The organism is Pseudomonas fluorescens, from assembly GCF_000802965.1.
GTDB lineage: Bacteria > Pseudomonadota > Gammaproteobacteria > Pseudomonadales > Pseudomonadaceae > Aquipseudomonas > Aquipseudomonas fluorescens_A.
Window position 1 is genome coordinate 1 of record NZ_JSAK01000029.1, and the last position, 57671, is coordinate 57671.

The 57671-nt window shown below is 59.2% G+C and carries 54 protein-coding genes (1 of these 54 running past the window's edge); 48 read left to right on the forward strand and 6 right to left on the reverse strand.

Going from position 1 to position 57671, the window contains the following annotated elements:
- Positions 1–311 precede the first annotated feature (311 nt).
- A complete protein-coding gene (locus tag NL64_RS22135) occupies positions 312–2885 on the reverse strand; it encodes a sensor domain-containing protein (protein ID WP_034150188.1) in 2574 nt (857 codons plus the stop codon).
- A 389-nt stretch (positions 2886–3274) separates the two neighbouring features.
- Here NL64_RS22135 and NL64_RS22140 point away from each other — a divergent pair, with 389 nt between their 5' ends.
- The 25 genes from NL64_RS22140 to NL64_RS22255 all read left to right on the forward strand — a co-directional run bounded on the left by NL64_RS22140 (position 3275) and on the right by NL64_RS22255 (position 28261).
- Positions 3275–4102, forward strand: coding sequence for a response regulator transcription factor (locus NL64_RS22140; protein ID WP_034150189.1), 828 nt, complete (start codon positions 3275–3277; stop codon positions 4100–4102).
- A 294-nt stretch (positions 4103–4396) separates the two neighbouring features.
- A complete protein-coding gene (locus tag NL64_RS22145) occupies positions 4397–5512 on the forward strand; it encodes an ABC transporter ATP-binding protein (RefSeq protein WP_034150190.1) in 1116 nt (371 codons plus the stop codon).
- Positions 5513–5551: 39 nt separating this feature from the next.
- Positions 5552–6694: an ABC transporter substrate-binding protein gene (locus NL64_RS22150; RefSeq protein ID WP_034150191.1), complete on the forward strand. Its 1143-nt coding sequence runs from the start codon at positions 5552–5554 to the stop codon at positions 6692–6694.
- A gap of 30 nt (positions 6695–6724) precedes the next feature.
- On the forward strand, positions 6725–7642 hold the full coding sequence (locus tag NL64_RS22155; RefSeq protein WP_034150192.1) for an ABC transporter permease: 918 nt from the start codon (positions 6725–6727) through the stop codon (positions 7640–7642).
- A gap of 1 nt (position 7643) precedes the next feature.
- Positions 7644–8471, forward strand: a complete 828-nt coding sequence (locus NL64_RS22160; RefSeq protein WP_034150364.1) for an ABC transporter permease — start codon at positions 7644–7646, stop codon at positions 8469–8471.
- A complete protein-coding gene (locus NL64_RS22165; RefSeq protein WP_034150193.1) occupies positions 8464–9936 on the forward strand; it encodes an aldehyde dehydrogenase family protein in 1473 nt (490 codons plus the stop codon). The genes NL64_RS22160 and NL64_RS22165 overlap by 8 nt, the downstream gene beginning before the upstream one ends.
- Positions 9937–10375: 439 nt before the next feature.
- Positions 10376–10522, forward strand: coding sequence for a hypothetical protein (locus NL64_RS30400; RefSeq protein WP_172668697.1), 147 nt, complete (start codon positions 10376–10378; stop codon positions 10520–10522).
- Between the two features lie 6 nt (positions 10523–10528).
- Positions 10529–10948 carry a type II toxin-antitoxin system YafO family toxin gene (locus tag NL64_RS22170; RefSeq protein ID WP_034150194.1) on the forward strand — a complete coding sequence of 140 codons (420 nt, stop codon included), beginning with the start codon at positions 10529–10531 and terminating at the stop codon, positions 10946–10948.
- 28 nt (positions 10949–10976) lie between these two features.
- Positions 10977–11738 (forward strand): metallophosphoesterase, encoded by a 762-nt coding sequence (locus NL64_RS22175; RefSeq protein ID WP_034150195.1) that lies wholly within the window; start codon positions 10977–10979, stop codon positions 11736–11738.
- A 92-nt stretch (positions 11739–11830) separates the two neighbouring features.
- The gene (locus NL64_RS22180) at positions 11831–12502 is read left to right on the forward strand and encodes a GntR family transcriptional regulator (protein WP_034150196.1); all 672 of its coding nucleotides are present in this window, start codon (positions 11831–11833) and stop codon (positions 12500–12502) included.
- A gap of 23 nt (positions 12503–12525) precedes the next feature.
- Positions 12526–12933, forward strand: a complete 408-nt coding sequence (locus tag NL64_RS30175; protein ID WP_155292774.1) for a hypothetical protein — start codon at positions 12526–12528, stop codon at positions 12931–12933.
- Positions 12934–13003: 70 nt separating this feature from the next.
- The gene (locus tag NL64_RS22185) at positions 13004–13936 is read left to right on the forward strand and encodes a 4-hydroxyproline epimerase (protein WP_034150197.1); all 933 of its coding nucleotides are present in this window, start codon (positions 13004–13006) and stop codon (positions 13934–13936) included.
- On the forward strand, positions 13933–15048 hold the full coding sequence (locus NL64_RS22190) for an NAD(P)/FAD-dependent oxidoreductase (RefSeq protein ID WP_034150198.1): 1116 nt from the start codon (positions 13933–13935) through the stop codon (positions 15046–15048). The genes NL64_RS22185 and NL64_RS22190 overlap by 4 nt, the downstream gene beginning before the upstream one ends.
- Complete coding sequence (locus NL64_RS22195) at positions 15041–15277, forward strand: (2Fe-2S)-binding protein (protein ID WP_034150199.1); 237 nt, start codon at positions 15041–15043, stop codon at positions 15275–15277. The genes NL64_RS22190 and NL64_RS22195 overlap by 8 nt, the downstream gene beginning before the upstream one ends.
- The gene (locus tag NL64_RS22200; protein ID WP_034150200.1) at positions 15274–16527 is read left to right on the forward strand and encodes an NAD(P)/FAD-dependent oxidoreductase; all 1254 of its coding nucleotides are present in this window, start codon (positions 15274–15276) and stop codon (positions 16525–16527) included. Before NL64_RS22195 ends, NL64_RS22200 begins: the two co-directional genes overlap by 4 nt.
- Before the next feature lie 74 nt (positions 16528–16601).
- Positions 16602–17351, forward strand: coding sequence for an AraC family transcriptional regulator (locus tag NL64_RS22205; RefSeq protein ID WP_034150365.1), 750 nt, complete (start codon positions 16602–16604; stop codon positions 17349–17351).
- A gap of 753 nt (positions 17352–18104) precedes the next feature.
- The gene (locus tag NL64_RS22215; protein ID WP_034150202.1) at positions 18105–18923 is read left to right on the forward strand and encodes an ABC transporter substrate-binding protein; all 819 of its coding nucleotides are present in this window, start codon (positions 18105–18107) and stop codon (positions 18921–18923) included.
- A gap of 10 nt (positions 18924–18933) precedes the next feature.
- The gene (gene lhpI / locus NL64_RS22220) at positions 18934–20712 is read left to right on the forward strand and encodes a cis-3-hydroxy-L-proline dehydratase (protein WP_034150203.1); all 1779 of its coding nucleotides are present in this window, start codon (positions 18934–18936) and stop codon (positions 20710–20712) included.
- Entirely contained in the window at positions 20705–21370 is a 666-nt protein-coding gene (locus NL64_RS22225; RefSeq protein ID WP_034150204.1) for an amino acid ABC transporter permease, read from the forward strand. The genes lhpI and NL64_RS22225 overlap by 8 nt, the downstream gene beginning before the upstream one ends.
- A 9-nt stretch (positions 21371–21379) precedes the next feature.
- On the forward strand, positions 21380–22030 hold the full coding sequence (locus NL64_RS22230; RefSeq protein ID WP_034150205.1) for an amino acid ABC transporter permease: 651 nt from the start codon (positions 21380–21382) through the stop codon (positions 22028–22030).
- Positions 22023–22745, forward strand: coding sequence for an amino acid ABC transporter ATP-binding protein (locus tag NL64_RS22235; protein WP_034150206.1), 723 nt, complete (start codon positions 22023–22025; stop codon positions 22743–22745). The genes NL64_RS22230 and NL64_RS22235 overlap by 8 nt, the downstream gene beginning before the upstream one ends.
- Positions 22746–22878: 133 nt before the next feature.
- On the forward strand, positions 22879–23907 hold the full coding sequence (locus NL64_RS22240) for a trans-3-hydroxy-L-proline dehydratase (protein ID WP_034150207.1): 1029 nt from the start codon (positions 22879–22881) through the stop codon (positions 23905–23907).
- A 253-nt stretch (positions 23908–24160) separates the two neighbouring features.
- Entirely contained in the window at positions 24161–25078 is a 918-nt protein-coding gene (locus tag NL64_RS22245) for a dihydrodipicolinate synthase family protein (protein WP_034150208.1), read from the forward strand.
- 71 nt (positions 25079–25149) lie between these two features.
- Positions 25150–26547, forward strand: coding sequence for a fosfomycin efflux MFS transporter AbaF (abaF, locus tag NL64_RS22250; protein WP_034150209.1), 1398 nt, complete (start codon positions 25150–25152; stop codon positions 26545–26547).
- Positions 26548–26680: 133 nt separating this feature from the next.
- Positions 26681–28261, forward strand: a complete 1581-nt coding sequence (locus NL64_RS22255; protein WP_034150210.1) for an aldehyde dehydrogenase (NADP(+)) — start codon at positions 26681–26683, stop codon at positions 28259–28261.
- A 116-nt stretch (positions 28262–28377) separates the two neighbouring features.
- Here the strand turns inward: NL64_RS22255 and NL64_RS22260 are convergent, their stop codons facing one another.
- Positions 28378–29385 carry an Ldh family oxidoreductase gene (locus tag NL64_RS22260; RefSeq protein WP_034150211.1) on the reverse strand — a complete coding sequence of 336 codons (1008 nt, stop codon included), beginning with the start codon at positions 29383–29385 and terminating at the stop codon, positions 28378–28380.
- A gap of 211 nt (positions 29386–29596) precedes the next feature.
- Between NL64_RS22260 and NL64_RS22265 the strand changes: the two genes are divergently transcribed.
- On the forward strand, positions 29597–30574 hold the full coding sequence (locus NL64_RS22265) for an alpha/beta fold hydrolase (RefSeq protein WP_034150212.1): 978 nt from the start codon (positions 29597–29599) through the stop codon (positions 30572–30574).
- 244 nt (positions 30575–30818) lie between these two features.
- The gene (locus NL64_RS22270) at positions 30819–31358 is read left to right on the forward strand and encodes a hydrolase (protein WP_052321282.1); all 540 of its coding nucleotides are present in this window, start codon (positions 30819–30821) and stop codon (positions 31356–31358) included.
- A gap of 1 nt (position 31359) precedes the next feature.
- On the opposite strand, the gene NL64_RS22275 is transcribed toward NL64_RS22270, so the two are convergent.
- A complete protein-coding gene (locus NL64_RS22275) occupies positions 31360–32340 on the reverse strand; it encodes a GlxA family transcriptional regulator (protein ID WP_052321283.1) in 981 nt (326 codons plus the stop codon).
- Positions 32341–33008: 668 nt separating this feature from the next.
- Between NL64_RS22275 and NL64_RS22280 the strand changes: the two genes are divergently transcribed.
- The gene (locus tag NL64_RS22280; RefSeq protein WP_034150213.1) at positions 33009–33374 is read left to right on the forward strand and encodes a DUF6124 family protein; all 366 of its coding nucleotides are present in this window, start codon (positions 33009–33011) and stop codon (positions 33372–33374) included.
- 78 nt (positions 33375–33452) lie between these two features.
- On the opposite strand, the gene NL64_RS22285 is transcribed toward NL64_RS22280, so the two are convergent.
- Positions 33453–33779 (reverse strand): carboxymuconolactone decarboxylase family protein, encoded by a 327-nt coding sequence (locus tag NL64_RS22285; RefSeq protein WP_034150214.1) that lies wholly within the window; start codon positions 33777–33779, stop codon positions 33453–33455.
- A gap of 233 nt (positions 33780–34012) precedes the next feature.
- On the opposite strand from NL64_RS22285, the gene NL64_RS22290 reads away from it, so the two are divergent.
- The 4 genes from NL64_RS22290 to NL64_RS22305 all read left to right on the forward strand — a co-directional run bounded on the left by NL64_RS22290 (position 34013) and on the right by NL64_RS22305 (position 39637).
- Positions 34013–35386 carry a glutamine synthetase family protein gene (locus NL64_RS22290; protein WP_034150215.1) on the forward strand — a complete coding sequence of 458 codons (1374 nt, stop codon included), beginning with the start codon at positions 34013–34015 and terminating at the stop codon, positions 35384–35386.
- Between the two features lie 7 nt (positions 35387–35393).
- Positions 35394–36785, forward strand: coding sequence for an aldehyde dehydrogenase family protein (locus tag NL64_RS22295; protein WP_034150216.1), 1392 nt, complete (start codon positions 35394–35396; stop codon positions 36783–36785).
- A gap of 3 nt (positions 36786–36788) precedes the next feature.
- Entirely contained in the window at positions 36789–37949 is a 1161-nt protein-coding gene (locus tag NL64_RS22300) for an iron-containing alcohol dehydrogenase (RefSeq protein ID WP_034150217.1), read from the forward strand.
- Positions 37950–38080: 131 nt separating this feature from the next.
- Positions 38081–39637: an amino acid permease gene (locus tag NL64_RS22305; RefSeq protein ID WP_034150218.1), complete on the forward strand. Its 1557-nt coding sequence runs from the start codon at positions 38081–38083 to the stop codon at positions 39635–39637.
- Positions 39638–39703: 66 nt separating this feature from the next.
- Here the strand turns inward: NL64_RS22305 and NL64_RS22310 are convergent, their stop codons facing one another.
- Positions 39704–40651: a Ppx/GppA phosphatase family protein gene (locus NL64_RS22310; RefSeq protein ID WP_034150219.1), complete on the reverse strand. Its 948-nt coding sequence runs from the start codon at positions 40649–40651 to the stop codon at positions 39704–39706.
- 360 nt (positions 40652–41011) lie between these two features.
- Here NL64_RS22310 and NL64_RS22315 point away from each other — a divergent pair, with 360 nt between their 5' ends.
- The 8 genes from NL64_RS22315 to NL64_RS22350 all read left to right on the forward strand — a co-directional run bounded on the left by NL64_RS22315 (position 41012) and on the right by NL64_RS22350 (position 50412).
- Positions 41012–41863, forward strand: a complete 852-nt coding sequence (locus NL64_RS22315; RefSeq protein ID WP_034150220.1) for a putative selenate ABC transporter substrate-binding protein — start codon at positions 41012–41014, stop codon at positions 41861–41863.
- Positions 41860–42657 (forward strand): phosphonate ABC transporter ATP-binding protein, encoded by a 798-nt coding sequence (locus tag NL64_RS22320; RefSeq protein ID WP_034150221.1) that lies wholly within the window; start codon positions 41860–41862, stop codon positions 42655–42657. Before NL64_RS22315 ends, NL64_RS22320 begins: the two co-directional genes overlap by 4 nt.
- Entirely contained in the window at positions 42651–43478 is an 828-nt protein-coding gene (locus NL64_RS22325) for a PhnE/PtxC family ABC transporter permease (RefSeq protein ID WP_034150222.1), read from the forward strand. Before NL64_RS22320 ends, NL64_RS22325 begins: the two co-directional genes overlap by 7 nt.
- Positions 43475–44242 carry a phosphonate ABC transporter, permease protein PhnE gene (gene phnE / locus NL64_RS22330; protein WP_034150223.1) on the forward strand — a complete coding sequence of 256 codons (768 nt, stop codon included), beginning with the start codon at positions 43475–43477 and terminating at the stop codon, positions 44240–44242. The genes NL64_RS22325 and phnE overlap by 4 nt, the downstream gene beginning before the upstream one ends.
- 269 nt (positions 44243–44511) lie before the next feature.
- A complete protein-coding gene (locus NL64_RS22335; RefSeq protein ID WP_034150224.1) occupies positions 44512–47325 on the forward strand; it encodes an amino acid adenylation domain-containing protein in 2814 nt (937 codons plus the stop codon).
- Positions 47326–47394: 69 nt separating this feature from the next.
- Positions 47395–48507, forward strand: a complete 1113-nt coding sequence (locus NL64_RS22340; protein WP_034150225.1) for an acyltransferase family protein — start codon at positions 47395–47397, stop codon at positions 48505–48507.
- 118 nt (positions 48508–48625) lie between these two features.
- A complete protein-coding gene (locus NL64_RS22345; protein ID WP_034150226.1) occupies positions 48626–49120 on the forward strand; it encodes a PaaI family thioesterase in 495 nt (164 codons plus the stop codon).
- A gap of 113 nt (positions 49121–49233) precedes the next feature.
- Positions 49234–50412: a GGDEF domain-containing protein gene (locus NL64_RS22350; RefSeq protein WP_080758075.1), complete on the forward strand. Its 1179-nt coding sequence runs from the start codon at positions 49234–49236 to the stop codon at positions 50410–50412.
- 16 nt (positions 50413–50428) lie between these two features.
- On the opposite strand, the gene NL64_RS22355 is transcribed toward NL64_RS22350, so the two are convergent.
- Entirely contained in the window at positions 50429–51556 is a 1128-nt protein-coding gene (locus NL64_RS22355) for a GGDEF domain-containing protein (protein ID WP_034150227.1), read from the reverse strand.
- Between the two features lie 168 nt (positions 51557–51724).
- Here NL64_RS22355 and NL64_RS22360 point away from each other — a divergent pair, with 168 nt between their 5' ends.
- The 8 genes from NL64_RS22360 to katG form a co-directional block, all read left to right on the forward strand.
- Positions 51725–52399: a DUF3313 domain-containing protein gene (locus tag NL64_RS22360; RefSeq protein ID WP_034150228.1), complete on the forward strand. Its 675-nt coding sequence runs from the start codon at positions 51725–51727 to the stop codon at positions 52397–52399.
- Between the two features lie 210 nt (positions 52400–52609).
- Positions 52610–53437 carry a winged helix-turn-helix domain-containing protein gene (locus NL64_RS22365; RefSeq protein WP_034150229.1) on the forward strand — a complete coding sequence of 276 codons (828 nt, stop codon included), beginning with the start codon at positions 52610–52612 and terminating at the stop codon, positions 53435–53437.
- Positions 53434–53916, forward strand: a complete 483-nt coding sequence (locus tag NL64_RS22370; RefSeq protein WP_034150230.1) for a hypothetical protein — start codon at positions 53434–53436, stop codon at positions 53914–53916. The genes NL64_RS22365 and NL64_RS22370 overlap by 4 nt, the downstream gene beginning before the upstream one ends.
- A 234-nt stretch (positions 53917–54150) precedes the next feature.
- Positions 54151–54621, forward strand: coding sequence for a hypothetical protein (locus NL64_RS22375; RefSeq protein WP_034150231.1), 471 nt, complete (start codon positions 54151–54153; stop codon positions 54619–54621).
- Positions 54622–54745: 124 nt separating this feature from the next.
- Positions 54746–55246, forward strand: coding sequence for an outer membrane beta-barrel protein (locus NL64_RS22380; RefSeq protein WP_034150232.1), 501 nt, complete (start codon positions 54746–54748; stop codon positions 55244–55246).
- 60 nt (positions 55247–55306) lie between these two features.
- Positions 55307–56125, forward strand: a complete 819-nt coding sequence (locus NL64_RS22385) for an AraC family transcriptional regulator (RefSeq protein WP_253277099.1) — start codon at positions 55307–55309, stop codon at positions 56123–56125.
- A 35-nt stretch (positions 56126–56160) separates the two neighbouring features.
- Positions 56161–56259, forward strand: a complete 99-nt coding sequence (locus NL64_RS30685; RefSeq protein ID WP_253277101.1) for a hypothetical protein — start codon at positions 56161–56163, stop codon at positions 56257–56259.
- A 379-nt stretch (positions 56260–56638) separates the two neighbouring features.
- Positions 56639–57671: the start of a catalase/peroxidase HPI gene (gene katG, locus NL64_RS22390; RefSeq protein WP_034150233.1), read on the forward strand. It continues 1226 nt past the right edge of the window; 1033 of the gene's 2259 nt are visible here — the first part of the coding sequence; its start codon is at positions 56639–56641; its stop codon lies off the right edge, out of view.

The window sequence follows — 57671 nt, forward strand, 5'->3', positions numbered from 1 at the left end:
GCTTGCTCGCGATGACGGTGTGTCCGTCCACATCAATGCTGAATGTCAGTCCGCGATCGCGAGCAAGCTTGCTCCTCCTACAGGGACCTTCGATAGTTTCAGCCCTGGTGTACCGCCTGCGGGGGTAGTCACGCGTCACCGGCGCACCTGCCGATCACAAGACTCGAAACCACCCCGCTCCTCTGTAGGAGCAAGCTTGCTCGCGATGACGGTGTATCAGTCGACATCCCCGCCGAATGTAAGTCCGCGATCGCGAGCAAGCTTGCTCCTACAAAGGATCTTCAGTGATCGCGAGAACAACGCGCGCAGTTTCAGCCAGTGGCTGCTGAGTGACCTGGAAGCCGAATGAACTGCATGAACGCCTCGCCCGGCAGCGGGATCGAGAAGAAGTTGCCCTGCCCGACCTCGTAGCCCTGGGCCTTGAGAATGTCTCGCTGGATCGCACACTCGATACCTTCAGCCACTACTTGCAAGGAAAGCCCCTTACCAATTCCGATGACGGATTCGCTCAAGGCCCGGCAAGACGTGTCGTATTCCAGGTCGTCGACAAAACTCTTGTCGAGCTTCAGTTCGCTGATCGGCAGATGCCGCAAATAGCCCAGGCTGGAATAGCCCGTGCCGAAATCATCGATGGCCAGACGCACCCCCAACGCATGCAAGTCGCGGATGGTTTGTTCGGTGCCCGGACTTTTGCTCAGCAGCAGGCCCTCGGTCACTTCCACGCACAGGTCGCTGGGTTGCAGGCCATATCGCCGCAGTTGGTCGTCAATCAGTTCTGCCAGGTTGAGGTTATGGAAATTGATCGGCGACAGGTTGATCGACAGGGACGGGATCACCAGCCCTTGTTGACGCCACTGCGCGAGCTGCTCGCAGGCTTCTTGCAGCACCCACTGACTCAACTCATTGATCAACCCGCATTCCTCGGCCAGCGGGACGAATTGCGAGGGCGAAATATCGCCCAGGGTCGGGTGCCTCCAGCGCGCCAGTGCCTCGACACCGACCAGACGCCCGCTGTTAAGGTCGATTTGCGGCTGATAGAACAATTGCAGGGTATCGCTGGCCAGCGCGTTGCGCAGCGCCGTTTCCATCACCAATCGGTCCTGGGCGATTCTGTTCATCTCTTCGACAAAGAAACTGAAACTGCCGCGCTCGGTGCGCTTGGCCTGATACATCGCAATGTCGGCGCGATGCAGCAGGCTCTCCATGTCTTGGCCATCGGCCGGGAACAGGCTGATGCCCACGCTGGCCGAGACGACCACGGAGGTGCCGGCAATCGTCGACGGGCGATTCAACAGCGCCATCAGCCGTTCAAGAAAGGTCGTGACTTGGGTCGAATCCATGCGTGTCAGCACCAGCACGAACTCATCGCCGGACAGCCGACCGACAAGGTCAGACTCGCGCAGCATGCTGCGTAGCCTCTGCGCCATGACGCGCAGTAATTCGTCTCCCGAGGCATGCCCCAACGCATCGTTGATTTGCTTGAACCGGTCCAGATCGATGAACAGCACCGCAAGCTCGGCCTGTTCGCGGGCCATTTCCAGAAGGCTCCGTTGCGCCTGGGCAAGCAGGAAACTGCGATTGGGCAACCCCGTCAGCCCATCGTAAAAGGCCATCTTTCGAATGGATTGGCGTGCTTCCTCGCGCTCCAGCGCCAACATGCACAGGTGCGTGCCCGCCGTCACCAAATGAGCGTGCAAAGGGTCGGGCCCACGGGCTTCCCTGAAATAAAGGGCAAACGTTGCGGCGATTCGCCCGCAACCATTGCGCACCGGCAACGACCAGCAGGCCTGCAAACCGGATTTCTGCGCCAGGTGTTTGTAGTCGGCCCAGAGCGGGTCGTGATTGATATCCGTCACCAGCACCGGTTCGCCCCGGTACGCAGCGGTGCCGCAAGAGCCCGCCACCGGGCCGATGGACAATCCTTCGATAGCCCTCGAGTAATCCGTAGGCAGGCCAGGACTGGCCAAGGGATGCAGAATCCCTGCCGAATCCACGCTGAGGATCGAGACAATGACTTCGGGAGCAATGCGCTCGATCTCATGACAGAGCAAGGTCAGCACACTCTCCAGGGATTCTTCCTTGAGCAAGGCGCCGATGACTTTTTCCTGGAGCACCTCATGCAGCTTGGACTGAGTGATGTCGGTGAGCACGATGACGATGTTTTCGACCTGCCCTTGCGCGTCGAACACGGGGGTGGAGGACACATGCACCCACAGCCGCTGGCCATTGCGTTTACTGATCAGGGCACTGAACTCATGGGGTTCACCACACAGAATGGCGGCCAGTCCAGGTTCTACGCAGACCTCTGCCCCGGCGTCAGACACAAAGAACATCATCGGTGACTGACCTAACACCTCTTCACGGGTGTAGCCCAGCAGATTCACGAGCCCTTCATTCACATAGATCAGATGTGCATGGGTGTCGACGATGCACGTCGCCGAACTGGTGGCATTGACCGACATCGATAGCAAACGATGCTCGATGTCTTGCAAACGCATTTGCGTGACATCCTTGAGGAACACCGCGTACAGCGTCCGCTCTTGCAAGGCGATTTTCGAAACGGACATGACGCCCCAACGATCCTGACCATCGTTGCGCACGATCCGGACGTCCCGGCTGATGCCGGCAATCTTGTTGCCTGCACTGCGGTTTACACTGACAAAACCATCATGGCGCAGGCTAAGGGCCTGCGGCACCAGGGAGTTGATATCACTGCCGAGCATTTCATTGCGCGAACAGCCCCAGAATCTCTCGGCCGCCGCATTGAAAAACACCACGAGGTCCTGATCATCCACAACCACCACGGCATCAATCGCCTGCTCCAGTGTCTGTACAAAAAAATCCTGAGCCTCTTCGCCACTCGTCAGTTCGACTCTCGTGTTCATGGTTGTTGCCACTTTTATCCATTCAACCACCGCTTTTCATCCATAAAAGCTCGTGGTACGCCAGAAGACCCCTCATTACCGGAAGGGACCTGTCATCGAAGCAACGTTTGATTCAGGCGTTTTGACGCTAAACGGCGGGTTTAACCTGCTGAACGACAGGATCAAGGAGAAAACCCGGCATGCATCTCAGGATAGACGCGAAGTGACAATCTGACGAAGTCATGGCTCAGGGCAATCTGATACCACGCGTGTAGCACTCGGTAACACGACCGCCCTGTAAAGAGGCATTTATTAAACGATTTGCCGTCGCCCTTCCCGTCCCGCAAGGCCAGAGGAGCCATGGCGTACTTTGTGCATCTAAACGCCATCCAATCCGCTTTGAAGCTCTCATGCGCCCCAAGGAACTGAAACTCTGGACCACCGGTGTCGCCCATCTGCTTGATCTGCCCGCAGGGCATTCGCGGTTATCCGGGCTGAGTCACTGGTTGCGGCAAGTATGCCCGGTCGATCATTTCGTCCTGTTTGTCTACGAAGGCAACCATCGACCGTTGGCGCTGTTCGACACCTTCTCGGCGGACAAGCGCGCGGTGTATGTCGACGACTATCAATGCGGGCCTTATCTGCTCGACCCTTTCTACCTCGCCTGCACCCGCGGGCAGGCGCCGGGGCTATGGCGTTTGCGACAATTTGCGCCCGACCACTTCTATCTTGGCGAGTACTACCTGACCTACTACCAGCAAACCGGCCTCGCCGAAGAAGTGGCGTTTTTCGTCGACCTCGGCGGCGGCGCTACCGCAGTGCTGTCGCTGATGCGCTCCTCCACCAGTTGCGCGTTCAGCCGTGACGAAATGCAACTGGTCGAGTGCGCGCAAGCGGTGGTCGAGCAAGTCATCAATGAAGCCTGGCGACTGCGTCAAGCCCAGCAACCGCGCCCGGCACAAGACCTGGACTTCAAGATCCGCGAAGCCTTCGACCACTTCGGGGCGCATATCCTGACCGGGCGCGAGCAGGAAATCGTCCAGCTACTGTTACGCGGCCACTCCAGCGCCTCGGTCGCCGAACAACTGAACATCAGCCCCGGCACGGTGAAGATCCACCGCAAGAACATCTACGCCAAACTTGGCATTGGCAGTCAGTCGGAATTGTTGGGGTTGTTTATTCGTGAGCTCACGGAGAATGAGCTGCAGGTTTCTAGCTTAAACACCGCAATCGTCTAACTCACATCTGTAGGAGCTGCCGCAGGCTGCGATCTTTTGCTTTTGCTTTCAAAAATCAAAAGATCGCAGCCTCGTTTCACTCGACAGCTCCTACAGTGGGTCGCGCAGTTATCCAGGCGGGGCGTGTTACCGTTGGCGTCCAACGCGTATCCCCCGTAGGAGCTGCCGCAGGCTGCGATCTTTTGATCTTGTGTATCTGCCCCCTCCTATCCCCCAAGGGATATATACGCCGCAAAACCCTCATTGCTAGTTTGGCCCCCGACGCGCTGTTTCATCACTGCAAGGGAGCCGACCGTGAACGACAACCAGCCAAGCGATATCGAATTCTGCAATGTGGTCAAACGCTATGGCGAGGTGCAGGCCGTCAACGGCTTGAATTTCGCGGTGCGGCGTGGTTCGTTCCATTCCTTTCTCGGCGGTTCCGGCTGCGGCAAAACCACCACCCTGCGGATGATCGCCGGCTTCGAACAGCCCACCAGCGGTGAAGTGCGTCTGGCCGGCAAGAACGTCGCGGGAGTGCCCGCCTTCGAGCGGCCGGTGAACATGGTGTTCCAGCACTACGCGCTGTTCCCGCACCTGACGGTGGCGCAGAACATTGCCTATGGCTTGCGCTATCGCACGCCGCGCCCCGACAAAAAACAACAGATGCGCATGGCCGATGAAGCCCTGGAGATGGTGCGTCTCAGCGGTTTCGGCCAACGCAAACCCAGCGAACTCTCCGGCGGCCAACAACAACGCGTGGCCCTGGCCCGTGCGCTGGTGAACAAGCCCACCGTGTTGCTACTCGATGAACCGCTGGCCGCGCTGGATCGCAAGCTGCGCAAGGAGATGCAATCGGAGCTGCTGCGCTTGCAGCGCGAAGTCGGCATCACCTTTGTACTGGTGACCCACGATCAGGAAGAAGCGCTGTCGATGAGCGACAGCATCAGCGTGATGCACAACGGCTCAATCATCCAGACCGCCACCCCGGAACAACTCTATGAAGCGCCGGCCAGCCGCTACGTGGCTGACTTTATCGGCGAGTCCAATCTGTTCAACGGCAAGGTCCGCCACCTGCACGGCAACTCGGTGGTGCTACGCACTGAACAGGGCCTTGAATTGAACAGCCCGCTGACCCCTACCGGAAAAGCCCTGAGTGCGGATGCCGACGGTTGCATCGCGGTGCGTCCGGAGCTGATCAGCATCGCCGGCGCCAGCGCCGACATGGCCCGCGAAGTGACGCTGCCCGGTTGCGTGGAAGACCGCATTTACCTGGGCAACTCGACCGAATACCGCGTGCGCACCCAGGCCTTCGGCGTGGTCTGCGTGCGCGTGCCGCGCCAGCAGGATCACGGCGACAACGCATTCGAACACGGCGCGGCAGTGCGCGTCGGCTGGGATCACGCCAATGGCTTGGCCATGGCTTTGTAAATCATCGATTCGTTTCATCAACCGGATGGGGAGCGTGCTATGGACCAGAAAACTTTTATTAAGACCCTGCGCAGCTGGCAGAACGGCTCGATCAGTCGCCGCGACTTCCTCGGCCGCACGGGCCTCGGGATCGCCGCTGCGGTAGTCGCGACCAACATGCCTGGCCTGCTGACCTCGACCGCCGAGGCCGCCGACCAGACCAAACTGGGCGATCGCCTGTCCCTGGCGACCTGGCCGAACTACCACAGCCAGGAAAATCTCGACGCGTTTGCCAAGACCACCGGCGCGCGGGTGTCCATGAGCGTGTTCGGTTCGAACGAAGAAATGCTCGCCAAGTTGCAGGCCGGCGGCAGCGGCTGGGACGTGCTGGTGCCAACCAACTACACCATCAGCACCTACGTCGGCCTGGGCCTGATCGAGCCACTGGACCTGTCGCGCATTCCCAATTTTGACGCCTCAGCGTTCCAGCAGAAATTCATGGCCCAAGGGACGGTCGACGGCAAGGTCTACGCGGTACCGAAAAACTGGGGCACTACCGGCATGCTCTACGACACCGGCAAACTGAAAAACGGCCCGACCAGCTGGAAAGAATTCTGGGCCGCCGCCCAAGGTCCAGCCAGTGGCCGCACCATGGTTCACGACTATCAACTGACCGCCATCGGCAACGCCCTGAAAAGCTTCGGCTACAGCTTCAACTCCCTGGACCCGAAAGAATTGGCCGACGCGGAAAAACTGCTGATCGAGGTCAAGCCGCACCTGTTCGCGATCAACTCCGATATCCAGCCGTCGATGCGCAGCGGCGATGCCTGGCTGGCCATGTCCTGGACCGGTGACGCCTCGCAGTTGCACCGCGACAACGCGCAGATGCAGTTCGAGTTGGGCAAAGAAGGTGGCGAACTGTGGAGCGACTTCTTCGCCATCCCGAAAAACTCGGAGCACAAGGACGCGGCCTACGCCTTCATCAATTACCTGCTCGATCCACAGCACAACAAACTCGAAGTGTTGAGCCACGGCTACCCGAGCGGCGACAAGCGGGTCGACGCCCTGCTGCCGACCGCGATGCTCAGCGATCCGATCATGTACCCGGCCGCCGAAGCCCTCAGTCCACTGGAGTTCGGTGCGGCAGCGACGCTCACCAGCCCGGCGCGCGCCGAACTGATGGCCCGCTTCAAATCCGCCTGATCACCTGCCATGGCTAACGAGGAGTCCCCCATGAATGCCGCCGCCCACCCGCAAACGGTGCAGCCGGGCAGTGCCCTGTCGGTCGAGGTGCGCCAACGACGCAGCCTCGGCCGGCGGATCACCCTGCTGATGCTCTTGCCTTCGACCCTGTGGTTCCTGCTGCTGTTGTTAATGCCGCTGGTGATCATCCTGGTCTTCAGCTTCGGCGAACGCAGCGCCGTGGGCGGTTATGCCGGGGGCTTCACGCTGGCCAATTACCTCAACCTCGGTTCGCGGGCGGCAGCGTTCGGCAACACGCTGGTGTTGGCGCCACTGGGCACGTTGGTGTGCCTGGTGGCGGCTTATCCGCTGGCTTACTTCTTGGCGGTCAAAGTCAGCAAGAACCGTTCGCTACTGCTGACCTTGGTGATCGTGCCGTTCTGGACCAGTTTCCTGATCCGCACCTACGCGTGGATTTTCATCCTCAGCGGCAAGGGTATTCCGGCCTTGCTGGCCAGCCTTGGCCTGGAAGATGTGCGCTTGATCAACACGCCCTGGGCGGTGCTGATCGGCATCGTTTACGGCTACTTGCCGCTGATGGTCTTCCCGATTTACGTCAGCCTGGAAAAACTCGACAAGCGCCTGCTCGAAGCCTCGGCAGACCTGGGCGCCAGCGCCTTCGAAAGCTTTCGGCGCATCACCCTGCCGCTCTCCGCGCCGGGGATCATCACCGGCGTGATGCTGGTGTTCATCCTGCTGATGGGCGAGTTTTTGATCCCGGCCATTCTCGGTGGCGGAAAGGTGTTCTTTGTCGGCAACGCGCTGGTCGACCTGTTCCTGCAATCGCGTAACTGGCCCTTCGGCAGTGCGCTGGCAATGACCCTGGTGGCGATGATGTTGCTGATCATCGGCCTGTATTTGAAGCTGGTGGCGCGCTATGGCGGCCGCCCTGCCGACGGAGGCCTGTGACATGTGGCTGCGCAGCTATTCGACTTCGCTGTACCTGTTTCTCTACGCGCCGATTGCCCTGATTGTTCTGTTCAGCTTCAACGCCGGGCGCAGTGGCCTGGCCTTCGAATGCTGTTCGGTGCAATGGTTCGGCCGCGCCTTCGGCAACCCGTTCATCATGGAAGCGCTCGGCCACAGTGCGTTCATCGCCTTCTGTTCAGCGGTGCTGGCGACGCTGTTCGGCACTCTCGCGGTGTTCGGTTTGCAGCGCGCCGGGCGCAAGGTGCGCCTGCTGTTCGATGCCCTGACCTATTGCGCGATCATCGTTCCGGGCATCGTCATCGGCATCTCGACGCTGATTGCCTTCATCAGCCTGTTCGACCTGATCAACCCGCTGCTGGCGAGCTGGATGCCCAGCGTGCCGCGACTGAACATGGGTTTCTTTACCGTGATCGCTGCGCATTCACTGTTCACCATGGCGCTGGTCATGGTGATCGTGCGCAGTCGCGTCGATTCGCTGGACAAAGCCTTGCTGGAAGCCTCGGCTGACCTCTACGCGCCGCCGATGCAGACTTTCTGGCGGGTGACCCTGCCGCAGATCAGCCCGGCGATCATGGCCGGATTCCTGCTGGCGTTCACCTTCAGCTTCGACGACTTCATCATCGCGTTCTTCGTCGCCGGGTCCGAAACGACCTTGCCGATCTACATCTTTTCCTCCATCCGCCGCGGTGTGACGCCGGAGATCAACGCGATCTCGACAGTGATCATCTGCGTGTCGCTGGCACTGTTGTTCACTTCCCGCTCTCTGCAAAACCGCCAGACCGGCGTCCAGGAGTCGCACCATGCGTGATCAGCTATACATCAATGGCGAGTGGGTCAGCCCGGACCTGGGCGGCTATCTGGACGTCATCGACCCGGCCACCGAGCAAGTTTTTCAGCGCGTCGCCGCTGGCACTGAAGAAGACGTCGACCATGCGGTGCGCGCCGCACGACGAGCATTCGACAACGGCTGGAGCAGCACCAGCGGCGCCGAGCGCGCGCACTGGCTGGAAGCGCTGGCCGATGAACTGGAAAGTGGCCAGCAGGCATTGGCGGAACTGGAAGTGCGCGACAACGGCAAACCCTTGCCCGAAGCGCAGTGGGACATTGGCGATGCGATTGGCTGCTTTCGCTACTACGCAGGTTTGGCCCGTGAGCTGGATCAGCAACAGGACCAGGCATTGGCGTTGCCGGACGAGCGTTTTCGTTGCCGCATCCGCCACGAACCGATTGGCGTGGCCGGACAAATCATCCCGTGGAATTACCCGCTGCTGATGGCCGCGTGGAAAGTCGCGCCGGCACTGGCGGCCGGGGCCACGGTGGTGTTGAAGCCGTCCGAGCTGACGCCGTTGACGGCCTTGGAACTGGCCGCTGCGGCTGACCGCATCGGCCTGCCCGCCGGGGTCTTGAACGTGATCACCGGTCTGGGTGCCGACGCCGGCAGCCCGCTGACCGAGCACCCCGGCGTGGACAAACTGGCCTTCACCGGCAGCGTGCCCACCGGGGCGAAAATCATGTCGGCGGCGGCCCGCGACATCAAGAACATCAGCCTCGAACTGGGCGGAAAATCCGCGTTCATTGTGTTCGACGATGCCGATGTCGAAGCTGCCGTGGAATGGATTCTGTTCGGGATTTTCTGGAACCAGGGCCAGGTGTGCAGCGCCACCTCGCGTCTGCTGGTGCAGGAAAGCATCGCCCCGCGCTTGATCGAAAGACTGGTGGAAGAAACCCGCAAGATCAGCATTGGTCCAGGCATGGAGACCGGTGTTCTGCTGGGGCCTTTGGTCAGCCAAGGCCAGTACGACAAGGTGCTCGGTTTCATCGATCAGGGCCTTGCCAGCGGCGCGCGCCTGCTCACCGGAGGGCGGCGACCGGCGCACTTGCCACAGGGATACTTCGTCGAACCGGCGATCTTCGACGAACCCGGCCACAGCAGCATCCTCTGGCGCGAAGAAGTGTTCGGCCCGGTGTTGTGCATCAAGCGTTTCAAGACCGAAGAACAAGCCGTGCAAATGGCCAACGCCAGCCGCTTCGGGCTCGCCGCCGCGGTGATGAGCGCCGACTTGCAACGCACCGCACGCGTCGCCAACCAGTTGCGCGCCGGGATTGTCTGGGTCAACTGCTCACAACCGACCTTCGTCGAAGCCCCGTGGGGCGGCATGAAACACAGCGGGATCGGCCGTGAGCTGGGCCAATGGGGGTTGCATAACTACCTGGAGGTCAAGCAGGTCACCGAGTACGTCAGTGATCAGCCGTGGGGCTGGTACCTGAAGTAGGAATCGGCTTGCTGGCGATGGCGGCGTATCAATCGACATTGCTGTCATCAGACAAACCGCTATCGCCAGCAAGCCGGCTCCTACAGGTCTTCGCCGCCAGTCCAATCAGCAACCGGCGGCGGTGGTGATCGCATGTTGTTCTGCGCGGGCGTTCTGCTCTTCGATGCTATCCAACCCGTAAAAAAGCAACGTCTTACAGGACAACAGGAATTGTCCGTAGTCGATAGCATTGCTGTGTTTATGGCTCGCCCTCTATAGTCCGATTCACGCATACATGGCTCGAGTTTTGACCTCCCATTGGGCCGCTCTTGGGGCCATATTGCGATGAAACCTCAATGGGGCAGCCGCGCAAGCCCCTGTTCACGGCGGCCGCCGTTTGCCCGTCTTCGATTAATCACATAAGCTGGTCAGCATGAACACACATCCCTCGGAGGCTCCGATGGCCACCACAAAAAAAACCGACAAACCCAACAAAAAGGTTGTTGAGCACGAGCTGACATTCCTTGATGTCAGGCAAGCCGCGCGTGATGGGCAGAAAGTGTTCGATACCTTTGTGATCACTGGCAAGCTGCCTGTTACAAAGTAGGCCTGGATGCCGGCAGTTAAAATCTCTGCGCTTTTTCAGAAAATAAAAAATTGGCGAAACTTTGCAGCACACTTTTATAACTACAAAGTGTGCGGTGAATTGCCTACAATTTTCGGCCGGGACGAAAAGCTCGATTTATGCGACATATTTCATGTCCACCTCGCAAGCTCGCAAGAGACCCAAATCCGTTGGTCCAGGATCAGCCAGCAGTATTACCGCACCGCAAAAATGAACGACCCGGAGAGTGACTTCTGGCTGATTTACGCCTATGACTATTTTAGAGATGAATATCTACTGCTTACGGTCATCGGACCGGATGCGCATAATCGAAGCGAATGGTCATCGTTTTTACGCACAATGCACAGCGACATTGTCAGCCTCTGGATAGTGGGCAAACTGAGTTATCCCGATCTAGACGACTTTTAGTTGAGATGTAACTCACAGGATTTATCCAATGCGCATCGCCTTGCTCTCAGACATCCACTTGTCCGTCAACGCGATACCCTTTCCCGATGTTGACGCCGATGTTGTCGTGCTCGCGGGGGACATTTCCCGGCCGGCCAGGGCCATTGAGTGGGCCAGGTCATGCCCTGCTCCGATTGTGTACGTGGCGGGCAATCATGAGTTTTATGGCAGTGACTTGATCTCGACTTACGATGAGTTGAACAGGTTGTCGCAAGGCACGCAGATCCACGTGCTGGAGCGGTCGGAGTATGTGTACAACGGCGTGCGGTTTTTGGGTTGCACCCTGTGGTCTGACTATCGTCTTTTCGAGGCGCAGGAGGATCGAGCACAGGGAATTGATCTGGCGACGCAGCTCATTCGCGACTTTACCCACATAAAAATCTCGCCGGATTTTCCAGACCTGTTCACTCCGGCCGTTTCCCAACTGATTTTTCTACAGACAGTCGCCTGGCTGGAAGACTGCTGCACCCGTGACAGCCACACGCCCACGGTGGTGGTGTCGCATTTCGCACCGACGCGCTCGAGCATCAGCCCAATGTTCGAACGCTCACCGATCAACTCGAGTTTTGTTTCCGACCTCGAAGAACGAATCAGACACTGGCAGCCGGCACTTTGGCTACATGGTCATACCCACGGCAGCTTCGACTATCGCGTGGGCGATACCCGGGTCATTTGTAATGCCCGGGGCTATGCGAAAAATGGCGTGAATGAAAATCCCCGGTTTGACGGCGCCTTGGTGATTGATTTGTAAGGTCACGGCTCCAACGCCCCGGACGAAGCGACGCAGATCGGCTAACGAATTTCGTATACCCTATCGCCATCTCACTCGAAACGACCGCCGCCGTGAACCTACCCAAATTCAACGCTCCCGACCTTGGCAACACGCCTTCGACTTCGGAAATCATTACTCGTCATCTGCGGGACGCGATCGTCGCCGGGCATTTTGCCGAGGATGAGCCGATCCGTCAGGACGATATTGCCCGCCAGTTCAACGTCAGCAAGATTCCGGTGCGCGAAGCCCTCAAGCGGCTCGAGGCCGAAGGGCTGGTGATGTTTCAGCGCAATCGTGGGGCAATGGTCACGCGGATTTCCGATGCAGAATTGGCGCAGATGTTTGAAGTGCGCATGTTGCTGGAAGACAAGGTGTTGCGCCTGGCGATTCCCAACATGACCGAAGAAACCTTCGCCCGCGCCGAGCGGATCTGCCAGGAATTCATCGGCGAGGACGATGTGGGTCGCTGGGCCGAGCTCAACTGGGAACTGCATTCCTGCCTCTACGAACCGGCGCAACGGCCGTTTCTGGTGAGCCTGATTCGTTCGGTCAACGACAAGCTGGAGCGCTATTTGCGCATGCAGATGAGCCTGTCGGCCGGCAAGGAACGCGCCGATCATGAGCACCGCGAAATCCTCGCGGCCTGTCGTGCCGGCGACGTGGACCTGGCGGTGAAGCTGTTGGACGAGCACATTGCCGGGGTTTGCGAAACCCTGTTCAAACACCTGCCCCACGCCCACTGACCGCTTCCTGTAGGAGCTGTCGAGTGCAACGAGGCTGCGATCTTTTGATCTTGTTTTTTGAAATCAAAAGATCGCAGCCTGCGGCAGCTCCTACAGGTTTCAAGCAATACTCAAATATTGCGGTCAGCACAAATCCCTGTGGGAGCTGGCTCGCCAGCGATGGCGGTGTGTCAGGCGATATTGAAGGTGGTTGTACCGGCCTCATCGCTGGCCAGCCAGCTCCCACAGGTTTCAAGCAATACTCAAATATTGCGGCCAGCACAAATCCCTGTGGGAGCTGGCTCGCCAGCGATCGCGGTGTGTCAGGCGATATTGAAGATGGCTGTACCGGCCTCATCGCTGGCAAGCCAGCTCCTACAGGTTTTGTGGGGTACCCAAGTATTGCGGCCACTTCAAACCCCTGTGCTGATTTCGTCATCGGCACCGGTTAAATCCATCAAGCCGCCACCCGTCTGACGGGCCACTCTTTCATTCACTCAACCGAATGGACGTGGCCCTCCCATGAAACGCATCTCCGTGATCGACTCGCATACCGGCGGCGAACCGACCCGTCTGGTGACCGCCGGCTTTCCTGATCTGGGCAACGGCAGCATGGCCGAACGGCGCAAAATCCTGGCCGAGCAACATGACCAATGGCGCGCCGCCTGTGTGCTCGAACCACGGGGCAGCGACGTGCTGGTGGGCGCCCTGCTCTGCGAACCGGTTGACCCGAGCGCCTGCGCCGGGGTGATTTTCTTCAACAACAGCGGTTACCTGGGCATGTGTGGCCACGGCACTATCGGCCTGGTGGCCTCGCTAGCCCATTTGGGCAAAATCGGGCCCGGCGTGCACAGCATCGAGACGCCGGTTGGCACGGTACAAGCCACCCTGCACGACGATCATTCGGTGAGCGTGCGCAACGTGCCGGCCTACCGTTATCGCAAGGCGCTGCAATTGCAGGTGCCCGGCATCGGTCAGGTGACAGGCGATGTCGCCTGGGGCGGGAACTGGTTTTTCCTGATCGCCGATCATGGCCTGCGAGTGGCCGGCGACAACCTTGACGCGCTGACCGCTTACACCTACGCCGTGCAGCAAGCGCTGGAAACCCAGGGGATTCGTGGCGAAGACGGCGGACTGATCGACCACGTCGAGCTGTTCGCCGATGACGTTCAGGCTGACAGCCGCAACTTCGTCCTGTGCCCCGGCAAAGCCTACGACCGTTCACCTTGTGGCACCGGCACCAGCGCCAAACTGGCCTGCCTGGCGGCCGACGACAAGTTGCAGCCCGGGCAGATCTGGCGTCAGGCGAGTGTCATCGGCAGCGAGTTCGAAGGCTCCTTCGAATGGCAAGGCGAGCGCATCGTACCGACCATTCGTGGCCGTGCGTTCATCAGTGCCGAAGCGAGTCTGATCATCGAACAGGACGACCCGTTCGCCTGGGGAATCCGCCCATGAATCAGGGCCTGGCCGCCGATGTCATCGTGATCGGTGCCGGTATCATCGGCGCGGCGTGCGCCCAGGCGCTGGCGCGTCGCGGCTTGCAAGTGCTGGTGCTCGACGCCGGCCTGCACGGCGCCACGGCGGCAGGCATGGGGCACCTGCTGGTGCTCGACGACAACCCGGCGGAGCTGGCCCTGAGTCAGTATTCCCTGCAACGTTGGCGCGAGCTTGGGCCGGACTTGCCCGACGGCTGCGCCTATCGCAACAACGGCACGCTGTGGCTGGCGGCTAACGCCGAGGAAATGGCGGTCGCCCACAGCAAATACCTCAACCTGAAAGCCCAGGGCGAGGTGTGTGAACTGGTCAGTGCCAGTGCCTTGCGCCAGCGTGAACCGGAGCTGCGTGAAGGCCTTGAAGGCGGTCTGCTGATCAATGGCGACGGCATTCTGTATGCGCCCGCAACGGCCAACTGGATGCTCGACACACCGAACATCCGACAGCGCCGGGCGCGGGTCAGCGAGGTCGATGGCAACCGCGTGCGACTCGATGATGGCCAATGGTTGAGCGCCGAAGCCGTGGTGCTGGCCAACGGTATTCAGGCGACTGAACTGTGCCCGGAGCTGCCCATCGAGCCGAAAAAAGGTCACTTGCTGATCACCGATCGCTACCCCGCCACCGTCACTCATACCCTGGTGGAACTGGGTTACGTCACCAGTGCCCACAACGCCAAAGGCCCTTCGACGGCTTGCAATATTCAGCCGCGTCCGACCGGGCAATTGTTCATTGGCGCCTCGCGGCAATTCGGCACCACCGACCCGCAGGTCGAAGGCTGGATGCTGGCGAAAATGCTCAAGCGCGCCGCCGAATACATGCCGGGGCTGGCCCGGCTCAATGGCATCCGCGCCTGGACCGGGTTTCGCGCCGCCAGCCCCGATGGCTTGCCGCTGGTGGGTCAGCACCCGCAACGCCAAGGCTTGTGGCTGGCGGTCGGTCACGAAGGACTGGGCGTAACCACCGCCCCTGGCACCGCCGACCTGCTGGTGGCGCAACTGTTCAACGAAACCCCGCCACTGGCCGCGCAACCCTATCTGCCCCAACGTTTTCTCGGAGAACCCGCCTATGCCTGACTTGATGCTGGACGGCCGTGCCTTGCGAGTCGCCGAAGGCACCAGCGTCGCCGCTGCCCTGGCCTTGGGCAGTGACGGTTGCGCGCGCACGTCGGTCAGTGGTCAACGCCGCGCACCGCTGTGCGGTATGGGCATTTGCCAGGAATGCCGGGTGACCATCGACGGTCGACGTCGGCTGGCCTGCCAAACCCTCTGCCGAGACGGCATGCAGGTGGAGACACGCCCATGAACGAATACGCCGATCTGTTGATCATCGGTGCCGGCCCCGCAGGCATGGCCGCCGCACTGGCCGCCGCGCCGAGCGGTGCACGTATTGTCATGCTAGACGACAACCCACTGGCGGGCGGACAAATCTGGCGCGACGGTCCGCAGGCCAGCGTGCCGACTCAGGCCCTTCAGATGCGCGAGCGTGTGCAGTCACACAACAACATCCGCCACCACACCGGCACCCGGGTGATCGCCAATCCAGGCCCGAAACAGCTGCTGGTCGAAGATGAGGATCGAGGCTGGCTGATCAGCTACGACAAATTGATCCTGTGCACCGGTGCCCGCGAGTTGCTGCTGCCCTTCCCCGGCTGGACGCTGCCGGGTGTCACCGGGGCCGGCGGCTTGCAGGCGCTGATCAAGGCCGGACTACCGGTGCAGGATGAACGCGTGGTGATCGCCGGCAGCGGGCCGCTGCTATTGGCCAGCGCCGCCACTGCAAAAAAGCACGGCGCAAAAATACAACGCATCGCCGAGCAAGCCTCGCTCACCGCTATTGTCGGTTTCGCCGCGCAACTGCCGCGCTGGCCTGGTAAATGGCTGCAATCGTTCAGTCTGTTCGATCGCAATTACCGCGCCGCCACTCACGTGCTGGCTGCCCTCGGCACGGATCGGCTTGAAGGCGTACGCCTGCAACAGCAGGGCAAAATCGTTGAACTGGAATGTGATCGACTGGCCTGCGGTTTCAGCCTGATTCCGAACATTCAATTGGGCCAGGCATTGGGTTACGCCGTTGAAGGACAAGCGCTGGCGGTGGATGCCTGGCAGGCCAGTCGCGTCGATCATTACGCAGCGGGTGAATGCACCGGTTTCGGCGGCAGTGAACTGGCCTTGGTAGAAGGCGCGATTGCCGGCCACGCCGCCGTTGGCGATGTCGAATCAGCCCGCCAATTGTGGCCGCGCCGGGCACGCTGGCAGGGTTTTTCCAGGGCACTGAATAAAGCCTTCGCCCTCGACTCGCGACTCAAAACCCTGGCCCGTCATGACACTCTGGTTTGTCGCTGCGAAGACGTACCCTACTCGGCGCTCGCCGGGCACTCGGACTGGCGCGCAGCCAAACTGTCCAGCCGCTGTGGCATGGGCGCCTGTCAGGGCCGTGTCTGTGGCGGTGCGGTGGAGCATCTGTTTGGCTGGCAACCCTCGGCGCCGCGTCCGCCCTTCAGCCCGGCGCGCATCGAAACCTTGATGTGCCTGGACGACACCCCGCCCGTGTGATGATTGCGTCAGGGGTTTCGGCCACGCTGCCGAGCCACTATGATCCCGGGGGTCGCCATCAGGCCCCCAACGCCATGTACCCCTCGCTGACCACGTTCAAACCCTGCGATTTGCCGACGCTGCTGAACAGCCTTCAGCCGATCGCGCCCCTGCTCGATACCCTGTCGGACGTGGTGTTTTTCATCAAGGACCGCGAGGCCCGCTACGCCTTCGTCAACCAGACCCTGGCCCGACGCTGCGGCTTCAAACACAGCGATGAGCTGCTGGGTCGCACTGCCGACATGGTCTTCCCGGAGAACTTCGGCCCGCTCTACACCGAGCAGGATCGACGGGTGCTGTCCAGCGGCCGGGTACTGGCCGATCAACTGGAACTGCACCTGTATTTCGGCAACCAGCCGATCTGGTGCCTGACCCACAAACTCGCCCTGAAAGATGAACAGGGTCACATCGTTGGCCTGGCCGGTATTTCCCGTGACCTGCAATCGCCACAGTCCAGTCATCCGGCTTATCAGAAACTCGCGGCAGTGGATTCGCATATTCGTGATCACTTTGCCCGGCCGATCAGCCTTGCCGAATTGACGGACATTGCCGGGTATTCCGTGGCGCAACTGGAGCGTCATTGCAAACGGGTGTTCCAGCTCACCCCGCGGCAGATGATTCACAAGGCGCGGCTGGAAGAGGGTTCGCGGTTGTTGTTGCACAGTGATTTGCCGATTACCGAGATTGCCTTGCGGTGTGGGTATACGGACCACAGTGCGTTCAGTCGACAGTTTCGGGCGTTGACCAGTTTGTCGCCGAGTCAGTATCGGGGGGATCGGGGTTAAGGCGCTTTTGGACCGGTGAGGCATATCCGTTTTTTGAGTTACGGCGGCTATGGGTTCCGCCCTTACGTCGGGTCACTTTGAAAAGCCTGCTCGCGATGGAGGTCAACGATGACGCGGGGAGCCTGACACCCCGCGGTGCTCTCAGGTTTTTCGCGAGCAGGCTCGCTCCTACAGAGCACGCCGCCATCGGCCATCCATGGCCGGGAATCCATCAGCGGCCGTGCTCCCCTGTAGGAGCTGCCGAAGGCTGCGATCTTTTGATCCTGCCTTTGTCGTTGCTTCGCCCTTGTCATTTGCTTCAACGCCCGAGAGCGGCTACGTGCATTCGGTCTTTGGAAGAGGTGCAGACAGATCAAACGCCAAAGCCAATCAAGATCAAAAGATCGCAGCCTTCGGCAGCTCCTACAGGGTAAATGCGCACTCTTTCGACCAGGTCGGCTGTCAGGCCGCCTCGCTTTTCCAAGTGACGCGCCGTAAGGGCGAATCCGCCGGCGGCTGTTACCGAAGAAACGGATATGTACTCCCATGTTTCTTAACGGGGCACCGGAACGACTACTGCTCCCATATGTAACACCGACCAGCGAAACCACGACGCCCCCACCCAAAGCACGACCGCCAGAACACCTCTGCCTAAAGCCTCAACCACAAATTAAATCCAAAAACTGGAAACCGGCACATTGATTGCTATTGTTAATATCGTATACGAAATCCCCAATACGGTAATTCAACAGCACTTAACCCAACGAGGCCTCTATGAAAAACCCCGCATTTGCCGTAGCCCTCAGCGCTGTTCTCAGTTCTTCCTTCGTCGCCACCGCCCAGGCCGACAAGCTCGACGACATCATTGGCTCCGGCAAGCTGCGCTGTGCCGTGACCCTGGACTTCCCGCCCATGGGTTTCCGCGATGCGAGTAACAACCCGGCCGGTTTCGACGTGGACTACTGCAACGACCTCGCGAAGATTCTAGGAGTCGAGGCTGAAGTGGTCGAGACGCCCTTCCCCGACCGTATCCCGGCACTGGTTTCCGGCCGGGCCGACGTGATTGTTGCATCCACGTCCGACACCCTCGAACGCGCCAAGACCGTCGGCCTCACCGTGCCCTACTTCGCGTTCCAGATGGTCGTGCTGACCCGCGACAACACCGGCATCAACGGCTTCGACGACCTCAAGGGCAAACCGGTGGGCAACACCAGCGGCACCTACGAGGCCATCGCCCTGGAGAAAGATGTGAAGAACTGGGGCAGCGGCAGTTTCCGGGCTTATCAGTCGCAGAACGACACGCTGCTGGCCGTCGCTCAGGGCCACATCGACGCTACTGTGGTCACCAACACCGTCGCCGCCGCCACGCTCAAATCGGGCAAGTACAAAAACCTCAAAGTCGCCGGCAACGCGCCGTACGTGATCGACTATGTGTCTCTCGGTGCCAAGCGCAGCGAGTATGGCCTGCTCAACTACCTCGACCTGTTCGTCAACCAGCAGGTGCGCACCGGGCGTTACAAGGAGCTGTTCGTTAAATGGGTCGGCACCGACATCGCACCGGCCGACCTGACCGTGCCAAAGGTCTACTACTAAGGTGTCCGGCATGCCCAGGTCCATTTCTCTGACCGGTCGTAGCCTGGTCGCGGGCGCCGCCGAGGGTGCCCTGTTGTTCGCCGATGTCGGGTTGAGTTTCTGGGGCGGGGTTGACGCCGCCAGTGGCGAGGTCATCGATCGCCACCACCCGCTCAGCGGCGAACACTTGGCCGGCCGTGTGCTGGCGATTCCCAGCGGGCGCGGCTCGTGCACCGGCAGCAGCGTGATGATGGAGCTGATCAGCAACGGCCATGCACCGGCGGCACTGGTGCTGGCCGAACCCGATGAGATCCTGACCCTGGGCGTGCTCGTGGCGCAGACGATTTTCGAGCGTTCCCTGCCGGTGCTGTGCATCGGCCAGGAGGCCTTCGCCGCCCTGCGCGGCAAGACTTTTGCCCGGGTCGAAGATTCAACACTGACTACATTCGAACACCTGCCGGGCGATGCCTGGCAGGCACTCGAAAATCAGCCGCAGACAGAAGACCGACCTACCGCTATCGAACTCACCGAACACGATCAAGCGCTGCTCGACGGCCAGCACGGCAAGGCTGCACAAATGGCCATGCAGATCGTCCTGCGCATGGCAGAACTGCAAGGCGCCCGCCAATTGGTGGATGTCACCCAGGCGCACATCGACGGCTGCATTTACACAGGACCGGCGAGCCTGCAATTTGCCCGGCAACTGGTGCAATGGGGCGCGAAGGTTCGAGTGCCCACCACCCTCAATTCGATTTCCGTGGATCAGCGCCGCTGGCGCGAATTGGGCATCGACCCAGCGCTCGGCGAACCGGCCAGTGCCTTGGGTGATGCCTACATGGCAATGGGCGCGCAACTGAGTTTTACCTGTGCGCCGTACCTGCTCGACAGTGCGCCCAAGGCTGGCGAGCAGATTGTCTGGGCCGAATCCAACGCCGTGGTTTACGCCAACAGCGTGCTCGGCGCCCGCACGCTGAAGTATCCGGACTACCTCGACATCTGCATCGCCCTGACCGGCCGCGCGCCGTTGATTGGCTGCCACCTCGACGCGCCACGCAAGGCCCGGTTGCAGATCGAGTTGCCCGCCCTCGGTGAACTGGACGATGCCTTTTATCCGCTGCTCGGCTATCACATCGGCACACTGGCCGGCAGCCGCGTGCCACTGGTGCTAGGCCTGGAAAACCGCAAGCCGACCCTGGACGATCTCAAAGCCTTCGGTGCAGCGTTCGCCACCACCTCGGCGGCGCCGCTGTTTCATATCGCCGGGGTCACGCCGGAGGCCATCGACCCGGCACAGGTGCTGGAAGCGGACGAATCCATACCCGTGGAAAAAATCCACCTGAAGGACCTTCTGCTCAGTTGGCGCGAGCTCAACAGTGCCAGTGACAATCGCGTGGATGTGGTGTCACTGGGCAACCCGCATTTTTCCCTCAGCGAGTTCGCCCACCTCGCGCAGCTGTGCCGGGGCCGGCACAAACACCCGGACGTGGTGGTCGCCATCACTTGCGGGCGTGCCGTGCTGGAACAGTCGCGCGAAGCCGGGTATATCGCGGTGATCGAAACCTTCGGCGCCACGCTGGTCACCGACACCTGCTGGTGCATGCTCGGCGAGCCGGTAATTCCGCTGGCCGCGAAAAACCTCATGACCAACTCCGGCAAGTACGCCCATTACGCCCCAGGGCTGGTGGGTCGAAAAGTGCATTTCGCCAGCCTCGCCGAATGCGTCAATGCCGCTTGTAACGCCACGGCCAGCGGACGCCTGCCGGCCTGGCTGCTACCTGCCGCCCACCTGGAGAGCCCCGTGCATGTTTGATTACACCTTCCAATGGCGCGCGGCCCTGCGCGCCCTGCCGGACATGCTCGCCGGCGCCCTGGTCACCTTCGAGACCGCAGCGCTGTCGATGATCTTCGGCGTGCTGATTGCCCTGGCCCTGACGGTCATGCGCGAAAGCAAAAATACGCTGCTGCGCGGGTTCGGCAACGGCTGGGTATCGATTGCCCGCAACACACCGTCGCTGTTCCAGATCTATGTCCTGTACTTCGGACTTGGTTCGCTGGGGTTGCATGTCAGTTCGTGGCTGGCGCTGCTGGCGGGGATCACGTTCAACAACGCCGGTTATCTCGCGGAAAACTTCCGCGGCGGCCTCAAGGCCGTTCCCACGACACAGGTTCGCGCCGCGCGTTCGCTGGGCATGAGTGCCTTCCAGGCCTACCGGATGATCATCGTCCCGCAGCTGCTGCGGATCGTCTTCTACCCGCTGACCAATCAGATGGTCTGGGCGGTGTTGATGACGTCGCTGGGGGTGATCGTCGGGCTGAACAATGACCTGACGGGTGTGACCCAGGAATACAACGTCAAAACCTTCCGCACTTTCGAATATTTCGCCATCGCGGCCGTGCTGTATTACGCGATTGCCAAGGCGATCGTCGCGACAGCCCGGCTGATGGCCTGGCGGTTGTTCCGTTACTGAGGAGTGTCCATGTTTGCCACCGATTTTTCCTCGAACGACCTGTTGTTCCTGCTCAACGGCGCCTGGGTCACGCTGCAGTTGACGTTCTGGTCGATCATCCTCGGCTCCATCGCCGGGCTGCTGTTCGGCCTGCTGCGCGCCCTGTTGCCACGGGCCAGCCTGCCGTTGGCCTGGGTGCTGGACGTGTTTCGCAGCGTGCCGTTGCTGATCCAGTTCGTGCTGTTCAACTCACTGAAAAGCATCGTAGGCCTGAACATCAGCGCCTTCAGCGTCGGTTGCATCGTACTGGGAACCTACACCGCCGCGTACTTCACCGAGATCGTGCGCGGCGGCGTATTGGCGGTGCCGTTCACGGTACGCCGGGCCAGTCGTTCGCTGGGCCTGAGCTTCCTGCAGGACCTGCGCTGGATCGTCCTGCCGATGGCCACCCGCGTCGCCTTCCCCGGCTGGCTGAACCTGGTGCTCGGTGTGATGAAAGACACTGCGCTGGTGATGTGGATCGGCATCGTCGAACTGCTGCGCGCCTCGCAAACCATCGTGACCCGCATCCAGGAACCGTTGCTGGTGCTGTGCATCGCGGGCCTTATCTACTACGTCATGAGCCTGGTGGTTGCACGCCTGGGCGCTCGTCTGGAAAGAAGGTGGCAAGAAAATGATTGAGATCGACAACGTACATAAATCCTTCGGCAACCTGGAAGTGGTCAAGGGCGTAAACCTGACGGTGAACAAGGGCGAGGTGGTGTCGATCATCGGCGGCTCGGGCTCTGGCAAGTCGACCCTGCTGATGTGCATCAACGGCCTGGAGCCGATCCAGAAAGGCAACATCCGCGTCGACGGAGTCGAAGTCCATCACAGCGCCACCGACCTCAATCGCCTGCGGCAGAAGATCGGCATCGTGTTCCAGCAGTGGAATGCCTTCCCGCATCTGACCGTGCTGGAAAACGTCATGCTCGCACCACGCAAGGTGCTGGGCAAAAGCAAGGCCGAAGCCGAGGAACTGGCAGTGCAACAACTGACCCATGTGGGGCTGGGCGACAAGCTCAAGACCTTCCCCGGCAAGCTGTCCGGCGGTCAGCAGCAACGCATGGCCATCGCCCGCGCCCTGGCCATGTCGCCGGACTACATGCTGTTCGACGAGGCCACCTCGGCCCTCGACCCGCAACTGGTGGGCGAGGTTCTGGACACCATGCGCATGCTGGCTGAAGACGGCATGACCATGGTTCTGGTGACCCACGAGATCCGCTTTGCCCGCGACGTGTCCGACCGAGTGGCGTTCTTTCGCAATGGTCTGGTGCATGAAATCGGGTCGCCGGATCAGGTGATTGGCAATCCGCTGCATGCGGAGACGGCGGCGTTTCTTAAATCGGTGAAATAACCACTGGCCTCATCGCTGGCAAGCCAGCTCCCACAGTGATTTGGAGTGGTCACCGATTTTGTGTACACCATCAAACCTGTGGGAGCTGGCTTGCCAGCGATGAGGCCCTCACAGGTATTACAAGGAGGAAAGCATGCGCTCATCAAAAGTCATCCACGTCGTCAGCTGCCACGCCGAAGGTGAAGTCGGCGATGTGATCGTCGGCGGCATCGCCCCGCCGCCCGGCGACACGGTGTGGGAACAGTCACGCTGGATTGCCAAGGATGAAACCCTGCGCAACTTCGTGCTCAACGAACCGCGCGGCGGGGTGTTTCGTCACGTCAACCTGCTGGTTCCCGCCAAAGACCCAAGGGCACAAATGGCCTGGATCATCATGGAACCGGCGGACACCCCGCCGATGTCCGGCTCGAACTCGCTGTGCGTGGCCACCGTGTTGCTCGATAGCGGTATCCTGCCAATGACCGAGCCGCAAACCCGCCTGGTGCTGGAGGCGCCCGGCGGCTTGATCGAGGCCGTGGCCGACTGCCGTGACGGTAAGGTCGAACGGGTAGAAATCAAAAACGTACCCTCCTTCGCCGATCGCCTGGATGCGTGGATCGAAGTCGAAGGTCTCGGCTCGCTCAAGGTCGATACCGCTTACGGTGGCGACAGCTTTGTGATCGCTGATGCCAAGGGCCTGGGCTTTTCCATCCGCCCGGACGAAGCGGCTGATCTGGTGGAGGTCGGGCTGAAAATCACCCGTGCCGCCAACGAACAACTGGGTTTCGTTCATCCGCTGAATCCGGACTGGTCGCACATTTCTTTCTGCCAGATTGCCGCGCCCATCGTCCATGAAAACGGCATCGCCACCGGCGCCAACGCCGTGGTCATTCAGCCGGGCAAAATCGACCGCTCGCCCACTGGCACCGGTTGCTCGGCGCGCATGGCGGTGTTGCAGGCCAAGGGTTTGATGCAGGTCGGCGAGCGGTTTATCGGGCGTTCGATCCTGGGTTCCGAGTTCCACTGCCGCATCGATTCGCTGACCGAAGTGGCCGGTCGCGCCGCCATCTATCCGTGCATTTCCGGGCGTGCCTGGATCACCGGCACCCACCAATTGCTGCTCGACCCGAGCGATCCGTGGCCGCAGGGTTATCGCCTCTCGGATACCTGGCCCGGTGCATGACATAGAGCTTTTTGTGGCGAGGGAGCTTGCTCCCGCTGGGCTGCGCAGCGGCCCCAATTGCAGTGTGTCTGATGAAGCTGATGCTCTGGTTTTACGACTGCTGCGCAGTCGAGCGGGAGCAAGCTCCCTCGCCACAGGGGTCCTTCACCAGACCAACGGCCAGATAAACCCGTAAAAACCTGAAAAAAGCACTAGCCGAATTCTTTCACTTTAAATATCGTATACGAAATACAAAAACGAACTGGAGGCAACAATGAGCAAGCGTATTAACTGGAGTGGCGTCTTCCCTGCGGTAACCACTCAATTCAACGATGACTTCACCATCAACCTCGATAAAACCCATCAAGTGATCTCCAACGTCATTCGTGATGGCGTGTCGGGTCTGGTGGTTTGCGGTTCGGTGGGTGAAAACACCTCGCTGACCGCCGAAGAAAAAATCGCCGTGACGGAAGTCGCAGTGGACGCCTCTCGCGGCCGAGTGCCGGTGATCTGCGGCGTTGCTGAATTCACCAGTGTGCAAGCGGCCAAGGTCGCCAACGCCGTGCGCAAGGTCGGTGTCGATGGCGTGATGCTGATGCCGGCGCTGGTCTACGGTTCCAAGCCCTTCGAAACCGCCGAGCACTACCGCTACGTGGCGAAAAACGCCGACGTACCGCTGATGGTCTACAACAACCCGCCGATCTACAAAAACGATGTGACCCCGGACATCTTGATTTCCCTGGCCGACTGCGACAACGTGGTGTGCTTCAAGGATTCCTCGGGCGACACCCGTCGCTTCATCGACGTGCGCAATGAAGTGGGCGACCGTTTTGTGCTGTTCGCCGGCCTGGATGACGTGGTGCTGGAAAGCATCGCCGTCGGTGCTGAAGGCTGGGTCTCGGGCATGTCCAACGTATTCCCGAAAGAAGGCGAAACCATCTTCCGTCTGGCCAAGGCTGGACGCTTCGCCGAGGCCATGCCGATCTACGAATGGCTGATGCCGATCCTGCACCTCGACGCCCGTGCTGACCTGGTGCAGTGCATCAAGTTGTGCGAAGCCATCGCCGGTCGCGGTAGCGCGCTGACCCGTCCGCCACGCCTGGCCCTGCCGGAAGCCGATCGAGTGTTCGTCGAGCAGATCATGGCCAAGGCCCTGGCCAACCGTCCGCAGCTGCCGGACGTCGGTCTCTGAGTGATTGCCGGGCGGACCTTCGCGGTCCGGCCCGGCTGCCTGTTTTTTGCGCCTCTACAGGAAACGCCAGCATGTCCAATCCTCAACACACCTCAAGCGCAACCACCCCCTCGGGACTCAAGCGTGTCGTCGCGGCCGCCATGGCCGGCACCGTCGCCGAGTGGTATGAATTCTTTCTCTACGGTACGGCGTCGGCATTGGTTTTCGGCCAGTTGTTCTTTCGCCAGACCGACAGCCCCATCGACGGCATCATCGCTGCCTTCGCCCTCTACGCCGTGGGTTTTCTCGCCCGCCCGCTGGGCGGTTTGGTGTTCGGTCACTACGGTGACAAATTCGGCCGCAAGCGCCTGCTGCAACTGAGCCTGGTGGTGGTCGGCATCACTACGTTCCTGATGGGCTGCCTGCCTGGTTTCGATCAGATCGGCTACGCGGCGCCGGTATTGCTGGTGCTGTTGCGGCTGATCCAGGGCTTCGCCTTTGGCGGCGAATGGGGTGGCGCGATTCTGCTGGTGTCCGAACACTGCCCGGACAACCGCCGTGGCTTTTGGGCCAGTTGGCCGCAAGCGGGTGTGCCGGCCGGCAACCTGGTGGCGACGGTTGCCCTGCTGCTGTTGTCGTCGAACCTGTCGGAACAGGACTTCCTCGCCTGGGGCTGGCGTGTGGCGTTCTGGTTCTCGGCGGTGGTCGTGTTGATCGGCTACTGGATTCGCACCAGCGTCGATGACGCCCCGATCTTCAAGGAAGCCCAGGCCCGTCAAGCACAAACCAAGCAGCAACAATTGGGCGTGGTGGAAGTGCTGCGCCACCACTGGCGTTCGGTGCTGGTGGGCATCGGCGCGCGGTTTGCCGAGAACATCCTCTACTACACCGTCGTGACCTTCTCGATCACTTACCTGAAGCTGGTAGTGCACAAGGACACTTCAGAGATTCTGCTCCTGATGTTCGGTGCGCACCTGCTGCACTTCTTCCTGATCCCGCTGATGGGTTATCTGTCAGATCTGGTCGGGCGCAAACCGGTGTATCTGGTGGGTGCGGTGCTTACCGCGTTTTGGGGTTTTGTCGGTTTCCCGATGATGGACACGGGTAACAACTGGCTGATCATGGCGGCGATCACTCTCGGCCTGGCCATCGAATCGATGACCTATGCACCGTACTCGGCGCTGATGGCCGAGATGTTCCCGACCCACGTGCGCTACACCGCGTTGTCGCTGTGCTACCAGGTTGCGCCGATCTTCGCCGGTTCCCTGGCGCCGCTGATCGCCATCACCCTGCTCAACAAGTACCACAGCTCGACACCGATCGCCTGGTACCTGGTGGGTGCATCGCTGATTTCCATCGTCGCCGTTGGCTTGACCCGTGAAACCCGTGGCAAGTCGCTGCATGCGGTGGATGCCGAGGCTGCTGCGCGGATTGCGGCGCTGGACAACGCCGTTCCTGCCACTCCACGCCGCAGCGATTCACTAGCCTGACTACGAACGCAAACCTTGTAGGAGCCGGCTTGCTGGCGATTATCGCGACGCGGTATGCCTGACACGCCGCCATCGCTGGCAAGCCAGCTCCTACAGAGGTTTCGCCGCAAACTTTATGACCGGAGTTTTTTTCATGTCCGAGATCCTCGGCCACAACTACATCGGCGGCACACGCAGCGCCGCCGGCAGCATCGCACTGCAAAGCCATGACGCCAGCACCGGCGAAGCCCTGCCCTTCTCTTTCACGCAAGCCACCGCGGATGAAGTACACGCCGCCGCACAAGCCGCTGCTGTCGCCTACCCCACATTCCGTAACTTGCCCGCCGCACGCCGTGCCGACTTCCTTGATGCCATCGCCGCACAACTGGATGCCCTGGATGATGAATTCGTCGCCCTGGTCACCCGCGAAACCGCGTTGCCGAGCGCCCGCATTCAAGGCGAGCGCGGCCGCACCAGCGGTCAGATGCGCCTGTTCGCCCAGGTCCTGCGACGCGGCGACTTCTACGCTGCACGCATCGACCGTGCCCTGCCCGACCGTCAACCGCTGCCGCGAGTCGACCTGCGTCAGTACCGGATCGGCGTCGGCCCGGTGGCGGTGTTCGGCGCCAGCAATTTCCCCCTGGCATTCTCCACGGCCGGCGGCGATACCGCTGCGGCGCTGGCCGCCGGCTGCCCGGTGGTGTTCAAGGCCCATAGCGGGCACATGGCGACCGCTGAAATCGTCGCCAATGCCATCATCCGCGCAGCCGAACAAACCGACATGCCCAAAGGTGTGTTCAACATGATCTACGGCGCCGGCGTGGGTGAAGCGCTGGTCAAGCATCCGGCGATCCAGGCCGTCGGCTTCACCGGTTCGCTTAAAGGTGGGCGAGCCCTCGGCGACATGGCCGCCGCGCGACCACAACCGATCCCGGTGTTCGCCGAAATGAGCAGCATCAACCCGGTCGTGGTGTTGCCAGAAGCACTGCAGGTGCGTGGCGAGAAAATCGCCAGCGAACTGGTGGCTTCGGTGGTGCAGGGTTGCGGTCAGTTCTGTACTAATCCGGGATTGGTGATCGGCATCCGCTCACCGCAGTTCAGCGCTTTTACCGCGCAACTCGCTACGCTGATGGCCGAACAACCAGCACAAACCATGCTCAACGCCGGCACGCTCGCCAGCTATGGAAAAGGCGTGCAGGCCTTGATCAGCCATCCGGGAATAACCCATCTGGCGGGCCACGAACAGCGTGGCAATCAGGCGCGACCGCAACTGTTCAAGGCCGACGTGAGTCTGCTGCTCAAGGGTGATCCACTGCTCCAGGAAGAAGTATTCGGGCCGACCACGATCATCGTCGAAGTCGCCGACAAGGCTGAACTGCAACAGGCGCTGAACAGTTTGCACGGCCAGCTCACCGCGACCCTGATCGGCGAAGCGCAGGACCTGCAAGATCATGCGGGTTTGCTGGCACTGCTGGAACAAAAAGTCGGCCGGGTGCTGTTCAACGGCTACCCCACTGGCGTCGAAGTCTGCGATGCGATGGTGCATGGCGGGCCTTATCCGGCTACTTCGGACGCCCGTGGAACGTCGGTCGGCACCTTGGCCATCGAGCGTTTCCTGCGTCCGGTGTGCTATCAGAACTGCCCGGATGCGCTGCTGCCCGATGCCCTGAAAAACGCCAATCCGCTGGGTATCGCTCGACTTGTCGACGGTAACAGCCAGAGAAACCCAATCTAAATAACACTTAAAAACCTGTGGGAGCTGGCTTGCCAGCGATGGCGGTCTGACAGTCAACATCAATATTGAATGTGCTTGCCTCATCGCTGGCAAGCCAGCTCCTAAGGGTTAGGTGATCAGGCCAGAAGCACCTTCAGATCGTTGTACAGGGCCTCAGGAATTTGCACCCCATCCACCAAACTCCGGGCCCGCGCCGCATAACGCCGCTGCGACGGCAAGCGCGCGCCCTGCCCCTCGATGCCCTGGAACAACGCCTCGGCCCGGGCCAAATGCTCCGGCGCGGCATCCCCCAAGAAGCGCCGTGGATCCAGCGCTATGATCAGCTCGCCATGGTACGGCGACGACTTGCTGCCCGCGTCGTAGGCTAGCGATTCGGCGCTGGTCAGGTCACCGATCAATGGCCCGGCAATCAACTCCACCATCGCCGCCAGCGCCGAGCCCTTGTGCCCGCCGAAGGTCAGCATCGCGCCGCTGTCGAGCACCACGTTGGCATCGGTACTCGGCAGGCCCTGGGCGTCCACGCCCCAGCCTTCGGGGATCGCTTTGCCGACACGGCGGTGCAGTTCGATGTCGCCACGGGCGATGGCGCTGGTGGCAAAGTCGAACACGAAGGGATCCTGCCCTGCGCGAGGCCAGCCGAAGGCAATCGGATTGGTGCCGAACACCGGCAACCGTCCACCCGCCGGAGCGACCCAGGCATGACTCGGATTACACGCCAGCGCGACCAGTCCGGCAGCGGTCAATTGCTCGATCTCAACCCACAACGCAGAGAAATGTACGCAGCGATTGATCGCCATCGCTGCAATCCCGTTGGCCCGGGTCTTCTCCTCCAACAATGGCAGCCCCGCCTGAAACGCTAACTGCGAAAAACCACCAGCGGCATCCACGCGCACGATCGACGGTGCCTGGTCGATCACCTCGGGCTCGGCATCGGCCGACACCTTGCCGGCGCGCAGGGAATTCACACACCCCAGAATCCGATACAAACCGTGGGAGGCACAGCCATCACGCTCGCCGGCGATCACCGTCGCCGCCACCGCTTGCGCGTGGGACAGGTTGAAACCGTTGTGCAACAGGATCGATTCGGCCAACTCGCGGGCCTCGATCAGGGTCAATCGGATCATGATCATCTCCTTGAACAGACCGCTCAGGGTGGTCTATTCGAGGCTGCATGGCTTGATGGGTTTGGGCGTGGGGAGTGACGAAATCGGCACAGGACTGCCGAGTAATTGCTCATACCAAAGGGTTAATGGCAAACACCCATGTCTACTGGTGGCTGCAGTGTTTTGGCCATAAATTTCCCTCTAAATCCAGAACACACAGGGGTGTTGAAAAATGACTGATGAGACGAGCGGAACAACCCGTCGGGCCTTGATGACCACCGGTGCAGTGGTAGCTGCTCTGGCCGTGGCCGCGCCTGTGCTGGCAGCGCAGCAAGCGCCGGCTGCCGCACCTTCAAGTGGCAAAAGCGACGGCAATGCGAGCGGTTCGGGCACGATCACCGTGAAGGATGGCACCCAGATTTTCTACAAGGACTGGGGCAGCGGCCAACCGATTGTGTTTCACCATGGCTGGCCGCTTTCCAGCGACGACTGGGATACGCAAATGCTGTTTTTCCTCAGCAAGGGCTTTCGGGTCATCGCCCACGATCGCCGTGGTCACGGCCGCTCGTCCCAGACCGCAGTTGGCAACGAAATGGACACCTACGCCGCCGATGTCGCGGAGCTGATGGCACACCTCGACATCAAGAATGCCGTGCACGTCGGCCACTCCACCGGTGGTGGCGAGGTGGCGCGCTACGTTGCACGCCATGGCCGTGGCCGCGTGGCCAAAGCGGTGCTGATCGGCGCCGTGCCGCCGATCATGTTGCGCACCGCGAACAACCCCGGCGGCATCCCCCAGGACGTCTTCGATGGCCTGCGCAAAGCCGTGGCCGACAACCGCTCGCAGTTTTACCGCGATTTTCCCAGCGGGCCGTTTTATGGCTTCAACCGCCCGGGTGCGAAAGTGTCTCAAGCGATCATCGATAACTGGTGGCGCCAGGGCATGAACGGCGGGGCCAAGGCGCAATACGACTGCATTCGCGCCTTCTCGGAAACCGACTTCACCGATGACCTGAAGAACATCGACGTGCCGACCCTGGTGCTGCACGGCGAAGACGACCAGATCGTGCCAATCGCCGATTCGGCCCACCTGTCGATCAAGTTGCTCAAGAAAGGTACGCTGAAAACCTACCCCGGCCTGCCCCATGGCCTGTGCACCACCAACGCCGACGTCATCAATACAGACCTGCTGGCCTTCATCAAAAGCTGACAGCGAAACACTTGATTGACAGCAACCGTATCGCAGCTGCCGGACCCTGACAAAAAGTCATGTTCGGCAGCTCGCGTTTCAATGCATTTGGCACGAAACGAGCTAGCGTATCAGCGACCTGATCTCAAAAAGCCTGCCGCCCCAACCAGATCTGGATCTAGAATAAGTAGTGGTAAACTTGATGCCCTGCTTGACCGGGAAATCCAGAGGTTTCAGCACACGGTTCTGACAACGGACACCCCCCATGGAAATAGCACGACAATTCATTATCCATGAGACCGCTCACTGGATACTCAACCATCACATGTCGTCGAAGCTCCCTGGCTATCTGGTGCTCGGGACGCGCTACAACACCCGTTCGCTGGCGGATCTGCCCGAGGGTGCTTTGGCCGAGATGGGCGTGCTGCTCGCCAGGGTGCAGAAAATCCTGCAAACAGAGTTCCAGCCGAAGTGGCTCTACATCAGTCGATTCGGCCACGACCCGGGCTTCCCCATCCACTTCCACTTCATTCCGGTGTACTCATGGGTCGAAGAGCTGTTCTGGAAGGATGAGCGGTATCGGCTGCTGAAGAATTTCGGTGCCGGCGCCAACGCTCATTCACTGACCGATGGCGCGGAAATGACCCTGTTCATCTGGCGCGAATTTGGTGAGAGCCCTGAACCACCGTCTATCCAGGGGCCGTCGATCGAGCAAGTCATCGACCGTCTAAGGCTGGCGTTCAACCCACCGCTGGCGGTGAGTCGCGTAGCCGTCATGGGTGAACGCACGCCCACCATCCAATAGCTTATTTAACCAGCCGTTTTTCTTTCGACGGCCTGTAACCGAAATACGAGCTGTAGCACTTGCTGAAATGGCTGGGTGAAACAAACCCGCAAGCCACCAGCACATCGACCTGCGACAGTTCGGTGTGCTGGAGCAACCGACGCGCCTCGGTGATCCGCAACTCCATGTAATACCGCTGTGGGGTCGTGCCCAACTGCTCCCTGAACAAGCGCTCGAGTTGTCTCCGTGAGCGGCCGGCGTAGACCGCCAGTTGTTCCAGTTCCAGCGGCTCCTCGAGGTTGGCGTCCATCAGTTTCACCACCTCGCGTAATGGCGCGCTCACACAGATATTTTCCGTCGGTTTAATGCGCCGGTAGCGCGACTCCTCGAACGCCAGAATGTCCTCGATACCTTCGACCAGGGCTTTGTCGTGCAACCCCTTGATCCAGTCCAGCGCCATGTGGAACGCGCCGGACGGACTGGACGCCGTGAGCCGGTCGCGATCGATGATGTAGGGCTCACTGCTGACTTGCGTCGCCTTGCAGAACTCGGCCAGCGCCGGACGGTGTTCGGGGTGAATGGCGCAACGGTAACCGTCCAGCAGGCCTGCCTTGCCCAGGAACCATGCGCCGTTCCACAACCCGGCCAGACTGACACCCACTTCTGATGCGGTCCTCAACAGGCTGACAAATCCTTCATTGGCCTTGAGCTCCGTCCGGTAACCGCCGCAAATCACCAACAGATCCAGTTCTTTGATTTGTGCACAATCGAGACGGGTATCCGGCCGGATCACCAGTCCCAGATCGCTGACCACCTCGCCCTCGCTCAAACCGAACGTTCGGGAAGAAAACGAGCCCGGTCGCAGCAGGTTCGCCGTGACAATGGTGTCCAGCGCCTGGGTAAACGCCGGCAGCGAGAAATGTTCGAGCAGCAAAAAGCCTGCCCGAACCGTTCGCAGATCGCCTGAATGTTCATTGAGATAGCGAAGGTTTTTGCCCTTCATGCCTCCGCTGAATTGCCGTCTTTCGATCAATGCCCGACCCACCACGTTACGCCGTTGAACTGTAAAAATGCCTGTGTCGCGAGGCGCCATTGTGCGATGGATCAGGCCAACTGAAAACCGGGACGCAGAGGGTGCGTCAATCGATACGTGACACTGAACCTGTGGCGAGGGAGCTTGCTCCCGCTGGATGGCGTAGCCGTCCCATTTTTTGGGGCCGCTTCGCGTCCCAGCGCGAGCAAGCTCCCTCGCCACAGGACGGGTGGTTTATTCGAAGGATTCACCGCCTGTAGGACGTTTCCTTGCGATCAATAAACATGACGGAAACCTGCGTGTTTAAACGCCTGCAACGTTACTTCATGAAAGCTACAAGACCTTGCACCGTTGCCTACGGTTACGCCAGAATCCGCCGGCTTGTGCGCCTTGGGGCTCCTCGGTAACTTGATTCGTGTCACTGCCCATCAGTGATCGGGTTTAGTAGCCCGTGGTTTTAATCCGAGACGTACAACGCTTCCACCAGTCAGGCTTTGCGCCTGCATTCTGATGGTGGCTGTACGCAGGGCGCCCTCGGGCGCGCCGGCTTCTAGGATTCCCCGGTCTACTAACCTGCGTACAGCTGCCACCCTTTCTTTAGTAGGGATGGGTGATGGCCCAATTCAGGAATCCACAGCATGTTCAAGGTAACGCCAAACCCGCCGGACACCGATGCAGCATCCCCCTACGAACCCGACTCAAACAAACTCAACGAAGCCGCCGAGCGGGCCCTCGACTTTCACTTCCCCTCGATTGCCGACATCAAAGCCACACCGCGAACACCCAGTACCCTGTTTTCCGTTGACCCTGAGGCGGATACCGAAACCCTGATGGTTTATCTGGTCGAAACCCTGGCCTCGATCGATGTGATGGTCCATCAATTGGTGGACCATCTGGACGGTGAGTCGCGCAATGCGCTGCTGGGTATTTCGAACAGCGTGATGCTGGCCGAAATTATGGCGAACCGGGTGCTGGATCAGATAGATCCACCGGAGCAGATGTAGAAGATCAAAAGATCGCAGCCTGCGGCAGCTCCTACAGGGGTAACGCGTAATTCCTGCGATCTTTTGAGTCCGATGCGTTTACGCCACGCCCTCCTCCATCACATCCTCCGCCCAACTGATCGCCGCCACCACGGTCGGGAAACCGATCGTGCTGGTGAGTGCGATCAGGGTGTGGCGGATCTGCTCCGGGGTTGCGCCGGCTTCCAGTGCGCGCCGGGTGTGACTGTGCACGGCGCCTTCGGAGTGAATCGCCGCGGCGGCACCGAGCTGGATCAACTGGACCACTTGCTCGTCCAGCGGACCGGCGTGACGCACAACGGTACCCAGGGCTTCCACCGCATCCAGGTAATCCGGGTATTGCTGCTTGAGGTTTCGGTAGGTGTTGTGTGCTCTCTTCTTGGTCATTGTTTTCTCCTCGCGAACCTGTGCCGGGCTGCTCGCTTGAACACATTCCGGGCCCTGTTTTACCCGATAGATAAAGGCTTCGATCAGCAAAACTTGCGAAAAGCGACAGTAGGCTAAGCTTAGTGCAGCTTATTGCTCACGATGCTCGCATCTGCAGGTTTTGGGTTTTTCTGGAGAGCGTCTGCAACAGCTATTTCAGACAGGCCCACACAATTTGCGCAGGACTTGCCGTGATGACGAAGCCTCTTCTCAGTTTCGACGAACTCAAGCGTGCTGCCGCCTCCGGCGAAATCGATACCGTTCTGGTGTGCATGGTCGACATGCAGGGGCGACTGGTCGGCAAGCGATTCCAGGTCGAGTTTTTCATCGACAGCGGCCATGAAGAAACCCACTGCTGCAACTACCTGCTGGCCGATGACATCGACATGGAGCCGGTGCCCGGTTATGCCGCCGCCAGTTGGAGCAAAGGCTACGGCGACTTCGTGCTCAAGCCCGACATGAGCACATTGCGCAAGGTGCCCTGGCTGGAATGCACGGCGCTGGTGCTGTGCGATGTGCTCGAACACCACCATCGACAAGACTTGCCGCACAGCCCCCGCGCCATCCTGAAAAAACAGATCGAGCGCCTGCGTGAACGCGGCTACACCGGCATGTTCGCTTCGGAACTGGAGTTCTACCTGTTCGACGAGAGCTACGAGTCGATCCACAGGCGCAACTACTACAAGCCGAAAACCGCCGGGCACTACATCGAGGACTACAACATCCTCCAGACCACCCGCGAAGAGCCGGTGCTGCGGGCGATTCGCAAGCATCTGCAAGCGTCGGGCATTCCCGTGGAAAACTCCAAGGGCGAATGGGGGCCAGGCCAGGAAGAGATCAATATCCGCTATGCCGATGCGCTGACCATGGCCGACCACCACGTCATCATCAAGCACGCCTGCAAGGAGATCGCGCAGCTGCAGGGCAAGGCGATCACGTTCATGGCCAAGTGGCGTTATGACGCCGCCGGTTCCAGCAGTCACATCCATAACTCGCTGTGGGACAAGAACGCCAAGAAGCCGCTGTTTTTCGATGCCAAGGCCGAGTTCGGCATGTCGAAACTGATGCGCGCCTGGGTCGCCGGACAGCTCAAATACGCCAACGACATCACCTGTTTTCTCGCGCCCTACATCAATTCCTATAAACGCTTTCAGGCCGGGACTTTCGCCCCGACCCGCGCCGTGTGGAGCCGCGACAATCGCACCGCAGGTTTCCGCTTGTGCGCCGAAGACAGCAAAGCCATTCGCATCGAATGTCGCATTGGCGGCGCCGACCTCAACCCTTATCTGGCCTTCGCCGCGTTGATCGCTGCCGGGCTCGCCGGGATCGACGAGAAGCTCACCCTCGATCCTCCCTTCGAAGGCGACGCCTACGTTGACGAAAAATTGCCCGAAGTCTCCAAGACTCTGCGTGAAGCCAGTGCGGCCCTCAAGGGCTCGAGCATGCTGCGCGAAGCCTTCGGTGATGAAGTGGTCGACCACTACGTGCACACCGCCGAATGGGAACAGAAGGAGTACGACCGGCGGATCACCGATTGGGAATTGCAGCGCGGTTTTGAACGTTACTGAGACCATCATGACTTCGACGATTCAACTGATCTCCCCGGTCGACGGCCGGGTCTACGCCGAGCGCCCCTATGCCGATGCTGCGCAGATCGAACAGGCGTTGGCGTCTGCCGCCGTTGCCCAGGCGCAATGGAGACGCTGGCCACTTAACGAACGCGCGGCTTTTTGCAGCGCCGCGGTGGACGCGATGCTGGCCATGAAGGACGAAATCGTCCCGGAACTGGCCTGGCAAATGGGCCGACCGGTGAAATATGGCGCGGGTGAACTGCGCGGATTCGAAGAGCGCGCGCGGCACATGATCGCCATTGCGCCTGAAGCATTGGCAGCGGTTGAGCCCACGCCCGTTCCCGGTTTTCGCCGGCATATCCAACGTGAACCGCTGGGCACGGTGCTGGTGGTCGCGCCGTGGAATTACCCGTATCTGACCGCCGTCAACACGGTGATCCCGGCGCTGATGGCGGGCAACGCGGTCATCCTCAAACACGCTTCGCAAACCCTGCTGGTGGGCGAACGTTTTGCCGAAGCCATGCGCCGCGCCAAGCTGCCTGAGGGCTTGTTCCATCACCTGTTGCTCGGCCATGACCAGACAGCCGCGATTATTGCTTCCGGACGCGTGCGGCAGGTGAACTTCACCGGTTCCGTGGAAGCCGGCAAGGCCATGGAAAGCGCTGCCACCGGGCGCTTTGTCGGCATGGGCCTGGAGCTTGGCGGCAAAGACCCGGCCTACGTGCGGGCGGATGCCAACCTCGACCATGCGGTGGAAAACCTTGTGGACGGCAGCTTCTTCAATTCCGGGCAAAGCTGCTGCGCCGTGGAGCGCATCTATGTCGATCAAAGCATCTACCCGGCGTTTATCGAGCGTTTCGCCGACTTAACCCGTCAGTACGTGCTGGGCAATCCACTGGACGAAGCCACCACGCTCGGCCCGTTGGTAACGCCGGGGGCAGCGGTGTTCGTGCGTGCGCAGATCGCCGAAGCATTGGCCCAGGGCGCCAGGGCGTTGATCGACCCGCAGGCCTTCCCCGCTGATGTGCCGGGCAGCGCCTACCTCGGGCCGCAGGTGCTGGTGGATGTCAGCCATCAAATGTCGGTCATGCGTGATGAAAGCTTTGGGCCGGTGGTCGGCATCATGTCGGTGGCCGGCGACGACGAAGCCATTGCCTTGATGAACGACAGCGAGTTCGGGCTCAGCGCCTCGATCTGGACCCAGGACCTCGCCGCCGCCGAACGTCTGGGCAACGAGATCGACACCGGCACCGTGTTCATGAACCGCTGCGATTACCTCGACCCGGCCCTGGCCTGGACCGGCGTGAAGAACAGCGGGCGCGGCGTCACCCTGTCGCGCCTTGGCTACGAACACCTGACCCGCGCCAAATCCTTCCATTTGCGCCACGAGATCTGAGCCATGAGCCTGACCGGAAACTGGAACTACCCCACGAGCATTCGCTTCGGTGTCGGCCGCATCACCGAACTGGCCGAAGTCTGTCGCAGCCAGGGGATCCAGCGTCCGTTGCTGGTTACGGACAGTGGCCTGGCGCGCGCGCCGATCACCACGGCAGCACTGGAATCCATGCAGGCTGCCGGTCTCGGCGCCGCGCTGTTTTGCGACCTCAAGCCCAATCCAGTTGAAGCGAACCTGGCCGGAGGACTCGACGCCTGGCGTGCAGGTCAACACGATGGTGTGGTGGCCTTTGGCGGCGGCAGCGGTCTGGATATGGGCAAGCTCATTGCGTTCATGAGTGGCCAGACCCGCCCGGTGTGGGATTTCGAGGACATCGGCGACTACTGGACCCGCGCAGATGAAAGTCGCATCGCCCCGGTCATCGCGGTGCCGACCACGGCGGGCACGGGCTCTGAAGTGGGCCGTGCAGCGGTAATCATCGATGAAGCGACCCACACCAAACGCATCATCTTCCACCCGAAAATGATGCCGCGCGTGGTCATCAGCGACCCGGTCCTCACCGTCGGCATGCCGGCGAAAATCACTGCCGGCACGGGCATGGATGCGTTGTCGCACTGCCTGGAAGCCTACTGCGCTCCCGGCTTTCACCCGTTGGCTGACGGCATTGCGGTGGAAGGCATGCGCCTGGTGACCCAAGCGCTGGTGCGGGCCGTGCACACGCCTTCCGACCTTGACGCGCGCGGGCAGATGCTCGCGGCGGCGGCGATGGGCGCCACCGCGTTCCAGAAGGGACTCGGCGGCATGCACGCTCTCGCCCATCCCATCGGCGCGCTGTACGACACCCATCACGGCATGACCAATGCCACGCTGATGCCCTATGTATTGAAGTTCAATCGAGCGGCCATCGAAGAACGCATCACACGCCTGGCGGCTTATTTACGCCTGCCCTCCCCCGGTTTCGACAGCTTCCTGGCCTTCATCCTCAAACTGCGCAAGGACATCGCCGTACCGCACACGCTGTTTGAGTTGGGTGTGGATGACAAACAAGCGGACCTGATTGCGGACATGGCCGTCGTTGACCCCTCGGCTGGCGGCAACCCGCTGCCGATCACCCGGGCCGGCGCGGCGGAAATTTTCGATGCGGCGTTTCACGGCCGTCTCTAGAGCAGTCCACTGTCCAGGGTCGAATGGGCAGGTGTTATCGCGTGCAAACAGGAGCAGTACGACAAGGGGTTGAAGGCCACCCCATCCGGTACCCCGGGTGGATGCGTACCAAAACCTAAGGGGCACACACAATGAACCCAGCAAGCCAGCCCGGCACCGACGCGCACGACGAAGACGTCAAGGTGCTGCACAGCATGGGCTATGCCCAGCAGCTCTCGCGACGAATGGGGGTTTTCTCCAACTTTGCGATTTCCTTTTCGATCATCTGCATCCTCTCCGGCGGCATCAACTCACTGGCCCAGGGCACCTCGGGCGCGGGCGGTGCGGCCATCGGCATCGGCTGGCCGATCGGTTGCCTGATTTCCGGGGTGTTCGCCCTGGCCATGGCGCAGATTTCTTCGGCTTATCCCACCGCCGGCGGCCTGTATCACTGGGGCTCGATCCTGGGTAATCGCTTTACCGGTTGGCTGACGGCGTGGTTCAACCTGCTGGGTTTGGTCACGGTGCTCGGCGCGATCAACGTCGGCACCTATTACTTCTTTTTCGGGGCGTTCGGACCGGCGCTGGGCATGGAGGACACGACCACCACCCGGGTGATTTTCCTGGCGATCCTCACCGGCCTCCAGGCCTTGTGTAACCACTTGGGCATCGGCCTGACCGCCAAACTCACCGACTTCTCCGGCTATCTGATCTTCGCTACCGCGCTGGCGCTGACCATCGTCTGCCTGATCTCGGCCCCCAGTTACGAGTTCGCCCGGCTGGTGACCTTCGGCAACTACTCCGGCGAGGCTGGCGGCAGCGTCTGGCCACAGGTGTCCAACGGCTGGATTTTCATGCTCGGCCTGCTGTTGCCGATCTACACCATCACCGGCTACGACGCCTCCGCGCACACCTCCGAAGAAACCCGCAATGCGGCGATATCGGTGCCCCGGGGCATGGTGATGTCGGTGGTCTGGTCGTTGCTGTTCGGTTGGGTGATGCTCAGCGCCTTCGTGCTGATGCTGCCGAACATGGATGAAGCCGCCAGCAAAGGCTGGAGCGTGTTTTTCTGGGCCATGGACACACAGGTCAACCCGACACTGAAACTCGCGCTGTACGTGGCGATTTTTATCTCGCAAGTGCTCTGCGGGTTGGCGACCGTGACCTCGGTTTCACGCATGATCTTCGCGTTTTCCCGTGACGGTGGTCTGCCTTTTTCCAAGGCGCTGTCCTCGGTGTCACCAACCTTTCGCAGCCCGGTAGCGGCGATCTGGACCGGTGCGACCCTGGCGGTATTGTTCGACTGGGGCTCGTCGGTGATCTCGGTCGGTGAAACGCCGGTCTACACCATCGTGGTGTCTTGCACGGTGATCTTTCTGTTTTTCTCTTTCGTGATTCCTATCGTGTTGGGCCTGTTTACCTTCGGAACGTCGAAGTGGCCGACCATGGGGCCGTGGAACATGGGGCGATTCTGGTATTCGGTGTTTGCCATTCTGTCGGTGCTGTCGATGGTGATCATTTTTGTCATCGGGATTCAGCCGCCGAATGACTGGGCGCTGTACATCACCATCGGGTTTCTGGTATTGACGGCGATTGTCTGGTTCGGGTTTGAGGCACGACGGTTTCAAGGGCCGCCGGTGGGGGACGTGATTGCCAGGCGGCAGGCTGAGATTGCGGCGGCTGAAGCGGCTTTGGATAAGCGCTCTTGAACCGGGTACGTATCCGATTTTTTGGTTCGACCTCGTTGTTCGATGGTGTATGCCGTCCCCTGCTGTTCAGTGGGCGGCGGCATTCCCCGACATCAGGCCATGCAGCACACCCAGCCTTAACCCTGGCTCGGAAGGCGTCATGTGCAGAACGCCGAACACCTTGAACGCAGCCAGCATCACCACCAGGCCGCCGGGCAAGATGCTCATACGATGGGTTTGCAAGCCCGCCAACTTGAGTTGCTTGACATGCCCGACTTCAAGCAGGCGCAAAGACAAACGCAACAGGCCGCTGTAGGTGATACCGTTTTGGCCATCGTCGTTCAGCCCATTGGCTTTCAGCACTTTGGCCAACATCCGTGCGGTACCCGACGAGCCTATCACCTGCTGCCACCCCAGCGCCCGATACCGGCGTGCAACCTTTTCAAACTGCAATGTGGCCACACGCTCGGCTTCGAGCAGCGCCTGGGCGGTGATTCGCCCTCCCGCAAAGTACTGCGCACCAAAGGTGCCGCTGCCAATGGCAATGCTCTCGGTTAGAAAAGGCTGAGCGCCCTTGCCCAGAATCAATTCGGTGGAGCCGCCGCCAATATCGACGACCAGTCGCATGCTCTCGGCATCACGTATCGTATGCGCAACGCCGGCATAGACCAGTTGCGCTTCTTCATGCCCGGAGATGACATCAATGCGAAAACCCAGGTGCCGCTCCGCGCTGGCGAGAAACAGTTGCGCATTGTCGGCTTCGCGGACTGCACTGGTCGCTACCGCGCGCACTCGACCTGCCTCGAAACCGCGCAGTTTCTTGCCGAATCGCGCCAGCGCTTGCCAACCTCGGTCCAGCGCCAGTTCATCCAGCGCTCCTCCCTGAAAGCCCTCCGCCAGACGAACCGGCTCACGCAGGGTTTTGACTTCCTGGATCATCATCCGCTGGTTTCGCTTGACCGACTGGCCAATCATCATGCGAAACGCATTGGAGCCCAGGTCAATGGCCGCAAAGAGATTGGCGTCGCCTTTCATGGGGGGATTCCTGGCAAATTCATCTGCCTGCAGAGGGAGTTCCACAGGCCGCTCAAGAGGGTTTGCGAGGATGTTGCCACGCGGTCGATGACACCCATGTGACACGGTCAAGCGAAAAGTAATCGTGGCGAGGGAGCTTGCTCCCGCTGGACGGCGCAGCCGTCTCATTTTTGTGGCCGCTTCGCGCCCAAGCGGGAGCAAGCTCCCTCGCCACGGGTTCAGTGTCACGCCAACTCCAGACGCCATACTGCTGTAACTCATCCAGTCGCTGCGTTTCGTCTACCCTCAGAAGGCGCACTGCCGCGATCAGCGTGTATCCTCCGCATCGGCATTCTTGCGCTAATGAACCGGAGACGCTCCATGCTCAAACGTACCCTTGCTTTGGCCGTCGGCTTGACCCTGTCTGTCTGCACATTGTTGACCCAGGCCGCCGACACCCTGAAAGTCAGCGCCATTCCCGATGAGGCACCGACCGAATTGCTGCGAAAGTTCAAGCCATTGGGCGCTTATCTGGAGCAGAAATTGGGCATGAAGGTCGAGTTCGTGCCCGTGAGCGACTATCCGGCCGTGGTCGAGGCATTGGCCACCGACCGCATCGACATGGCCTGGCTGGGCGGTTTCACGTTCGTGCAGGCACGCCTGAAGACCGGCAATGCTATTCCGCTGGTCCAGCGTGAACAGGATGCCCAGTTCACCAGCAAATTCATTACCGCCGACCCGGCCGTCAAATCCCTGGCCGATCTCAAGGGCAAGAGCTTCGCCTTTGGCTCGGTGTCCTCGACGTCGGGCAGCCTCATGCCGCGTTACTTCATGCTCAAGGATGGCATCAAGCCGGAAACCTACTTCAGCCGCATCGGCTACTCCGGCGCCCATGACGCCACCGTCGCCTGGGTCCAGGCCGGCAAGGTCGACGCCGGCGTACTGAACGCCAGCGTGTGGGAAAAACTGGTCGCCGCGGGCAAGGTCGACACCACCAAGGTCAAGGTGTTTGCCACCACTCCAGCGTACTTCGACTACAACTGGACCGTGCGCGGGACCCTCGACCCGGCGCTGACGGCAAAAATCAAGGCCGCTTTCCTGGCACTCGATCCGGCGAAACCCGCGGACAAGGAGATTCTCGATTTGCAGGCCGCCAGCCGCTTCATCGAAACCAATCCCGAGAACTACAAGGGCATCGAGGAAGCCGCACGCGCCGCCGACCTGCTCAAATGACGTTGCGTTTGACCGGGGTCGACCTCACCCACGCCAACGGCGTGCAGGCGTTGCGTGGCGTGGACTTGCACATTGGCGCCAGCGAACAGGTCGCCATCATCGGCCCGTCGGGCGCGGGCAAATCGAGCCTGCTGAACTTGCTCGCCACCGCCCTGCGACCGAGTGGCGGCGAATTGCAGGTGCTCGGCGAACAGGCCTGGCAGCTTTCTGCCCGGCAACGGCAGCGTTTGCGCGCTCGTATCGGTTTGGTACATCAATCACCACCCCTGCCGCCCCGCCAGCGCGTGGTGACTGCGGTGCTGGCCGGGAAAATCGGCCAATGGGGCTTGGGCAAATGTCTGCTGAACCTGCTGCATCCGCTGGATATTCCGGGCGCCCGCGCAGCGCTGGCCCGGCTGGACTTGAGCGACAAATTGTTCGCGCAGTGCCAGCAGTTGTCCGGGGGCCAGCTTCAGCGTGTAGGGATTGCCCGGGTGCTGTATCAAGCGCCGGAAGTGTTGCTGGCCGATGAACCTGTCTCGGCCATGGACCCGGTGTTGGCCCAGCACACCCTGTCTGTCCTCTGCCGCCATGCCCGGCAGCACAACGTCACACTGGTCGCCAGCCTGCATGCGGTCGAGCTGGCCCTGGCGCACTTTTCGCGCATCATCGGCTTGCGTGACGGACAGATCCTGTTCGACCTTCCGGCCAGCGAAGTTGACCGCGAGTTACTCGACAAGCTCTACGCCAACGAGCAACTGCAATCTCCACCGGTCGCCCTTGCGCCCTTGAGCGTGCAGATTCCCCGATGCTGACCCGCGATACCCGAGATCCCGCCACCCGCCCCCGCCTGCTGCTCACCCTGCTGGCCTTGGCGCTGTTGTGGCCGGGCATCCATTACAGCGAGCTGGACCTGAGCGTGCTGGTGGCGAGCGACAGCCAGAGCGAAATCGGCCGATTCGTATCGGCGTTCTGGCCACCGGCCCATGACGAAGAGTTTCTTCAGCTGTTGTGGCAAGCCACCTTGCAGACCCTGGCCATCGCTACGGCCGGCATGGCGTTGGCGTTGCTGTTGGCCGTTCCCGCGAGCCTGCTGGCCAGTCGTGCCCTGTCGCTGTCGGCGGCTTCCCGTGCCGGTCACCCGAGTGCTTGGGGGCAACTGTTGCGCTGGCCGGTGCGCGGGTTGTTGATCTTCCTGCGCAGCGTGCCGGAAATCGTCTGGGCCCTGCTGTTCGTGCGCGCCGTCGGCCTTGGTCCGACCGCCGGGGTCCTGGCCATTGCCATCACCTACAGCGGCATGCTCGGCAAGGTCTACGCGGAAATTTTCGAATCGGTCGACCAGCGCCCGGCACACGCGCTGCTGCAATCCGGCAGCGGTCGGCTTGCGGCCTTTTGCTATGGGATCTTGCCCAATGTCGCCGCCGAGCTGATGTCGTACACGGTTTACCGCTGGGAGTGCGCGATTCGTGCCTCGGTGGTGATGGGTTTCGTCGGTGCCGGCGGGCTGGGCCAGCAAATGGATTTGTCGCTGCGCATGTTCGCCGGGGGCGAAGTCGCCAGTCTGTTGCTGACATTTCTGGGGCTGGTGCTGCTCGCTGATCAACTCAGCCGCCTGCTGCGTTGGAGGTTGGCATGAATCGCCTGATCAACCTGGCACTGCTGCTGAGCATCGTTGCGGCGGTGGTCGTTTCGTTCATCTACCTGAGCATCGACCTCGGCGAACTCGGCGGTAGCGGCAACCTGAAGCAGATGGGCGCGTATGCGCAGCGTTTTCTCAACCCGGACCTGAGCGCGAGTCACCTGCAAGCCATCGCTCACGGCGCCCTGGAAACCATCGCCATGTCGGCCCTGGGCACGTTGCTCGCGGCGGTGTTCGGCCTGCTGTTGGCATTGCCCGCCGCCGGACGATTCGGCTGGCCGCTGCAGAGCGCGTCGCGCCTTGTGCTCAATGCCCTGCGCGCGGTGCCGGAACTGGTGTGGGCCGCGCTGATGGTGCTGGCCGCCGGGCTCGGCCCCAATGCCGGCACCCTGGCCCTGGCCCTGCACACCACCGGCGTGCTTGGCCGCTTGTTCGCCGAAGCGCTGGAAAACACCCCGCCGGAACCCGCCGAAGCGATCCGCCTGCAAGGCGGCAACGCCGTGTGGGCCTTCTGCTACGGCACCTTGCCCAATCTGCTGCCGCAGTTGCTGGCCTACATTCTGTACCGCTGGGAAAACAACATTCGCATGGCCAGCGTGCTGGGCTTCGTCGGCGCCGGCGGCTTGGGCCAGATGCTCTATGTCAGCCTCAGCCTGTTCCAGGAAGCTCAAGCCAGCACGGTCATCCTGGCCATGTTGTTGCTGGTGTTTGCCGTCGACTCGCTGAGTAGCTGGAGCCGTCAACGCTGGGTCAAGGCGTGAATCGACAACGCTTAGGCATGGCTGGCCGAGCGAAAAATAATTGCCTCACTGTCCAACCCACGCTGGCGTCAACGCCTGCCGTGCACTAACGTTCATGCTATCGGCCAGAATAATTCAGCGAGCGTTTCGATCCTCCAGATTTTTCGCCAGAAAGTTGCGCGGATCGCTGCATTTTTTTGCCTCGTCCACCCATGAGTTCCGCGCACAATCACTCAGACTTTCGAGTCACGATGTTAACCTTGTAGCGCTCATGCGGAGTACGGAAACAGATGCAGGATGGCCGCCCCAACCCAACACTTGATCTGGAATATTGTGCCGAACGTCCGATATTCACGGCCTTCTTACAACAGGCAAAACAAGCGCCTGATGCCATTGCGGTCATCTCCCATGACACAACCTGCAGCTATCGACAGCTTGAAGAGATAAGCCGCGGCATTGCTTCGTGGTTGATTGCAAATGGCGCCACCGAATCCGACCGGATCGTCATTGTTTCCAGTCGTTGTGCCGGGCTGGTCTACTCAATGCTCGGCGCCTCGCGTGCCGGGTTGACCTTTACCGTCGCCGACATGGCCTATCCGCCTGCGCGCATCGGGCAAATCATTCATTTGCTTGAGCCTGCTTTTGTTTTGCTGTGCGGCGAGGCTACATTCGAACTGCAAGGGACAGGGAATACCAGTCCGCAGATCGTCCGGGTTCCGGAAACAGCAGGCGAAGCACTGCGTCAGTTCAATTCTGATCAACATAATTTGCCGGAGATCGACCCTGGCAAAGCGGCCTATATCACGTTCACGTCGGGAAGTACTGGCGAACCCAAAGGCATTGTTACAACCCACGCGCCTTTGGTGCATTTCATTGAGTGGCATACCAAGCGTCATTCGCTATCAAAAGATGATTGCTTTTCCTTGCTCTCCGGACTTGGTCATGATCCGGTTTATCGAGACGTTTTCACGCCTCTGTCCATTGGCGCGAAAGTGATTATTCCTGCGCAATCAACCGTCATAGATCCATCTGCACTGGCGACATGGATATACAAATATCAAATATCCATCATTCACCTGACGCCTCCACTTGGAAAACTCATTGAAACCGGGACAAAACTTAACGACCTGAAGCTCAACGAGCTGCGTTATCTTTTTTGGGGCGGCGATGCGTTAAGCAATACGCTTTACGAACAAATACGCGCTATCGCGCCGAGCGCCATCAGCGTGAACTTCTACGGCACAACAGAAACGCCCCAAGCCATGGCGTACCACCCAGTCGACCCTGAAGCCGACAACGCCAAGATCCCACTGGGAAAAGGTATCGAAGGCGCGCAACTGTTGATCGTGGATGACTCGAATCAGTTGGTACGCGAAGGACAAACCGGTGAAATCCTGATTCGTAGTCCTTATCTATCGCAGGGTTACTGGGCTGATCCGGCGCTAACCCGGGAAAAATTCGTTGCGAACCCCTTTACCCATGTCGAAAACGATATTTGTTACAGAACCGGAGACCTGGGCACTTACCTTTCAGATGGCAGCGTCAGCTTTCTGGGTCGGGGCGACAGCCAGGTCAAGATTCGCGGCCATCGAATCGAGCTCAGTGAAATCGAAGGGGCGATTTCACGACACTCCCGGATCAAACAGTGCGTGGTCGTCGCAGCCAAAGACCATGCGATGACAAGGCTGGTTGCTTATTGCGTTGCGACAACCCCTGTCTCAGCCGCTGAGTTGCGTGAACATGTCGGCGATGAACTCCCGGAGTACATGGTGCCGGCGTTGTTCGTATTTCTGGATGCCATTCCACTGACACCGAATGGAAAAATTGATAAACGGGCATTGCCACCGATTGCTGGCAACACGGATACAGCGCCCGTAAATTCGAATCAGAAGCTGTCCCCCCTCGCGCTCAAGCTCACGGCCGCGTGGTCGGAAATACTCGAAGTCACACACATTGACGCCGGCTTGTCGTTCGTCGAACTGGGTGGAGATTCGCTCTCGTTCGTTCAGGCTTCAATGGTCCTGGAAGAGCTGATCGGGCACTTGCCAGAACAATGGGAAACCAGGCCCATACGTGAACTGTGCGAACTGACCAACATCGCCAAGCCTTCAAAATTCTCGGTTCGGGAGATGGAGCTCCCTGTCCTGTTGCGCGTCATATCGATCATGTTCATTGTTATCGGGCATTTTAATCTTTTTCCGATATGGCCAATTTCAGGCGAGACCACTGTTTTATTTTTGGTATCCGGCATCAGCCTGGCAAGATTTCAACTAAACGCCATAAACGAACGCGGCAACGCGCGCATGCTTCTCAAGTCCATCATCAGCATTGCCGCGCCCACTATTCTTTACACAATCTTGCTGCAGGTCGTGTTCGACAAAATTCACTGGCAAACACTGCTGCTGATTTCAAACTGGTTCCCCTCGAGCATCACCGGTGACTTTGCGTATTGGTACATTGAAGTTCTGCTGCAGATGATCGTCATCATTGGCTTCGCGCTTTCATTCCAGCGCGTTAGAAGCATCATCATGTCGAACCCGTTTCGTCACCTCGTCATTGCGGCCTGCTTATTGGCAGTGGCGGACCTCATGATTAACAAGTATCTGTTTGATGCGACCGGTCTGTTTAACAGAGTGCCACAGCACTATCTTGCGATCATGGTGCTCGGCATGGCGATTCACTACGCCCATTCGACCAAGCGGAAATTGATCGCCAGCGCAGTGACTGTGATGATTATTGCCTTCCAGGATTTCCAGGCACTCTCCGGCCTTGCAACACAAGGTCTAGAGACGGGTATTTATGTTGATATAGCCTTGCCCGCCGTTCTCGCGTTGATCTGGATTCGCTCTATTCCCGTGCCAGGCCTCATCGCCCGGGGTCTCGCATTGATCGCGTCCTCGACGCTGTACATTTATCTGACGCATTTCCAGTTCCAGTCCGTGGCCCGCCACCTCTATGATCAGCCAGCGCTCGCGGTAGTCATAGCCATCGCCGGTGGCATTGCAGTGGGTTATGCCTGGAACAAAGGCGTTCGTATCCTGGTATTGCTCTGGAATAAAGGAGCAAAAAAGACTCGCCCGGATACGATTGAGCGAGTGGCATGACCTTAGCGTTATAGGGTGATCCGGGCCGGAAATTTCCGGCCGGTTGATCGGCATGAATGGAGAGACACGATGAGTAGTATCACCCTTGACGATAAGCACCGCCTCGCCCTGGTTGACGCATTGCGCTGCTTTGCGGCGCTATGGGTGGTCCTGTTTCACTTCTCCGAGGGCAATCACCTTCCAACGCTTCTGGCAGCCATTCCGACCTGGTTGAAATATATCGTTTTCGACGCGGGTCACCTGGGTGTGCCGGTCTTTTTCGTTTTAAGCGGAATCGTCATGGCAGCCACGACATTTCGCGTGCCGATGAACAGTGCGAATGCTGCGAACTTTGTCGCGCGCCGTCTAGTACGCCTTGCCCCGCCCTACTATGCCGCCGTGGCGCTAGGCGTGTTGGTGATTGCGGCGAAACATCTGTCCGGGCAAAACGGGATTCAACTTCCAGGTTTTACGGATATTCTCGGGCATCTGGCGTTTCTTCAAGGCTTCCTGGGTATCGAAAACATCATCACCGTGTTCTGGACCCTGTGTATCGAAGTCCAGTTTTACATTGCCTTTGCCGTACTACTTTGGTTAGCCCATCAAGCCAATGGGGGCGAAGTTTTCCAGGCGCGCAATATTGCTATTTGGGTCAGCGCACTATTGGCACTGCTTTGGCCAACCGGCCTGATTCAATCGATAGGCTGGCAAGGCGGGTTCATTGGATTCTGGTTCAGCTTCATGGCCGGGGTTTTATGTGGCCAGACCCTTAAAGGCACAAGACAGAGCCGATACATTGCCGTTGGATACTGCGCAGTGCTTCTGCTTATCGGTGTTGCGAGCGAAAATTCATTCGCCATTGCTGCCGGGCTAACGGGTCTATCGTTTTGTTTGCTGGTGAATCACTCTGCCACCTTGGGTTTCATGTCCAGCTATCCAGTGATAAAGCTCGGCTTGATTTCCTACAGCCTGTATTTATTTCATTCGCCCGTGATTGGCACTTTCATGCGGCTGTTCCGGCGCTTCCTGCCGTCTGGCCTGGTGACCGACACACTGGCGTTGATCCTTGGATTAGCCGCCTGCATCACATTTGCCGCCATCGCCTACATGATCTTCGAACGTCCCGCCATCGCATGGAGCAGGCGCATCAAATTCAAACGCACCGACGCCGTTGTTGTTCAATCGGACGTCAATCCAGGCTGAATCCAGTGGTGGCACGTGGATCCCCAAGTTGTACGAATCCGCCATCGACGGCTGTCTTTCAAGACAGACCGTAATAAATTTGCCAGATTCGGTTTACTTTTTTGAGGTTGCTCAAGGTATGTCCAGTCTCGATCCATCCCTGCAAGACACCGCCGCACCTGATGGCGTTTGTTACGGCTGCGGCAGCAGCAATCCCCACGGGTTGCACATCAAGAGTTACTGGCATGAAGACGGCGTGCATGTCATGGCCGAACATGTGCCAGAGGCCAAGTATTGCGGTTGGCCTGATCTGGTTTATGGCGGGTTGATCGCGATGCTGGTCGATTGCCATTCAAACTGGACGGCGATGGCCTATCACTACCGCAATGAGCAGCGCGAAGTCAGTAGCCTGCCCCGCATCAACTGCGTGACCGGCAACCTCGGTATCAAATTCATCAAACCGACGCCCATGGGTATTCCTCTGACCCTGCGCGCGAAGGTCGAAGGTGAAGTGGGACGCAAATGCCGGGTGATCTGTGAGGTATTTGCCGGGGACGTGCTCACCGCTGTCGGAGACTCCGTTTTTGTTCGCGTCGATACCGGGCAACTGGCGGACGCCGCTCATGGCCGATAGTTGTTTTAGTCCCGACGGCTGCTCATCTTAAAGTGAGCAGCGAGCCCCTGCGAAAAGCGGCGTAACCGCTTACAATTGCGCCTTTTACCGCAAATCAGGCAGGCAACAAGGCTATGGCGCTCGACCCTCCGACGATGTTGACAATCTCGATCGCCCTCGCAACGGCCGCTGCGCTGTACCTGGCGATCGAGTGGCGCAGCATTCGTGAAACCTCGCTGCTGTTCTGGAGCGCAGGCTTTGCAACGATCACCGTGGGTTCGACACTCGCCCTGCTGCGCATGAGCGGCCTTTTGTTGATCGGCATCTGGTTCGCCAACGGTCTCTTGGTGTTGGCCCACTGGTTTTTTCTGCTGGGCGTCGCGAGGTTCACGCAGGTACGCCTGTCTCGCGGCTGGTACCTGATTTTCGTCGCATGGGCAGGACTGTTGTTACTGCCGGACGAGCCTTCCTGGTCGAAGATCATGCTGGTGGCGAACTCGCTGCTGGTTGCCCTGGTAACGCTCAGAGCCAGCTTCCTCCTGCGTCCCCACGGCAGGTCGTTGAGTGTGGGCGCGGTGCAGTTGCGCTATGTCTTGCTGGTCCACGGACTGTTCTATTTCATCAAGGCGCTGACGGCAATCGTCCCGGGCACCCTGATCGATCTTGCAGCCTTGCGCGGCGAAATCATTCAGATTTCCCTGGTCGAGGGCGCGATGGCGATCATGTTGATCGCGCTGTCGATGACCGGCACCGAGCGCTATCGCCGGGAAAAGCGGATAGCCCGACTGGCCGCCCGTGATCCGTTGACCACCCTATACAACCGCCGTGCCCTCGAAGTGCGGGCACCACGCTTGCTGGCTGAAGTTTCGAGCACTCGACCGGGCGCCCTGCTGCTGATCGATATCGACAACTTCAAACTGGTCAACGACCTGTTCGGCCACATCGCCGGCGACCGACTTCTGGTCACGCTGAGCGAGATGATTCGTTCTCTACTGCCCGAAGGCGCGCTGGCGGCCCGATTGGGCGGTGACGAATTCGTCATTCTGCTGAGCAACGCATCAAGGGCGGGAATCGTGGCGCTCGGCAGCACGCTACGCGAGCGGTTTCACAACGAGGCATCACAGACATTCGCCACGCCCGAAGCGGTGACTCTGAGCATCGGGGCCAACCTGTTCGACCATCCGCCAGCCAGTCTGGCGGCATTGATCGAGCAAGGTGACGCGGCGCTTTATGAATCCAAGCGTGGCGGACGCGACAGCATCCGCCTGGTAGACCGGACGCTGGCGCGCAGTGAGGGTCTACGCACAGATTGACTCCCGCAAAGGCGCCTTACTCAGCCACCGCGACTTGATTGCGGCCACGCGCCTTGGCTCGATACAGCGCCTTGTCGGCGTTGCTCATCAAACTGTGCAGATCCTTGTCGCTGGTTTCCATCGATGCCACCCCGACGCTGGCCGTGATGCAGTGAACCGGCCCGGTCATCAGCCCGGCAATCGACTGGATGAGTTCCTCGGCGAGGTTCTGCGCCGCCTCAAGGGAAGTTTCCGGGAGCAAAACAGCGAACTCCTCACCCCCTAGCCGGCCGTGAATGTCCGATTCACGAAAGAACTTGCAGATCACTACGCCCATTTGCCGCAGCACCTGGTCGCCGACCTGATGGCCATAGGTATCGTTGATGTGTTTGAAGTGGTCCATATCCAACATCACCGCGCACAGCGGCAGCTGGTAGTTCTGGCAATGGTTGTACAAGCGCTGGGCCTGTTCGAAGAACGCCCGGCGATTCTTCAAACCGGTGAGTTCATCGGTTTGCGCGGCCCGGGTGGAAATACTGTGGGCCATTTCCATTTCACGGGTTAAGCGAAAGGCCGTTTCCAGAGCATCAGAAAGTTTGCGTGTCGCGCTGAATACAAATGACGCAAACACCAAAACCGCACCGCCGATACCGACTTGCAGGACCGTCGGCTGGAACAACAGCCAAATGGCGCTGGGAAACAACACCAGAACAATCGACACAACCGTCATGTAGCGATAGGCCGAATAACAGGACACCGCGCTGACCGACATGCCGACGGTAAAGAGCATGACCAGCGCCTGGGCCAAAATATCGTTTGCCGGCATGATCGCTAACGCGCCACCGCCCCAGATACTGGCGGATAACACTAAGGTGACCCAATACAAACGTTCCCAGCGCAGAGGTGTGCGATCAGTTTCCGGACTGCGGAAATAGACAACAAACATCAAAATGCGCAACGACGTTGAACCCAGCAGCAGCGCAACCCACCAGGCAACGACGGTGTGATCTATGCGTTCCCAACACAGCCAGCACAACATGGCCAACGCCAGGAAAGCACCGAAAACTGCGGGCACTGATTGGCGAAACAACTGATGCAATCGGTCAGTGCGTACCTGCTGCGCGATAAAGCTTTCCTGCTCACGCCGAAATCCAAGGCCATCCATTTGAGCCGCCTGATCATGATGCTATGCCGAACTAGCATTGTGGCACATTGCTCAGGCCGGGCCGCAAAACTCCTTGAACACTCGGGCTTGCAGTTATCGGATAGCGCCGATTAGTCCCACCGCCCATCATCAGTGCGACACAACTAAGACCCCTTGGATAACTGCCTGATGCGCTTCCTTTACTTGATTCCAGTCATACTTCTTATGGGCTTGACGGGCTGCACGACGATGCCCGCCGCAGAAACACGACACACCGGATACCTGGATGATTACAGCCGACTCTCAAAAGATCCCAAGTGGCCTGACAGCGAATACTGGGTCAAACCAACACTGGATCTGAAAAAAGATTATCGAAAGCGTATCTACCTGGAGCCGCCCAAGTTTTACTTTGTGGGCAAGGATGTCGGGCTGATCACCGATCATCCCTCCGATACCAGCACCATGCTCAAGTACCTTCACCAGGCGATCCTCCTGGAGTTGTTAACCAGCGGCTACGATGTCATCGCCCGCCCCGAACCGAACTCCCTTCTGCTGCGCACGGCCATTACTGGCAGCGAACGCACGCCACGGGATTTGTCCGTTCCGGAATACTTGCCAGTCGGATTTGTCGTGGGCGGTGCGATGTACCTGACCGGCACTCGAGATGAAAGCTTGCGTATCTATTTTGAAAGTGAGTTGAGAGATGGCCAGACCGGTGAGCTGTTAGGTCAATCCGTCAGCGCCACCACTGGAAACGAGATTTCACCATCGGATAAAACCAAAGTCGAAGACACCTTTCCGGCCCTGGATACCTGGGCAAAACAACTGCGTGAACGCGCAGACAGTGCCTTTGCCTCCAACTAATCTGCGCCAACGACTTCAAGACAAAGGACTGTCTTGAGTTGCGGGCCAGCCGTGACAAAACACCACACTCTACTTGTCAGTTTCAGTACTTTCCGTTAGCGTCACGCCGCCGCGCCCTCACAGTGACTGTCTAGCCCCGCCTGTTGAGTCACCTCGCCGTACCCAATTCGTCTGTATACTCTGCCGAGCCCGCCTGAATGGAGGATTTCCATGAGCTACGCCTTTAAGTTGAAAAACGGTGCCACCGCTGTTTTCGACCCAGAGAGCGCCAAGCTATCCATTACTACGCCCCATGGAGATGTTCAGCATTCCACGCTGGCTCGGGCTGAGGCACGTCTGCTTGATCTGTTGCTGATCGAACCCGGCGTGACTAAAACCCGCGAAGAAATCATCGATTACACCTGGAATGACCGCGTCGTCGCTTCCGGCAGTTTGAATCAAGCCGTGTTTTCGCTGAGGAACATCCTCAACGACAGTCGAGACCATGAGATCGTGATGACGCTCCCTCGCCGAGGGTACTGTTTTAATCGTCATTATCTAATCGATGAACAAACTGAAGCGCCATTACCCTCGAATCAAATCGAACAGACCGTCGTTCCCGCCGCTGAACCGATGCTCCCCGCCGGCGATGCTGATCTGTCCTCGGCATTGGAGAAAAGCAAAAAGACCGGCATGGCTACAAAATGTTTGCTGGCGGGTTATGCAATAACCTTGTTGCTATGTGTTTTCACTTTTTCCCGATTCAGCTTCTCATTCGATACACCCACCATCGAAACTTCCAGCACCCAACAGAATGAGATCACGCTGCATGCATTAGGCAACAACGTGGCTGAAGCTCAGTCGCTGAGAGATATTTCCGCTGAGCAAGCAAAGAAACTGCCGTCACACTTGAAAGGTCAGGTCTGGATTAACCACACCAAGACAAATTACTCCGTCTCTTGCATTCGTCCCGACCTGAGCACCGCAAACTTAGAGTCAAACAGTCATCAAAATGATCTCGCCATGATGATTCAGCGATGCCTGGAAACAACCTTATGAAAATAGTTAAATCGCCCATCATTCATTGGATAGCACTCGGCGCTGTCAGCCTTCTCTGCATTATTGCGCTGACCTATTCACCTTCTTCCTACAAAGAAAATACCAGTTACCACACGGTAAGCCGGCAATTGCTCGAAGACCTTAGCGTCCTCAACACAGAGGAATACCTAACTATTGGCCATGGTCGGTTCACACAATCGACACTGGAGAGCATGGACGAAAAAATTCGCAATGCCACGCTTTCAGCGAATCTCATACAAGAAAGCAAAGATCGTATCCAGATAAAAATCAGTACTGTCAAACTTAGCCAGGACAACGAATTGTTTGCCATTGAAAAGACCCCCAATCTTTTCTTCAGGCGTCAATATGTTTTGCAGGAAGGTGCTGTTCTGAATTATCAATTCCTGCCCTCAGCCAATGAAAACACGCTTTGCTTTTACATTCATGAAGTCAGTCGCTTGCGCTGTATGAACCACTAGTCGCTTACGTCCAATAAAAAAATGACAATTAATGACTTGAGCCTACATTAATTCACTCCAGAATCTGAGCATCCCTGCTCTCTGGAGTCGATCGTGCTTAATCTTCGTCTTGGCAAGTTACCCCTCAAGCATAAGCTCGCGCTGGGCTTTCTCGCCTACTCGAGTGGCCTGTTGCTTGGCTGGCTTGCAAACCTTTGATCACTCCATATCCACCACAACTATCTTGGTGAACCTATGGAAAACTATCTCATTGCCAACCCGTGGCTTCGTGTATTGATCGTCGATCACGATCAATACACGCGAGTGAAAATCGACAAAACCCTTGCCAGCCTCGGCTATCACCGGGTCGCGCCGTTGAGCTCGTTTTGCGAATTAATGACAATTATCGATGGCGCAATGTCGGTTTTCGACCTGCTTATCATCAATGAGGCGGTATTGAAGAGCGCCGACTCACTGTTCGAGCAAACCATTCGCGACTGTCCGAACATCAGGCACCTGCTGATTTATCAGGAAGGGGACCTGCAACAAACGAGCGCTATCGAGTTTTCGATGCAATCAACTGACTTTACCCTGCCCCGCATTCCGGACAGGGAATCCATCAGTCAGGTGATGAGCTTCATTGATATGAGCACGTTCGTTAAAGCGGGTGACGAACACAAATCGAGATTTCGCCATAGCAGCAAATCAGCCTCGTGGCTCATGTAAACCGCTTGCCTGAGCGCGAAAATACACATTTTTGACTTTGATTTACTTCTCGGCGGCAAGAGTATCCCCGACTGCAAAACCACTTCGACCATTTGGAAAAACCGTTAACAAGGAAAGCTTTGCAATGCTGCTCAAAAACCTCGCAATCATATCGTTCGCTTCATTGCTTTCATTCAAGGCCATCGCCGACGACAAGGGCCTTTATGTAGGCGCCGGTGTATCCAGCGTTGAAACCGATAAAAAGACGCTGAGCGATAACGAGATGGGCTACAAGGTTTATACGGGATACCGCATGAATGATTATTTCGCTTTCGAAGGCGCAATCATCGACCTGGGAGACTTCAAGGATAACAATCTGAAATTCGAAGGCAGATCCGCACAATTGGCAACCCATATCGGATTTCCCATCGGACAACGCATCCGATTGTTTGGCAGCCTGGGTGCCCATGCGTGGGACGCGGACGGTAATGTTGAAAAGGACGACACCGGCGTTGATCTGACCTACGGCGCCGGCGTCGAAATGGATGTTTTCCGTAATTTTGGCTTACGCGCTGAATATGAAGTTCTGGAAGTCGGAAAAATAGACATCAATCAAACAACGGCTTCTGCTTATTTGCGTTTCTAATCAATCTGCCAGAGAGCGGTCCACATGATCGCTCTCTCACTTCTCTAGCGAATAAGCTTTATGAGCGTTCAGCGTCCTGACGAATTTTTTCACATAAACTCAGCATACCCCGAAAGACCGAGCAACTTTTCAAGCGCATGGGATATTGATTTCCAGCCTTTAGAAAAAGAAGCGCGCATCCTCCAGTACAAGTTGATACAGGGTCCCAGACTTCAGCACAGCCGACTTGAGTTTGACTCGCCTGTCAATGTCGTCAGCGCCGTTCCAAAAGGGCTGATGACATTTGCCATTTCACAGTCGCCGGTTGGACGCCCTACCTGGAACAATCAAAAACTGCTTCCAAACGAAATCGTCGTTTTGAACAGCGACGAACCTGTGCACTTCATCTGCGAACCGAACGAAGTTCTTTTCACCATCACCACCACGCTAGAACACTATGAACAGTGCCGCGAAAAACACTCAACCATTGATGTGCTTGCGAGTCGAAAAAAACATCGTTTCCAGACCGATAAATTTCAGCTCATGCAGTCTGCCATTCAAGCGATAAGCGCCTCTTGCGCCCAAGGCAACGAATACTCCGGCATTCCACACAACGACTTCGCCAACTCAAATACAGAAAACAGTTTGCTTGGCTCTCTACTGCAAATCCTGACACCCGACAGCAATAGCGCCCGTGAAACTCCGAAACGCAGACAAATCGCCAGGAAAGCCATTGAGTACATTCACGAGAACATCTCCCAACCGTTCAACATGAACACCCTCGTTGACCAACTGGAAACCACACACCGCACCTTGCATCTGGGTTTCATAGAAACGTTCGGGACTTCACCGATTGCCTACCTCAAAAACCTGAGGCTCTCAACGCTCGCCGCGACCTGATCAAGAAGACCTGGCCAACCGTGACTGAAACCGCCATGCATTGGAACTTCCACCATTTAGGGCGCTTCTCCAGGGATTATCAGGCTGCTTATGGTGAGTCACCGTCAGCGACAGTGAGGCGCAATTTTGGCTAGCCACCAGCGGGCTGCCGACGGTATCCGTTGGCACGCCCCATCTCGCCGGCGAGCTGCGCTAAGAGACTGCGCCTATCAGAAACAAATACTGCGGCTATTAGCTGACTACCCGATAGCGGTCTAGCCTTATCTAGCGTCGGCGTAGTCTGGCCGGCACAGACCTGATGTGAAGATAAGAATGAGTCAGAAAACTGACCAGGCATAAGGTGGGTCGTCGTATTGGCAACGTGGTTGCCACTGTCAGCAAAGCCCACGTGGCCACAACGATCAACTGATCGAGAAATTGGTCCAGCAGCCTGAGTCATTGATTTCGCTCGCTCTTCCCGTGCCCGAATCCGGGCCGGGTGGCTGAATGAACTCGACCAAAGGTAGCTCACACATGGCAAACGAATCGAAATGTCCCTTCAATCACGCCGCCGGCGGTGGCACAACAAACCGCGACTGGTGGCCGAATCAACTGAATCTGAAGATCCTGCATCAGCACTCGTCCTTGTCAGACCCCATGGACGAAGGCTTCAACTATGCAGAGGCTTATAAGAAGCTGGACTTTGCTGCCGTCAAAAGCGACCTGAACGCGCTGATGACGCAGTCGCAAGACTGGTGGCCAGCGGACTTTGGCCATTACGGGCCGCTCTTTGTTCGCATGGCCTGGCACGCCGCAGGCACCTACCGCACCGGGGACGGACGCGGCGGCGCCGGTACTGGCCAGCAACGCTTTGCACCGCTAAACAGTTGGCCGGACAACGTCAGCCTCGACAAGGCACGCCGGTTGCTGTGGCCGATCAAACAAAAGTATGGCAACAACATTTCCTGGGCTGACCTGATTGTGCTCACCGGCAACGTCGCGCTGGAGTCCATGGGCTTCAAGACCTTCGGTTTTTCCGGTGGTCGCCCGGATGTCTGGGAACCGGATGAAGACGTGTATTGGGGCACTGAAAAAAAATGGCTGGCTGGAGATTCACGCTACGGCAAAGACGACAACGGGCCCGCTCAAGCGCCCGGCGATGTTCCACTGGTTGCTGAACCCGGGAGGAATGAGGACAGCCGTACCGAAGACGGTCGCATCCTTGAAAACCCCCTCGCCGCCGTTCAAATGGGCCTGATCTATGTGAATCCGGAAGGTCCCGAAGGCACCCCCGACCCGGTCGCTGCCGGGATAGACATCCGCGAAACCTTCGGTCGCATGGCGATGAACGACGAAGAAACCGTGGCGCTGATTGCCGGCGGCCACGCCTTCGGCAAAACCCACGGCGCCGGTCCTGCCGACAATGTGGGTGCCGAGCCTGAAGCGGCCGGTCTGGAACTACAGGGGTTGGGCTGGAAAAACAGCTTCGGCACTGGCAAAGGCCCGGACACCATCACCAGCGGCCTGGAAGTCACCTGGACCACAACACCCACCAAATGGAGCAATA

Coding starts and splice junctions, on each gene's coding strand:
- NL64_RS22135 (WP_034150188.1), bottom strand. CDS start 2,885: ATGAACACGAGAGTCGAACTGACGAGTGGCGAAGAGGCTCAGGATTTT.
- NL64_RS22140 (WP_034150189.1), top strand. CDS start 3,275: ATGCGCCCCAAGGAACTGAAACTCTGGACCACCGGTGTCGCCCATCTG.
- NL64_RS22150 (WP_034150191.1), top strand. CDS start 5,552: ATGGACCAGAAAACTTTTATTAAGACCCTGCGCAGCTGGCAGAACGGC.
- NL64_RS22155 (WP_034150192.1), top strand. CDS start 6,725: ATGAATGCCGCCGCCCACCCGCAAACGGTGCAGCCGGGCAGTGCCCTG.
- NL64_RS22160 (WP_034150364.1), top strand. CDS start 7,644: ATGTGGCTGCGCAGCTATTCGACTTCGCTGTACCTGTTTCTCTACGCG.
- NL64_RS22165 (WP_034150193.1), top strand. CDS start 8,464: ATGCGTGATCAGCTATACATCAATGGCGAGTGGGTCAGCCCGGACCTG.
- NL64_RS30400 (WP_172668697.1), top strand. CDS start 10,376: ATGGCCACCACAAAAAAAACCGACAAACCCAACAAAAAGGTTGTTGAG.
- NL64_RS22170 (WP_034150194.1), top strand. CDS start 10,529: ATGCCGGCAGTTAAAATCTCTGCGCTTTTTCAGAAAATAAAAAATTGG.
- NL64_RS22175 (WP_034150195.1), top strand. CDS start 10,977: ATGCGCATCGCCTTGCTCTCAGACATCCACTTGTCCGTCAACGCGATA.
- NL64_RS22185 (WP_034150197.1), top strand. CDS start 13,004: ATGAAACGCATCTCCGTGATCGACTCGCATACCGGCGGCGAACCGACC.
- NL64_RS22190 (WP_034150198.1), top strand. CDS start 13,933: ATGAATCAGGGCCTGGCCGCCGATGTCATCGTGATCGGTGCCGGTATC.
- NL64_RS22195 (WP_034150199.1), top strand. CDS start 15,041: ATGCCTGACTTGATGCTGGACGGCCGTGCCTTGCGAGTCGCCGAAGGC.
- NL64_RS22200 (WP_034150200.1), top strand. CDS start 15,274: ATGAACGAATACGCCGATCTGTTGATCATCGGTGCCGGCCCCGCAGGC.
- NL64_RS22205 (WP_034150365.1), top strand. CDS start 16,602: ATGTACCCCTCGCTGACCACGTTCAAACCCTGCGATTTGCCGACGCTG.
- NL64_RS22215 (WP_034150202.1), top strand. CDS start 18,105: ATGAAAAACCCCGCATTTGCCGTAGCCCTCAGCGCTGTTCTCAGTTCT.
- lhpI (WP_034150203.1), top strand. CDS start 18,934: ATGCCCAGGTCCATTTCTCTGACCGGTCGTAGCCTGGTCGCGGGCGCC.
- NL64_RS22225 (WP_034150204.1), top strand. CDS start 20,705: ATGTTTGATTACACCTTCCAATGGCGCGCGGCCCTGCGCGCCCTGCCG.
- NL64_RS22230 (WP_034150205.1), top strand. CDS start 21,380: ATGTTTGCCACCGATTTTTCCTCGAACGACCTGTTGTTCCTGCTCAAC.
- NL64_RS22235 (WP_034150206.1), top strand. CDS start 22,023: ATGATTGAGATCGACAACGTACATAAATCCTTCGGCAACCTGGAAGTG.
- NL64_RS22240 (WP_034150207.1), top strand. CDS start 22,879: ATGCGCTCATCAAAAGTCATCCACGTCGTCAGCTGCCACGCCGAAGGT.
- NL64_RS22245 (WP_034150208.1), top strand. CDS start 24,161: ATGAGCAAGCGTATTAACTGGAGTGGCGTCTTCCCTGCGGTAACCACT.
- abaF (WP_034150209.1), top strand. CDS start 25,150: ATGTCCAATCCTCAACACACCTCAAGCGCAACCACCCCCTCGGGACTC.
- NL64_RS22255 (WP_034150210.1), top strand. CDS start 26,681: ATGTCCGAGATCCTCGGCCACAACTACATCGGCGGCACACGCAGCGCC.
- NL64_RS22260 (WP_034150211.1), bottom strand. CDS start 29,385: ATGATCCGATTGACCCTGATCGAGGCCCGCGAGTTGGCCGAATCGATC.
- NL64_RS22265 (WP_034150212.1), top strand. CDS start 29,597: ATGACTGATGAGACGAGCGGAACAACCCGTCGGGCCTTGATGACCACC.
- NL64_RS22270 (WP_052321282.1), top strand. CDS start 30,819: ATGGAAATAGCACGACAATTCATTATCCATGAGACCGCTCACTGGATA.
- NL64_RS22275 (WP_052321283.1), bottom strand. CDS start 32,340: ATGAAGGGCAAAAACCTTCGCTATCTCAATGAACATTCAGGCGATCTG.
- NL64_RS22280 (WP_034150213.1), top strand. CDS start 33,009: ATGTTCAAGGTAACGCCAAACCCGCCGGACACCGATGCAGCATCCCCC.
- NL64_RS22285 (WP_034150214.1), bottom strand. CDS start 33,779: ATGACCAAGAAGAGAGCACACAACACCTACCGAAACCTCAAGCAGCAA.
- NL64_RS22290 (WP_034150215.1), top strand. CDS start 34,013: ATGACGAAGCCTCTTCTCAGTTTCGACGAACTCAAGCGTGCTGCCGCC.
- NL64_RS22295 (WP_034150216.1), top strand. CDS start 35,394: ATGACTTCGACGATTCAACTGATCTCCCCGGTCGACGGCCGGGTCTAC.
- NL64_RS22300 (WP_034150217.1), top strand. CDS start 36,789: ATGAGCCTGACCGGAAACTGGAACTACCCCACGAGCATTCGCTTCGGT.
- NL64_RS22305 (WP_034150218.1), top strand. CDS start 38,081: ATGAACCCAGCAAGCCAGCCCGGCACCGACGCGCACGACGAAGACGTC.
- NL64_RS22310 (WP_034150219.1), bottom strand. CDS start 40,651: ATGAAAGGCGACGCCAATCTCTTTGCGGCCATTGACCTGGGCTCCAAT.
- NL64_RS22315 (WP_034150220.1), top strand. CDS start 41,012: ATGCTCAAACGTACCCTTGCTTTGGCCGTCGGCTTGACCCTGTCTGTC.
- NL64_RS22320 (WP_034150221.1), top strand. CDS start 41,860: ATGACGTTGCGTTTGACCGGGGTCGACCTCACCCACGCCAACGGCGTG.
- NL64_RS22325 (WP_034150222.1), top strand. CDS start 42,651: ATGCTGACCCGCGATACCCGAGATCCCGCCACCCGCCCCCGCCTGCTG.
- phnE (WP_034150223.1), top strand. CDS start 43,475: ATGAATCGCCTGATCAACCTGGCACTGCTGCTGAGCATCGTTGCGGCG.
- NL64_RS22335 (WP_034150224.1), top strand. CDS start 44,512: ATGCAGGATGGCCGCCCCAACCCAACACTTGATCTGGAATATTGTGCC.
- NL64_RS22340 (WP_034150225.1), top strand. CDS start 47,395: ATGAGTAGTATCACCCTTGACGATAAGCACCGCCTCGCCCTGGTTGAC.
- NL64_RS22345 (WP_034150226.1), top strand. CDS start 48,626: ATGTCCAGTCTCGATCCATCCCTGCAAGACACCGCCGCACCTGATGGC.
- NL64_RS22350 (WP_080758075.1), top strand. CDS start 49,234: ATGGCGCTCGACCCTCCGACGATGTTGACAATCTCGATCGCCCTCGCA.
- NL64_RS22355 (WP_034150227.1), bottom strand. CDS start 51,556: ATGGATGGCCTTGGATTTCGGCGTGAGCAGGAAAGCTTTATCGCGCAG.
- NL64_RS22360 (WP_034150228.1), top strand. CDS start 51,725: ATGCGCTTCCTTTACTTGATTCCAGTCATACTTCTTATGGGCTTGACG.
- NL64_RS22365 (WP_034150229.1), top strand. CDS start 52,610: ATGAGCTACGCCTTTAAGTTGAAAAACGGTGCCACCGCTGTTTTCGAC.
- NL64_RS22370 (WP_034150230.1), top strand. CDS start 53,434: ATGAAAATAGTTAAATCGCCCATCATTCATTGGATAGCACTCGGCGCT.
- NL64_RS22375 (WP_034150231.1), top strand. CDS start 54,151: ATGGAAAACTATCTCATTGCCAACCCGTGGCTTCGTGTATTGATCGTC.
- NL64_RS22380 (WP_034150232.1), top strand. CDS start 54,746: ATGCTGCTCAAAAACCTCGCAATCATATCGTTCGCTTCATTGCTTTCA.
- NL64_RS22385 (WP_253277099.1), top strand. CDS start 55,307: ATGAGCGTTCAGCGTCCTGACGAATTTTTTCACATAAACTCAGCATAC.
- NL64_RS30685 (WP_253277101.1), top strand. CDS start 56,161: ATGCATTGGAACTTCCACCATTTAGGGCGCTTCTCCAGGGATTATCAG.